We start from the raw sequence: 41,339 nt of genomic DNA on the forward strand, positions 1-41,339 counted from the left end.
GGTACTCCTCTCGTGGAGGCTTACCGACGTTTGCGCAGGTGGTGGTGTATTGGAGCCCCCGGCCGGGATCGAACCGGCGACATCTCGCTTACAAGGCGAGTGCTCTGGCCAGCTGAGCTACAGGGGCGCGTGGTGTCGACGTCAGCATAGCGACTGACGTCCGGATTTCCCGCTCGGCAGGCCCTGCGAGCACCGGAAACGTCCACGCGTCGGCCCGACACTCGAAAGAGCGGGGGCGATTGATGTCCGCCCGTGCCCGAGTGCCCGGAATGTGTATGCCATCCGTCCCATCCGATGCTCCGCGCCTTGGCAGGTCGGGGAAAGCCGTTTACCGTGCAGTGACACGGATGACACCTCGATCATCGGCGCGTCGCCCGTGGGCCGGTGCACACACGCGCCGGCCGCTCCTTCCACTCGGATCGTCCGGCACGTTCCTGCCGGTGAAAGGAAGCACCTGACCATGGCTACGGTCACCTACGCCAAGGCGTCCCGGATCTACCCGGGCACCGAGCGTCCCGCCGTCAACCAGCTCGACCTGGAGATCGGCGACGGCGAGTTCCTCGTCCTGGTCGGCCCCTCCGGTTGCGGCAAGTCCACCAGCCTGCGCATGCTCGCCGGCCTGGAGGACGTCGACCAGGGTTCGATCCACATCGACGACCGGGACGTCACCCACCTGCCGCCGAAGGCCCGCGACATCGCGATGGTCTTCCAGAACTACGCCCTCTACCCGCACATGACGGTGTACGAGAACATGGCGTTCGCGCTGAAGCTGCGCAAGACCTCCAAGGCCGAGATCGACCGGCGGGTCAAGGAGGCGGCGGCGCTGCTCCAGCTCGAGGAGTTCCTGGGCCGCAAGCCGAAGGCCCTCTCCGGCGGTCAGCGCCAGCGGGTGGCCATGGGCCGGGCGATCGTCCGCGAGCCGCAGGTCTTCCTCATGGACGAGCCGCTGTCGAACCTCGACGCGAAGCTGCGTGTGCAGACCCGTACCCAGATCGCGTCGCTGCAGGCCAAGCTGGGTGTCACCACCGTCTACGTCACCCACGACCAGGTCGAGGCCATGACCATGGGCCACCGGGTGGCGGTCATGCTCGACGGCGTCCTCCAGCAGGTGGACACCCCGCGGGCGCTCTACGACACCCCGGCCAACGTCTTCGTCGCTGGCTTCATGGGCTCCCCCGCCATGAACATCAAGACCGTGCCGCTGAGCGAGCGGGGCGCCTCGTTCGCCGACCTGACCATCCCGCTCACCCGTGAGCAGGTCGAGGCGGCCCGCGCCGACGGCGGCGAGAGCAAGGTGACCGTCGGCTTCCGGCCGGAGGACTGCGACCTGGTCAGCCCGACCGAGGGCGGCATGCCGGTCGTCGTCGAGCTGGTCGAGGACCTCGGCTCGGACGCCAACGTCTACGGCCACGCCGCGCTGGAGGGCAACAACGAGCGCTTCGTGGTCCGTACCGACCGGCGCACCATGCCGAACATGGGCGACACCGTGTTCGTCAAGCCGCGCGAGGGCCGCAGCCACGTGTTCAACGCGGCCACCGGCAACCGCATCTGACGTACGGCGCTGAGCTGACGTAAGCGAAAACGGGCGGCCCGCCATCGGCGGGCCGCCCGTTCCGTGTCTGCGGGCTCAGCCCTCGGCGGCCCGGCGGCGGGCCACCTCGGCGAGGGTGACCGCGGCGGCGACGCTGGCGTTGAGCGACTCGACGTCGGACACCATCGGGATGCTCACCGTGAGGTCACAGGTCTCGCCGACCAGCCGGGACAGCCCCCGGCCCTCGGAGCCGACCACGACCACCAGTGGGCCGACCGCGGCCTCCAGGTCGTAGAGGTCGGTCTCGCCGTCGGCGTCCAGGCCGACCACCACGAAGCCGGCGTCCTGGCAGGCCTTCAGCGACCGGGTCAGGTTGGTGACCTGGGCGACGGGCACCCGCGCGGCCGCGCCGGCGCTGGTCCGCCAGGCGGTCGCGGTGATCCCGGCCGCCCGCCGCTCCGGTACGAAGACACCCTGCGCGCCGAAGGCGGCGGCGGACCGGATCACCGCGCCGAGGTTGCGCGGGTCGGTCACGCCGTCCAGCGCCACCAGCAGCGGGGCGGTCTGCTCCAGCGCCGCCGCGACGAGGTCCTCGAAGGGCTCGTACGCGAACGACGGCACCTGGAGCCCGATGCCCTGGTGCAGCACCCCGCCGGTCATCCGGTCCAGCTCGGCGCGGCTGATCTCCAGGATGGCGATGCCCCGGTCGGCGGCCGTCCGGACGATCTCGTTGACCCGGTCGTCCATGTCGATGCCCTGCGCGGTGTAGAGCGCGGTCGCCGGCACCTGGGCACGCAGCGACTCCAGCACCGGGTTCCGCCCGACCAGCAGCTCCGGGGCGTCCTTGGCCGGGTTGGACTTGCGGCCCGGGGCCACCCGGGGGCCTCCACGGCCGGCGGGGCGGGCACCCCGGCCGGCGGTGCCACGACCGCCGCCGCCCGGCGTGCCACGACCGCCGCCCTTGCCCCAGGTGGTGTCCTTGGTGCCGGGCTGGCCGACCTTGGGGGCGCGCCCCTCCTCGGCCGCCACCCGGCGCTCCTTGTCCTGCTTCCAGGCGGTGCGCTGGGGCAGCTTCTCGGTGCCCGAGTAGGCCTTGTGCCAGGGCCGCTCGTCGGCGGGCAGGGTCCTGCCCCGCCCGGCGAGGGCGTCCTTGTTCTTGCCGCCGGAGCCCTTCGGGGCTCCCGCCTTCGGCGTCAGTCGCCGGCCACGGCGCTGCGAGTTGCCGGCCATCAGTCCTGCTCTCCAATAGTCCAACGGGGGCCCTGGGGGGTGTCCTCGACCACCACGCCGGCCTGCTTGAGCTGGTCGCGTACCGCGTCGGCGGCGGCCCAGTCCTTGCGACCGCGGGCCTGCGCGCGCTGCTCCAGGGCCAGCGCGATCAGGGAGTCCACCACGCCGCGCAGGTCGTCCGCGCGGCCGCCACCGGTCCACGCCGGGTCGAGGGGGTCGACCCCGAGGATATCCAGCATGGCGCGGGCGGAGGCCAGCGCCGTGCGGACGGTCACATCGTCGCCGCCGGTCAGCGCGGTGTTGCCGTCGCGGACCACCTCGTGCAGGACGGCGAGCGCGGCGGAGGTGTTCAGGTCGTCGTCCATCGCCGCCGCGAAGGCACCCGGCAGCTCGCCGAGCTGGCCGGCGCCGACGCGCTCGGCGGCCCGCTGCACGAAGCCCTCGATCCGGCGGTACGCGACGGCCGCCTCGCGCAGCGCGTCCTCCGAGTAGTCGATGCGGGAGCGGTAGTGCGCGGCGGCGTAGTAGTAGCGCAGCTCCACCGGGCGCACCCCGAGCGAGTCGACGTACGCCAGGTCGAGGGCGTTGCCGAGCGACTTGCCCATCTTGGCGCCGGCGATGCTGAGCAGCCCGTGGTGCACCCAGTAGCGGGCGAACGGCAGCCCGGCCGCCTGCGACTGGGCGATCTCGTTCTCGTGGTGCGGGAAGGTGAGGTCCAGCCCGCCGCCGTGGATGTCGAACTCGGCGCCGAGGTAGCGCCAGCACATCGCCGAGCACTCGATGTGCCAGCCCGGCCGGCCCCGCCCCCACGGCGACGGCCAGTAGGCGTCCGCCGGCTCGTCGGGCTTGGCGCCCTTCCAGAGTGCGAAGTCGCGCGGGTCCCGCTTGCCCCGTTCGGGGGCGTCCCCTGCCGACTGCATGTCGGCGGGTGACTGGTTGGACAGCGACCCGTACGCCGGCCAGGAGCAGACGTCGAAGTAGACGTCGCCGGAGCCGTCGGTGGCCGGGTAGGCGTGCCCGTCGGCGATCAGCTTGGCGATCAGCTCGTGCATCTCCGGGATGTGCCCGGTGGCCCGCGGCTCGTAGGTCGGGGGCAGCACGTTGAGCGCCCGGTAGGACTCGGTGAGGATCAGCTCGTTGGCGTACGCGATCGACCAGAACGGCCGCCCCCGCTCCACCGCCTTGACCAGGATCTTGTCGTCGATGTCGGTCAGGTTGCGGATGAAGGTGACCTCGTAGCCGGCGGCGAGCAGCCAGCGGCGCAGCACGTCGTAGTTGACACCGGAGCGAAGGTGGCCGATGTGCGGCGGGGCTTGGAGGGTGAGACCACACAGGTAGACCCCCACCTTGCCGGCTTCCCGCGGGACGAAGTCCCGCACCGATCGGGTGGCGGTGTCATACAGGCGTAGCGTCACCGTACAAGGGTAGCCGTCCACGCTTTCCCGGGTTGTCCGGAGCCGGGTCGTACGCTGCTGGGCGTGGAGACGACGGCGCGGGGCGGGGAGACGGCGCAGACGCTGGACCGGGGGCTGCGGCTGCTGCACCTGGTCGCCGACGCGCCGGGCGGGCTGACCGTCACCGAGGCGGCGAACCGGCTGGGCATCGGCCGGGCGGCGGTCTACCGGCTGGTGGGCGCGCTGACCGCGCACGGGATGCTGCGCCGCGACGGCGAGGGCCGGCTGCGCCTCGGCGTCGGGGTGCTGCACCTGGCCCGGCGGGCCCAGCCGCTGCTGGCCGAGGGGGCGCTGCCCGCGCTGCGCCGCCTCGCGGAGCAGGCCGGCGCGACCGCCCACCTGACCGTGGTCGAGGGCGGGGAGGGGGTCGCGCTCGCCGTGGTGGAGCCGACCTGGACGGCGTTCCATGTCGCGTACCGGACGGGGGCGCGGCACCCGCTGGAGCGCGGGGCGGCCGGGCGGGCCATCCTCGCCGGCCGAACGGGCGCCGCCGGCCCGGTGAGCACCGCCGGGGAGCTCCAGTCCGGGGCGTACGGGGTGGCCGCTCCGGTGCTCGGCGTGCCGGGGCTGGAGGCGAGCGTCGGGGTGGTGGCGCTGGCACCGCTGGATACCGAGGCGGTCGGCGCCCAGGTCCTCGCCGCCGCCACCGCCATCGCCACCGCCCTGTCCTGACCGTCCCTTACCACATCCGCCGGCCACGCGGACGGTTGTCCACAGGGGACGCCTCGGGGCGCGGCGGCGGTCGTCCACAGGGGTGCCGGAGCGGGGCGGGCGGCGCGCAGGCTGGTGCGTATGCCACCCGCACCCCATCGCCCCAGGGCCCTGGCCTGGCAGGTCTTCCGCGGCTCGGACGCGGTCCGCCAGGCGCTGCTCACCGAGCACCAGTTGCGCAGTTCGGCCTGGCTGCGCCTGCGGCACGACGTCTACGCCGACGCCCGCCTGCCCCGGGACCACGCCCTGGCCTGCCGGGCCGCCATGCTGCGGCTCCCGCCGGACGCGGTCGTCGCCGGTCCCTCGGCGGCCTGCCTGCACGGCGTCGGGCACGCCGCGGCCTTCACCGACGACGTGCACGTGCTCGTCCCGAGGACGACGCGGCTCGGCCCGCAGCGCGGCCTGCGCGTGCACTCCGTGGGCCCGGCCGCGTCGCCGCCGCCCGCACCGGAGGCGGCCCTCAGGACCGCCGGCCCACCCCCGAGGACGGATCCCACCGCGGCGGCGTGGGAGACGGCGGTCTGGTTGGAGCCGTTCCGCGCGGTCGGCATCGTCGACGCGCTGCTCGCTGAGGGGCTCACCAGCCGCGCCGCGCTCGCCGACCTCGCCCGCCGCCACGCCGCCCGGCCCGGCGGTCGGCGGGCGCGCTGGGTGTTCGGCCTGGCGGATCCGGGCGCCCGGTCGCCGGCCGAGTCGGAGCTGCGGGTGCGGCTGGTGCTCGCCGGGCTGCCGCGCCCCGTCGCCCGGCACCCGGTCCGGCTCGCGTCCGGGCTCGGCTGGCACCTCGACCTGGCGTGGCCGGCACTCCGCGTCGCCGTCGCGTTCGACGAGTCGCGGCAGGCCGGGGCCGATCGTGGGCACCTGGACCGGCTCGCCCGGCTCGTCGGCGCGGGCTGGCTCGTGGTGCACCTGACGGGTCGGCGGCTGCGCCACGACTTCCCGGGCGTCCTGCGCGAGGTTCGCGCCGCGCTCGCCGCCCGGGGCTGGCGGCCCTGACCGGACGTGTCATCCCCGGGGACCGGCCAACCGGACGGGCAGTCCGCCACCGTGGGCACGTCGGCGTCCGGCTTCTCCGGCAGGCCGTTCTCGTGCGCGTACAGTTCGAAGCGGACTCGCCCGCGAGCCCGCATCAGGAGAGGGAGGGCTCCGTGGGGCGCGGCTCCGGGCGCTCCTCGGGCCGGGGCGCGCGCAGCTCGTCGACACGCACCAGCGCGACGCCGGCGACGATCAGGGTGCCGCCGAAGAGCTGGACGACGGTCGGCAGCTCGCCCAGCACCAGCCAGGCGATGAGGACGGCGAACATCACCTCGGTCAGCCCGACGAACGACGACAGGCGGGCCCCGAGGATGCGGGTCCCGGCGATCCCGGCGAGGTACGCGACCACGGCGGCGACCAGCGACAGGCCGACGATCGGGAGCAGCCAGCTGGTGCGCTGCCCCGCGAAGGTGACCTCGCCGAAGGTGGCCCGCAGCGGCAGCGCTCCCACCGCCCCGAGCAGCAACAGGACGGCCGCGCCGACGGCCATGCCGCCGCTGGCCATCGCCACCGAGGGCAGGCCCGCGTCGACCCGGCCCGCGAGCACGAAGTAGCCGGCGAGGCCGACGGCCGCCGCCAGCCCCCACAGCACACCCACCGGGTCGAGCCCGGTGGTGCCGGTCAGGTCGAGGACGAAGAACAGGCCGGCGATCGCCGCCACCGAGCCGGCCACGGTCAGCCGGCGGGGGCGGTGCCCGTGGACCAGCCACATCCAGCCCACGACCAGGATGATGCCGAGGTACTCCAGCAGCAGCGCGACGCCGACCGGCAGGTAGCGGACCGCGTTGAAGAAGCAGACCTGCGCGGTGGCGACCCCGAGCAGCCCGAACACGCCGATCGCGGCGAGGTTGCGCCGCAGCACGTCCCACTTCCCGCGCAGGGACAGCGCCGCGGGAATCGCCACCACCAGCGCGGCGATGCCGACCCGGGCCGCCACGGCGGCCTCGGCGGACCACCCCGCGTCGATCAGGGAGCGGGCGAACGTGCCCGACGTGGCGAACGTGATGGCGGAGAGCAGGGCGAGGCCGAGACCGAGCCCGGCGGCGGGTGGTTGGCGCATCGGTCCGCTCCTAGTTGTCATGAGTCAACTGCCGCTATGCTCATGACGCTAGGCCGGCACCCCGACAGGAGTCAAGTTGCCTTTCGCCCATGACACGGACTGCTCCCTGACCGCCGCCGCCGCACTCGTCAACACCGACCGCCCGGACGGCGAGGGGCTGCCCGACATCGCCGCCCTGGATGCCTTCTACGCCGCGCACGGCTACACGGGGCGGCACGAGCACACCGAGGCCGAACTGCGGTCGGTACGCGACCTGCGCCCCCGGCTGCGCCGCCTCTGGTACGCCGACACCGACGAGGTCGTCACCATCCTCAACGGGCTGCTCCGCGAGAACCGCGCGTTGCCGCAGCTCATCACGCACGACGACGAGCCGTACCACTTCCACGCCGTGCCGCGCGACGCGCCGCTGGCGACCCGGATCGCCGTCGAGGCGGCGATGGCGATGGCGGACCTGGTGCGCTACGGCGAGCTGGGCCGGCTGCGGATCTGCGACCACCCCGACTGCGCGAACGTGCTGGTCGACCTGTCAAAGAACCGTTCCCGCCGGTTCTGCGACGCGGGCTGCGGCAACCGCGCCGCCGTCGCCGCCTACCGGGCCCGCAAGGGCCGCCCCCGGCCCTGACGCCTACCGACGCGGTCCCCGGGACCGACCGGGCGGAACCGACCGGTGACGGCGGGGCTCAGGGGTGGGTCATCCGGAGCAGGTCGAGGGCCTCGTCGAGCTGGGTCTCGCTCAGCTTGCCCGAGTCGACGTGCCCCCGGGAGATGACCACCTCCCGGATCGAGACCTGCTTGGCCAGCGCCTCCTTGGCGATCGAGGCGGCCTCGTCGTACCCGAGGTGGCGGTTGAGCGGAGTGACGATCGAGGGCGAGCCCGCCGCGTACGCCAGACAGACCTCGGCGTCCGCGACCAGGCCGACCACCAGTCGGTCGGCGAAGAGGCGGCTCGACGCGGCGAGCAGCCGGACCGACTCCAGCAGGTTGCGACCCATGACCGGGAGCATGACGTTCAGCTCGAAGTCGCCCTGCGAGCCGGCGAAGCCGACGGCGGCGTCGTTGCCGATCACCTGGGCGCAGACCTGCCGCATCGCCTCGGCGACCACCGGGTTGACCTTGCCCGGCATGATCGACGAGCCGGGCTGGAGGTCGGGGATGCGCAGCTCGCGCAGGCCGGCCCGGGGTCCCGAGCCCATCCAGCGGATGTCGTTGGCGATCTTGTAGAGGCCGACGGCGATCGTGCGCAACTGCCCGGAGGTCTCCACCAGGGCGTCCCGGGCGCCCTGCGCCTCGAAGTGGTTGCGCGCCTCGGTCAGCGGCAGCCCGGTCGATCCGCGCAGCTTCTCGATGACCTTCGCCGCGAAGCCGAGCGGGGTGTTGATGCCGGTGCCCACCGCGGTGCCGCCGAGCGGCAGCTCGGCCAGCCGGGGCAGCGCGCCCTCCAGCCGTTCGATGCCGTAGCGGACCTGGGCGGCGTACCCGCCGAACTCCTGCCCGAGGGTCACCGGGGTGGCGTCCATCAGGTGGGTACGCCCGGCCTTGACCACGGTCTCGAACTCCGCCGCCTTGCCCTCCAGCGCCTCCGCCAGATGGGCCAGCGCGGGCAGGAGATCCCGCGCGACGGCCTCGGTGGCGGCCAGGTGGATCGACGACGGGAACACGTCGTTGCTCGACTGCGAGGCGTTCACGTCGTCGTTCGGGTGCACGTCCCGGCCCAGCTCACGGCTGGCCAGCGTGGCGATCACCTCGTTGGTGTTCATGTTGGACGACGTGCCGGATCCGGTCTGGAACACGTCGATCGGGAACTGGTCGTCGTAGCCGCCGTCGGCCACGTGTGCCGCCGCGGCGGCGATCGCCGTGGCCACGTTCGCGTCGATCACGCCCAGCTCGCCGTTGACCTCGGCCGCCGCCCCCTTGATCCGGGCCAGTGCCCGGATCTGGGCCGGCTCGATCCCCCGGCCCGAGATCGGGAAGTTCTGCACCGCGCGCTGCGTCTGGGCCCGCCACAGCGCCTCGGCGGGCACCTCCACCTCGCCCATCGAGTCGCGTTCGATCCGGTAGCCCGTCGCCTCTGGAGTCGTCACGCCTACCATCCTGCCGCGCCGCGCGCCGGCGTGCAGATGATCGCCCGGTCCAGCTCGGCGAGTAGTGGCAGGCCCCCGCGCCGCCGACGACGCGGCCGCGCGGCACAGTGCCAGCCCGGAGGTTCGTCGGTCGGCCGGGCCGGCCGTCTCCGCCGAAAGTCGGGCGCGGGACACCGACTCACGAACTTAAACTCATGGAACTTCTCATCTCTCATGGAGGGTTCCTCTTGCACATCAACGGGGGCTCCACCGGCGTGCCCGTCACACGCCGCCGGCGCGTTCCGCGCCGACTCCTGGCCACCGGCCTCGCCGCCCTGCTCACCACCACCAGCGCCCTGCTCGTGACCGCCGCGCCGGCAACCGCCGGGGGGTACCAGTTCATCCTGCCGGCCAGCGGCAGTTGGACCGACGCCCGTCAGCCGTCGACCGCCGTCCCGGAGACCGACGGCACCGTGCCGGTCGGCACCTGGGAGTCCGACGACGACAAGCACACCTCGCGGGCCTACTTCACCTACGACCTCTCTCCGTTCCAGGGCAAGCGCATCATCCGCGCCCTCGGTGTCACCGAGGAGACGGCGGTCAACGACTGCTCGAAGCCACGCGCAATTGAGCTGTGGCGGACCGACGTACCGACCAGCGCACCGACCTGGCAGACGTCACCCGCGGTTCGAGAGAAGATCGCTGACATCGCGCCGACCGCTCCCTGCCAGGGACAGCTGGAGGTGCTGCTCACCGACGCCGTACGGCAGGCGGTCGAGGCCGGGCAGACCTCGGTCACCTTCATGGCACGGATCGCCGGAGACCACGAGGAAAAGCTGCCCTACGGCCGCTGGATCAGGGAACTCGGCATCTCCATCGAGGCGAACACGCCGCCGGACGTGCCGACCGACCTGGGCGTCAACGGGCTCCCCTGCGCCGACGCGCTGCACATCGGCACGACCACGCCGTACCTGAGCGCGAAGGTCACCGACCCGGACGCGGTGCCGTCGAACACCGAGCCGGTGACCGCCACCTTCGCCTGGTGGCCGGTGAGCGACCCGACTAGGCGGACCGAGCGGACAACCGGGGCCAAGGCCGCCGGGTCGGTCTTCCGGTACGACGTCACGGCCGGTCAGCTGGTCGACGGGACGTACGCCTTCGCCGTCCGCGGCACGGACGGGGCCGGCGGCACCTCCGCCTGGTCACCGGAGTGCCGGTTCACCGTCGACACGCAGCAGCCCGCAGCCCCGACGGTCAGCTCCACCGACTATCCCAACGATCTCGGCTGGTACGGCGGTCCGGGCATCCCGGGTCAGTTCACCTTCTCGGCCGGCGGGGACGCCGACACGGTGAAATTCCGGTACGGCCTGTCCGGGCAGCCGGCGACCGAGGTGCCCGTGGACGCGCCGGGCGGCTCGGCGACCGTCACGATCACCCCGGACCGCGACGGGCCGACGATCCTGACCGTCGAGGCGGTGGACCGCGCGGGCAACCGCTCCCCGGCCACGAGCTACGTGTTCCGGGTGCGCACCACCAGCCCGACGATCACCGACGGCAACCCGACGGCCGCGTACGGCCAGCCGCGCGCCCTGACCTTCGCGCCCCGCATGGAGGACGTCGTCCAGTACACCTACCGGCTCAACGACGGGCCGGAGCAGACCGTCGCCGCGGCGGCCGACGGCACGGCCACGGTCACGATCACGCCGACGAAGCCGGGCTACAACGACGTGTACGTCCGCAGCCGGACGGCCGGCGGCCTGCCGTCGGGCGAGGGCACCTACCGCTTCTACCTGGCGACCAAGCCCACGGTCAGCTCCGTCGAGTACCCGATCAACAAGTTCCAGGGGGCGGTCGCCGGCACGCCGGGGACGTTCGTCTTCCAGGCCGGCATGCCCGGGGTGACGGAGTTCGTCTACTCCTTCGACGGGCTCCCCGCCCAGACGGTCGCGGCGGGCGCCGACGGCTCGGCGTCGGTGGGCTACACCCCGACGACCGCCGGGCTGCACCGGATCACCGTGTACACCCGAACCGCCGACGGGATCGCGTCGGAGACCTTCAGCGGCGCGTTCTACGCCAACCGGGCGAGCTGACGTACGAAGACGACGAGGGGCGCCGGGCTGCTGCCCGGCGCCCCTCGTCGCGTACGCGAAGTCAGCGGCGGCCGACCGTCAGCACCGGCTTGGTGACCTCGGCGAAGAAGTCGTTGCCCTTGTCGTCGACCACGATGAAGGCCGGGAAGTCCTCCACCTCGATCTTCCAGACCGCCTCCATGCCCAGCTCCGGGTACTCCAGGACCTCCACGTGCTTGATGCAGTCCTGGGCGAGCCGGGCGGCGGGGCCGCCGATCGAGCCGAGGTAGAAGCCGCCGTGCTGCTGGCAGGAGCGGGTGACCTGGGCCGACCGGTTGCCCTTGGCGAGCATCACCTGGGAGCCGCCGGCGGCCTGGAACTTCTCCACGTACGCGTCCATCCGGCCGGCCGTGGTCGGGCCGAACGAACCGGACGCGTAGCCCTCCGGGGTCTTGGCCGGGCCGGCGTAGTAGACCGCGTGGTCGCGCAGGTACTGCGGCATGGGCTCGCCGGCGTCCAACCGCTCGGCGATCTTGGCGTGCGCAATGTCGCGGGCCACGACCAGCGGACCGGTCAGGGACAGCCGGGTCTTCACCGGGTACTTCGACAGCTCGGCGCGGATCTCGTCCATCGGCCGGTTCAGGTCGACCCGGACCACCTCGGAGGCGTCGAGCTGCGCCTCGGTGACGTCGGGCAGGTACCGCGCCGGGTCGGTTTCGAGACGCTCCAGCCACACGCCCGACGGGGTGATCTTGGCGACCGCCTGCCGGTCCGCGGAGCACGAGACGGCGATCGCCACCGGGCAGGAGGCACCGTGCCGGGGCAGCCGGACCACCCGCACGTCGTGGCAGAAGTAGCGCCCGCCGAACTGCGCCCCGATGCCGAAGTTGCGGGTCAGCTCCAGCACCTCGGCCTCCAGCTCCAGATCGCGGAAGCCGTGCGCGGTCATCGAGCCGGAGGTGGGCAGCGCGTCGAGGTACTTGGCGCTGGCGTACTTGGCGGTCTTCAGCGCGTACTCGGCCGACGTGCCGCCGATGACGATGGCCAGGTGGTAGGGCGGGCAGGCCGAGGTGCCGATCAGCCGCAGCTTCTCCTCCAGGAACTGCATCATCCGCGTCGGGTTCAGCAGCGCCTTGGTCTCCTGGTAGAGGTACGACTTGTTGGCCGAGCCGCCGCCCTTGGCCATGAAGAGGAACTTGTACGCGTCGGGGTGGCCGTCCGGGTCCTCGGCGTAGATCTCCACCTGCGCCGGCAGGTTGCTGCCGGTGTTGCGCTCCTCCCACATGGTGAGCGGGGCGAGCTGCGAGTAGCGCAGGTTGAGCCGGGTGTAGGCCTGGTAGACGCCGCGCGAGACGGCCTCGGCGTCGCTGCCGTCGGTGAGCACGTGCCGGCCGCGCTTGCCCATCACGATCGCGGTGCCGGTGTCCTGGCACATGGGCAGGACGCCGCCGGCCGCGATGTTGGCGTTGCGCAGCAGGTCGAGCGCGACGAACCGGTCGTTCGGCGAGGCCGCCGGATCGTCGATGATCGACCGCAGCTGGGCCAGGTGCGCGGGGCGCAGGAAGTGTGCGATGTCGTGCATCGCCTCCGCGGTGAGGGCGGTGAGCGCCGTCGGCTCCACGGTGAGGAACCGGCGGCCTCCCGGGCCGTTGACGACGTCGACGCCCTCGTCGGTGACCAGGCGGTATTCCGTCTGGTCCGGACCGGTCGGCAGCAAGGGAGCGTACGAGAACGCGGCGGCACTGCTCATGAGCGGAAAGCCTAGGGCAGAAGGGTCGATCAGTTGCACCCGCCGGGTCGGTCCTGGGACGCCGCTCTCATCCGGGGCAGAGTTCCCGCTTCGGGCCGCAGCTGTCCGCCGGCCCGGGAACCCCCGCCGTGCTGCCCGGGACGCCGCCGGGACCGGGTACGCCGCCGTCGCCGGGCCCCGCCGGGGCGCCGGCCGCGCCGCCGAAGCGGACGTACCCGATCTCCCGTCCCTCGCCGATGACCATGCCGTTCGGGCCGACCGCGAGGGCGTTCGCCGCGGTCCGCAGGCTCGCCAACTCCCGCCCGGTACGCGGGTCGAGCGCCACCAGCCGGGACGGCTTCTCGTCGGCGAGCACGGCCGCGTACGGAGTGAGCGCGGCGCCCGCCTTCGCACTGGCGGGACGGGTCCACCGGACCCGTCCGGTGCCCAGCTCGTGGCTGACCACCGCCCGCTTGTCGGCGGGGCGGACCAGGGCGTGGCGGTCGTCGACGGCGAGCAGCCGCTCCCCGGCGGCGGCCACCAGCAGCAGCCGCCCGTCGTACCCGTCGAGGACCGCCTCGCGGGCGTCCGGGGCGACGCCGATCAGCACGTTCCGCGCCCCCTGCGGGTCCTCCCGCTGCACGCAGCCGGCGTTGTCGGCGGTGCGCAGGTTGACCCCGGCCCGCTGCCAGGTCTCCCGGCCCGTCGCCGGGTCTCGGCCGGAGATGGCGAAGTAGCAGGTGCCGTCCTGGGATCGGGCGGTGATCCGCAGGAGCCGGCCGCCGACCACCGACAGCCGCTCGTCCCGGCCGGGCTCGACGTTCTGGAGCACCCGCCCGGTGGCGGTGTCGAGCACGTGCACCCGGCCGTCGATGGGGAAACCGAGCAGCGGCGGCACCGCCTCCGGCCCCGCCACCTCCTCGTCGATCCGGACGGCGTCGAGCCGGCGGGTGCCGAGCAGCCCCGGGTTGTCGCCGAGCAGCCCGCTGCGCACCCCGGGCACGAAGGCCGTCCACACCGGGGCGGTGCCGCGCGGCTCCCAGGCGCTGATCGTGCAGTCGGTGGCGTCGACGCAGCGGGCGTCGAGCAGCAGGTTGCGGTACGTCCAGACGGCCACCGCGTCGCCGTCGCGCCGCCGCGTGGCGCCGGTGGTCGGGTCGAGCACCTCGTACCCCTTGACCAGGAGCTTGCCCACGACGACGACCGCGTCCCGGTCGCCGCCGGCCACCGCGGACCAGTCGGCCTTGCGCTCCCACAGCTGGTCGCCGGTGGCGAGGCTGCGCGCCTCCACCCGGGTGCGCTGCTCGACCACCACGGTGTCGCCCGCGATGGTCACGCTGCGCGGGGTGCCGCCGACCCGCTGCTGCCAGACCACGTCCGGCTCGGAGATCGGCTCGCTGCGGTCGACCCAGTCCCACACGCCGGGGAACGGGTTCCACACTCCGGTCGCGGCGAGCGCGACGACCACGATCAGCGCGAGCAGCAGCCCGCCACGCCATCCGAGGCCGCCCGCCTTCGCCACACGCACACCGTAGCGACGACCGCCGCGCTCCCGCCGTCCCGCACCGCCGTGTCGCCGCCCTTTCTCCGCGCGGGTGCGGTAGGGAAGGACCCGCTGCCATCGCTCCCGGGCACAGGTGGGGCGCCTTCCTCACCCCCGGGCGGCGGAGCGAACCAGGGGGAGGGTGCGGTACGGGATCTGTTCGGCCAGCGCGATGATCGTCGAGGCGCGGCGGATGCCCTCGTACGAGACGATCTGGTCGATCACGCGCTGGAGGTCGGTGTTCGAGCGGGCCACGATCCGGCAGAGCAGGTCGCTGGAGCCGGTGATGGTGTGCGCCTCCAGCACCTCCGGGATCGCGGCCAGGTGCGCGGCCACCCGGTCGTGCCCGTGCCGCTGGCTGATCTCCAGCGTGACGAAGCTGGTCACCCCGAACCCGATCGCCGCCGGGGAGATCTCCGGACCGAACCCGCCGACGACCCCCCGCTCGACCAGCTTGTCGAGCCGGGCCTGCACGGTGCCCCGGGCGACCCCGAGGCGCCGGGAGCACTCCAGGACCCCGATCCGCGGCTCCTCGGCGAGCAGTTCGATCAACCGCGCGTCGAGGGCGTCGAGCTGTACAGCCTGACCAGCGTTCATGGCTGAATACCCTACTGAATGCGCAACCTGACCAGCTTCCATGCCGACAGTTGCCCAGTGCGCCGGTCACCGCGATCCTCGCCACAGAACCAGCAGAACGACCCGCACCGACCACGGCGGCGGCCACGAGGCCGACCGGTACTTGAGGGAGACCGCGATGACCCAGGCGATCGACCGACCCCACGGGACCGACGACGTCGACATCGACGTGCTCGTCGGCGCCGTCGACCACGACATCAGCCGCGACCCGTTCCCCGTCAAGGGCCTCGACCACGTGCACTTCCTGGTGGGCAACGCCAAGCAGGCGGCGCACTACTACTCCACCGCGTTCGGGATGACGTGCGTGGCGTACCGGGGGCCGGAGCAGGGCTACCGCGACCACGCCCAGTACGTGCTGACCAGCGGCTCGGCCCGGTTCGTGCTGACCGGCGCGGTCCGCCCGGACGCCGAGGGCGCCGAGCACGTCGCGAAGCACAGCGACGGCGTCTCCGACATCGCGCTGGAGGTCCCGGACGTCGACGCCGCGTACGCGCACGCCACCGCGCAGGGCGCGACCGGCCTCGTCGAGCCGCACGACGTCAGCGACGAGCACGGCACCGTCCGGCTGGCCGCCATCGCCGCGTACGGCGACACCCGGCACACGCTGGTCGACCGGTCCCGCTACACCGGCCCGTTCCTGCCCGGCTTCGTGGCCCGCAAGCCGATCGTGGACCGGCAGCCGATGATCGACGCTGGCGTCCAGCCGAAGCGCTTCTTCCAGGCCGTCGACCACGTGGTCGGCAACGTCGAGCTCGGCCGGATGGACGAGTGGGTCGAGTTCTACAAGCGCGTCATGGGCTTCTCGAACATGGCCGAGTTCGTCGGCGACGACATCGCCACCGACTACTCGGCGCTGATGAGCAAGGTCGTCGCCAGCGGCACCCGCAAGGTGAAGTTCCCGCTCAACGAGCCGGCGATCGCCCGCAAGAAGTCGCAGATCGACGAGTACCTGGAGTTCTACCAGGGCCCGGGCGCCCAGCACATCGCCGTGGCCACCAACGACATCCTGGCCAGCGTCGACGCGATGCGCGCCGCCGGCGTCGAGTTCCTGGACACCCCGGACTCGTACTACGACGACCCGGAGCTGCGCGCCCGGATCGGCCAGGTGCGGGTGCCGATCGAGGAGCTGAAGGCCCGCAAGATCCTGGTGGACCGGGACGAGGACGGCTACCTGCTGCAGATCTTCACCAAGCCGGTGCAGGACCGTCCGACCGTCTTCTTCGAGCTGATCGAGCGGCACGGCTCGCTCGGCTTCGGCAAGGGCAACTTCAAGGCGCTCTTCGAGGCCATCGAGCGCGAGCAGGAGAAGCGCGGCAACCTGTAACACTGTCGAGCGTGACGCAGCCTCCGTCGTACCCGACGCCGCCGGCCGGTGGGCCCACGCCCGCCGCCGGCGGCTTCGCGCCGCCCTCCGGCCCGACCAGCCAGGGGTACGCGGTGCCGCCGCAGTACGCCCCACCCGGGCACGTCCCGCCGGGCTGGGCCCCGCCACCCGGCTGGACCCCGCACCCCGCGCCGACCGGCCCCGGCGGTCAGCCGCTCGCCAGCTTCGCCGACCGGCTGCTCGCCGCGCTGATCGACGTCGGGCTGAGCACGCTGGTGGCGATGGTCCTCTTCCTGCCGGCGTTCCTGCTGCTCTGGTGGAACATGATGGCCGAGCTGACCCGGACCAACCCGGACGGCACCTTCGTCGAGCCGGACCCCGGGTCCTTCATGACCGACTTCATGCTGCCGATACTCCTGCTCGAACTGGGCCTGTTCGTGCTCATGCTCGGGCTCTACTGGCTCTACCACGTGGAGTACATGAAGCGCACGGGGCAGACCTTCGGCAAGCGGGTGATGAAGCTGCGGGTCGTGCCGCTCGACCCGGCCGCCACGCTGGACCGGCGGATGGCCGGCAAGCGGTACGCCGTGCAGCACGTCGCCGCGGTGTTCCTCCCCGGCCTCAGCTACCTCGACGGACTCTGGCAACTGTGGGACAAGCCCTGGCAGCAGTGCCTCCACGACAAGTTCGCCGGCACCGTCGTCGTTAAGGTGTCTGCGTGAGCGAGCGCAACGAGGCCAGGCCGTGAGCATCGAACCGGGCTGGTACGTCGACCCGGCCGATCCGGACACCCGACGCTGGTGGGACGGCGAGGGCTGGATCGGCGCGCCGATCCCCGTCGATGCCACCCCGCCCGAGGGACCACCGCCGCCGGAGCCGCCGCCCGCGCCCGCCCCGACGCCGCCCGCGGCACCGGTCTCCGCGCCGGGCGCGCCCGCGGGCCGGCAACCCCACCCCGGGCAGCCGTACCCCGGGCAGCCGTACCCCGGGCAGCCTCATCCCTGGCAGCCGCCGCGGGGCCACGGTCACCCGCAGGGGCCGCCGCCCGGCTGGTCGCCGGGGAACTGGCCGGGACGGCCGCCGGAGCCCCGCCCGCACGGGCTCCCGCTGGCCGGGTTCGGCGCCCGGCTGATCGCCCGGATGATCGACTTCGCCATCGTGCTCGCCCTGAACGCCGTGGTGAACGGTTGGTTCGTGTGGCGGCTGGTCGAGGAGGTCACCCCGTACTGGCGGGAGGTGTTCCGGCGGGCGCTGGCCGGCGACACCTCCACCGAGGGGCTGCCGCAGCCCAGCGAGCAGGCCGGCGGCCTCCAGGTCGTCATCCTGCTGATCGCCACCGCGCTCTGGCTCGCGTACGAGGTGCCGACGACGGCCGCCGGCGGGCAGACCTTCGGCAAGCGGGTGGTGGGCATCAAGGTGCTCCCGGTGGCCGCCGACGAGCCGCTCGGCTTCGGCCGGGCGCTGCGCCGGTGGAACACCCTCGGCCTGCCCACCCTGCTGTGGTACTGCTGCGGCCTCGGCCTGCTGCTCCAGCTCGTCGACGCGATCTCCCCGCTCTTCGACCACCCGCTGCGCCAGGCCCTGCACGACAAGCGGGCGCAGACCGTGGTGGTCCAGCTCCCCCGCACCCGCCGGACCAACCCGGACGACCGAACCGACCCCTCGGGAGACACCCCATGACCGACACCGGACGCCACCAGCCGGCGCTGCGGCTGACCCGCGCCGACCTGGACGCGCTGCCCAACTACGTGCCCGGCCGCAGCCCGGCCGACCTGGCCCGCGAGCTGGGGCTCCCCGAGGCGATCAAGCTGGCCAGCAACGAGGTCCCGTACGGGCCGCTGCCCGGCGTGGTGGAGGCCGTCGCCGAGGCCGTCGCCGGGGTGCACCGCTACCCGGACATGGGCGTGGTCGCGCTGCGCGAGGCGCTGGCCGAGCGGTACGGCGTGGACGCCGACCGGATCGCCACCGGCTGCGGTTCGGTGGCGCTGGCCGAGCACCTCGTCCGGGCCACCTGCCTGCCCGGGGACGAGCTGCTCTACTCGTGGCGCTCCTTCGAGGCGTACCCGATCATCGCGGCGACCAGCGGCGCGACCAGCGTACGGGTGCCCAACGACGCCGGGCACGGGCACGACCTGGCCGCGATGGCGGAGGCGGTGACCGACCGCACCCGGATGATCCTGGTCTGCAACCCGAACAACCCGACCGGGACGTCCGTCCGCCGGGCCGAGCTGGACCGGTTCCTCGACGCGGTCGGCGAGGACGTGCTCGTGGTCATCGACGAGGCGTACCGGGAGTTCGTCACCGACCCCGAGGTGCCGGACGGCCTCACCTACCTCGACCGGCCGAACGTGGTCGTGCTGCGGACGCTCTCCAAGGCCTGGGGCCTGGCCGGCCTGCGGATCGGCTTCCTGGTCGCCCAGCCGGCGGTGGCGGCGGCCGTGCGCAAGGTCGTCACGCCGTTCTCCACCAGCATGGCCGCGCAGGCGGGCGCGCTCGCCGCGCTCGGCCAGGCCGACGAGGTTCGGCGGCGGTGCGGCCTCGTCGTGGCGGAGCGCGACCGGGTGACCGAGGCGCTGCGCAAGCTCGTCCCGGACGTGCCGGGCAGCCAGGCGAACTTCGTCTGGCTGCCGCTGGGCGACCGGGCGGTGGACTTCGGCAAGGCGTGCGAGGCCCGGGGCGTGATCGTCCGGCCGTTCCCCGGCGACGGGGTCCGGGTCACCATCGGCACCCCGGCCGAGAACGACGCCTTCCTCGCCGTCGCCGAGGCGGCGCTGGCCTGAGCCGGGTCGCCCCGATCCGGCCGGCCGACGGGCGCCCCGCGGCCGGCCGGGTCGGGCGCCCGGCGGTGACCGGGCCGGTCCGCCATCCCCCCGCGGACCGACCCGGACGTCTCAGGCGGCCGGAACCGGCGGCCGGAACCGGGCCCGCCGGCGGTACGCGTAGACCGCGAAGAGCGCCACCACCAGAGCCGAGGTGACCAGTCCCCCGGTGAGCACCTCGTCGGAGCCGTCGACGGCGCTGGCCGCGGCGGGGACCGCGCCGAAGCTGACCGTGCCGGTGGCGGTCCGCTTGGTCCAGCCGCCGGCCAGGGCCAGCTTCACCGGCCCGCGCGAGTCGCGCACCTCCACGACACCCAACTGGCCGGTCAGGGTGCCGCCGATGAACCCGACGCCGAGGTTCACGGCGGGGGGCACCGTGATGTCCACCCCGGCGGTCCGGGCGAGCCGGACCGTCCGGCCGGACGGCGCGGCGTCGGCGGGCGACGCGGTGACCAGGATCAGGATCGCGCCCAACAGGGCGGCCAGGAGGCGCACAGGTGGGACTATAGGTAACTTATGTCCGTTTTGTCGAGCAGCCGGGCGGGTGGCGTCTTCACGTCGCGGCGAGGATCACCGGTTCCGAGGTGAGGTAGTAGCGCTGGTCGTCCCCCGTCGGATCGACCGGCTCCCGGAGCCGCTCCACGGCCACGAAGCCGCCCGCCGCGTACGCCGCGCCGGGTGCCCAGCCGATCCCGTCCGAACCCGCGTTCAACGCGAACCAGGACCGCTGCGCCCCCGTCACCGGGTCCAGCGTCACCAGGTCGTTCGTCTCGGTCAGCAGGTGCACCCGGCCGGGCTGGACGGCGAGCAGCCGTGCCGCCGGCAGGTCGGGACGGCGCCACAGCTCCGCGCCGGTACGGGCCGAACGGGCGACCGGCACCCCGTCGACCACCGCCACCGCCGTCCCGTCGACGAGTTCGGCGTCCGGCCGGTCCAGGGCGGGGGCGGGGACCGGCTCCCCGTCGCCGACCAGCCACCCCCGGCCCGCGTCCTCCCCCGGCGCGGCGGTCCGCAGGGCGGCGCACCCGACCCGACCGGTCCCGCAGCCCACCGGCGTCGCCACCAGCTCGTCGCCGGCCCCGGGCGGCCGCCACCGGACGCCGACCACGCCGGTCGCGGCGTCGCGGAACTCCACCACGGCCGGACCCGCGCAGGCGTCCACGGTGATCAGCTGCCCCGACGCCGTCGTGCCGACCGCCTCCCGGCAGCCGGGATCCGCGTCGGCCCGCCAGAGTTCACGGCCGTCGGCCAGGTCGATGCCGCGGGCGCCCGCGCCCGTCGCCACCACCACCTGCCGGCCGTCGGCGGCACGGGCGACGAAGACACCCTGGGGGTCCCAGACCGTGGCCGCGCCGGTGCGCCGAACCGCCCGCTCCCCGACCGGCGCCGGCCCCGCCGCCTCCCAGGCCACCCGGCCGGTACGCGCGTCCAACGCCACGAGCCGCCCGTCCGACCAACGGCTGACCACCGTCGTCCCGCTCGCCACCACCCCGTCCAGCTCCGCCGGCCAACGCCGGTACGACCAGTACGGGGTGGTCCGGTGCCGGCCGTCGACCGGTCGGTCGGCGTAGATCTGGCGGTGGGCGGCGTAGACCCTCAGCCGGCCGTCCACGATCAGCGGGGCGACCGGGAGCCGGCCGACCACGCCGACGGCCGCGGCGGCGGCCGGCGGGTACGCGCCCCGGGCGGGCGTGCTGACCTCGGCGGGGGCGAGCACCCGGTGGACCGTCGCCGCGACGGCGGCGGTGGCGAGCAGCGCCGCGACCGCCACCACGATCCGTCGCCGGCCCTTCGGGAACCCCATGCGCACCTCCGCCCGGCACCCTACCCAGCGGGGCCGGTCAGGGCCCTGTCAGGTCGCCGCGCGCCCTGTCAGGCCGCCTCGGCGGTGCCGGTGGCCGCCGCCGCGGCCAGGTCGGCGAGATCCTGCCGCAGGGCGCGCTCGACCGCCCGGGCGGCCAGCCCGCCGAGCAGCAGCGCGACCACCCGGCCGTACGGGGCGGTCGGCACCGCCTCCTGCTCGACGGTGACGGCGGTGCAGCCGCGGCGACGCCGCTCGACCGGGCGCAGCGTCCAGGTGATCCGGTAGTCCACCCCGGCGCCCCGCGAGCCGAGCACCAACCGCCGGGGCGGCTCGGCCTCGATGACGACGAACTCCTCGACCAGCGCCGTGCCGTCGGGCTGGGAACGGGCCTCCCGCCAGGCGGTGCCCGGGCCGAACGCGCCGGGGGTGAGCACCTCCACCGGGCCGGTGAAGCGCCGGGTGCGGGTGGTCAGGTCGGTCAGCAGTCGCCAGAGGTCGGCGTCGTGCGCCTCCACGAACTCCGTGACCGCCACCGTCGACATGCCACCTCCCGTGGCGTCGACGGTACGCCGGGTGAGCGCGGAACGGGGCCCCCGGGAGCGGAATTTCCACCACCGGAGGCCCCGAGCCCGAGCCGGCGCCCGGTCAGCGGCCGAACTGACCGGCCCGTATCCCGCCCACGAAGGCCGCCCACCCCGGCGGGCTGACCGCCAGCGTGGGGCCGGCCTGGTCCTTGGAGTCGCGTACGCCCACCACACCGAGGACGTCGACCAGGTTGTCCGCCACCTCCACGCAGAGGCCCTGGTCGTTCGAGCGGCTGCTGGTACGCCAGACCGCGCCCGGGAGATCGTTCATCGTCGTCACCTTGTTCCTGTCGTCGGGACGCCCGCCGGCGACCGGGACCGGGGCCGGAAAGGGAGCGTCCGGCCCGGCCCGGCGCGGCATGGCGACGGAATCCGCGACGATCAACGGCGCAAGGACGGACGCCGGTCGCACCATCTGTGCGACCGGGGTCCGTCGTGCGCGGAGGTGGGCGGGACGGGCCGGCGGAGGTGACGCCGGCCGTTCGCGCGGCTCCACCCGGCCCGTCGGTGGGGAGGTCAGCGCGCGGCGACGATCGTCCCGGTCACCTCGCCCAGGGCGATGGTGGTGCCGTCCGGGCCGGGCGCGGTGGCCGTGATGCTCACCGTGTCGCCGTCCTCCAGGAACGTGCGGGTCTCGCCCCCGGCGAACTTCACCGGCTCGGCCCCACCCCACGTCAGCTCCAGGAACGAGCCGACCTGCCCCCGCTCAGGCCCGGAGACGGTGCCCGAGGCGTAGAGGTCGCCGGTACGCAGCGAGGCGCCGTTGACGGTCAGGTGCGCCAACTGCTGCGCCGGCGTCCAGTACATGGTGGCGAACGGCGGCTCGCTGACGCGCTCACCGTTCCACTCCACCGAGAGGCGCAGGTCCAGCCCGAGGTGCGGCACGTCGCGCAGGTAGTCGGCGACCGGCGGGTCCTGGTCGGGCGCGGGGACGAAGGCGTCGCCGAGCGCGTCCAGCGGGGTCACCCAGGCGGACACCGAGGTGGCGAAGGACTTGCCCAGGAACGGGCCGAGCGGCTGGTACTCCCAGGCCTGGATGTCCCGGGCCGACCAGTCGTTGACCAGCACCACGCCGAACACGTGGTCGGCGAAGTCGTCGGCGGGGACCCGCGTGCCCAGCCGGCTGGGCACGCCGACCACGAAGCCGACCTCGGCCTCGATGTCGAGGCGTACGGACGGGCCGGTGACCGGGCCCTGCGCGGTGGCCCGCTGCCCGCTGGGCCGCACGACCGGGGTGCCGGAGACGACCACCGTGCCGGCCCGGCCGTGGTAGCCGATCGGCAGGTGCTTCCAGTTCGGCAGCAGGGGCGGTTGACCGGGGCGGAAGATCTGCCCCACGTTGCCCGCGTGGTGCTCGGAGGAGTAGAAGTCGACGTAGTCGGCCACCTCGAACGGCAGCACCATCCGCACCTCGTCCAGCGGCACCAGCAGCGGCTCCACCGCCGGCCGGTGGGCGGCGTCGGTGAGCAGCTCGGTCACCCGCTGCCGGACGGCCGTCCACTGCGGGCGCCCGAGGGCCATGAAGTCGTTGAGGGTGGGCCGGCCCAGCGTGCCGGCCGCCAGCACCAGGCCGGCCGCCTCCGCGCCGGCCAGGTCGAGCACGAAGTCGGCGATGCGTACGCCGACGCGCGGCTCGCGCTCCCCCTGGCGGAACACCCCGTACGGCAGGTTGGCCACCCCGTACGACGATCCGTCGGCACCCGTCACCCAGCTCATGCCGGCCCTCCGCTGCGCTCCGGGCCGCCCTGAGGCGTCACCGGCCTGCAATGATGATTCGCTCGCTGACGCTCGCTCATGCGTCGAAGCCCCCGTTCACCAGCCCCAGCCGGATCAGATCGGTCAGTGGTTCCAGGATGCTGCACGAGCCGAAGCCGACCCACAGCGGGCGCGGGGCGGCCAGCGCGCCCTCGACGCGCTGCACCAGCGGGCGCGGGTCGGTCGCGGTGAGCAGCTCGGCGACCCGCTCCACCCCGGCGCCTTCGGCGGCGGCCAGCGTCGCGGCCAGCACGTTGGCGAAGCCGTGGTGGGTGAAGCCGGTCTCCGGGTCGAGGTGCCGGACCGCCTCGTGCAGCCCGGCGGTCAGCTTGAACGGCAGGCCCCGGTCCCGGCAGCCGCAGATCACCGCGGCCAGCTCGGCTGGGGTCGGGAAGAGCTCGGCGGCCAGCCCGCCGGTGCGGAACTTCGCCGCGACCGGCAGCCCCTCGGCGCGGGCCGCGGCGAGCGCGTCCAGCGCCCCCATCAGCCCGAACGTCAACGGCACCTCGGCGTAGACGGCGAGGCCGCCGGCGGCGGGAGCGCCGGCCCGGTTCGCCCGCCGGGCCAGCCCCACCAGCTCGGGCAGGCCCGGCAGCGGGTCCTCGCCGCGCTTCGCGACCGCCGCCTCGGCCTGCCGGACACGGATGCGCGGGTCGACCCCGGCCAGCGCCTCGTCGAGCCGGGCGACCGGCACGTCGCCGATGACGCCGACCTCGATCTCCTCCCCCGCGTCGAGCAGCGCGGCCAGCTCGGGCAGCCGCGAGGCGGGGACCAGGAGCGGGCCGACGAGGTCGGCGTACCAGGAGGCGCGGTGCCGCCGGTGCGCGGCGACGGCGTCGGGCAGCGGCGCGCTGCCGGGCGGGAAGACGGCGGCGTCGTCGACGAGGCCGTCGAGAAGCGCGGGCACCTGCGTTGACACGAGACAAGAATGTACGGGACGCTACAAGGAACGGACAACAGCGTCCGATTATCGGACACCGTTGGATCGGTGAACGGGACGAACCGGGAGGCGAGATGCCGTACTACCGCAGCGTCGGCGAGGTGCCACGCAAGCGCCACACCCAGTTCCGTCAGCCCGACGGCAGCCTCTACGCCGAGGAGCTGATGGGTCAGGAGGGCTTCTCCTCCGACTCGTCCCTGCTCTACCACCGGCACGCGCCGACCGCGATCGTGGCGGCCGAGGAGTTCGCCCCGCCGGCGTTCACCCGGGTGCCCAACCTGCCGCTCAAGCCCCGCCACCTGCGCACCCACAAGCTCGACGGGGCCGGCGCGGACCCGGTGCTCGGCCGGCAGTACCTGCTCGCCAACGACGACGTGCGGATCGCGTACGTGCTGGCGGACCGGCCGTCGCCACTGTTCCGCGACGCGACCGGCGACCACTGCCTGTACGTCGAGTCGGGCACCCTGCGGGTCGAGTCGACGTTCGGCGTGCTCGACGCGGTGGCCGGCGACTACGTGGTCATCCCCACCTCGACCATCCACCGGCTGGTGCCCACCGGCGACGAGCCGGTCCGGCTGCTCGCCGTCGAGGCGGCCGGCCACATCGGCCCGCCCAAGCGCTACCTCTCCGTCCGGGGCCAGTTCCTCGAGCACTCGCCGTACTGTGAGCGGGACGTGCGCGGGCCGGACGCGCCGCTGCTGGTGGACGAGACCGACGTGGAGGTGCTGGTCCGGCACCGCCGCGGCTGGACCCGCTACGTCTACGCCCACCACCCGTTCGACGTGGTCGGCTGGGACGGCCACATGTACCCGTGGGCCTTCTCCATCCACGACTTCGAGCCGATCACCGGCCGGATCCACCAGCCGCCGCCCGTGCACCAGACGTTCCAGGGCCCGAACTTCGTGATCTGCTCGTTCGTGCCGCGCAAGGTCGACTACCACCCGGACGCCATCCCGGTGCCGTACAACCACCACAACGTCGACTCCGACGAGATGCTCTTCTACACCGGCGGCAACTACGAGGCCCGGCGCGGCTCCGGCATCGAGCAGGGCTCGATCTCGCTGCACCCGTCCGGCTTCACCCACGGCCCCCAGCCGGGCGCCGCCGAGCGCTCGATCGGCGCCGACTTCTTCGACGAGCTGGCCGTCATGGTCGACACCTTCCGCCCGCTCGACCTCTGCGACGCCGCGACCGCGTGTGAGGACGACGGCTACGCCTGGACCTGGGCGCGCCGCCCCTAGACCGTCGTACGCGACAGGACGGCGAGCTCGGCGGCGGCAGCCGTGGCGATGGCGAGGACCAGCGGCCACGGGGTGCCGACCAGGGCGTAGAGCAGGATCAGCGTGGGCGCGGCGGCCGCCGCGTAGACGGCCAGCGCCAGCGTGCGGTCGGAGCGCAGCAGGCCGGGCAGGATGCTCCGGGTCAGGCCGGGCAACTTGGCGGCGAAGCGCCAGACCACGAGGGCCCCGCCGAGCGCCGCGAACGCCGCCGCGACCCGGGACAGCCCGGCGCTGCCCGGTGCCATGCAGGCGATCAGCACGGCGGTGATCATCGTCCAGCCCGCGCCGTAGACCACGAGCTGGCGCAGGCCCGTCGAGATGGTGCGGCCGGAGTCGACCCGGCCGGGGCTCATCGCGGCGGCCTCGGCCAGGTGTTCCAGCGCCTCGCTCCAGCGCCGCTGCTCCAGCCGGAGCACCCCGATGTCGTGCCGGGCCTCGGCGAGCTGCGGGTCCAGCCGCAGCGCCTCGCGGTAGGCCCGCTCGGCCAGGTCGAACAGCTGCATGTTGGCGGCGACCAGCCCCAGCACCAGGTGCGCCTCCGGCTCCTCGGGGGCCAGCTCGACCCCGCGCCAGGCCGCGTTCAGCGCCGGCTGCCCATTGCGCGCGCCGGCCAGGATCGCCGCGGCGCTGCGCTGGGCGTACGCATCGTCGGGCCCCAACGCGAGGATCTGGTCGGCCGTGCGGGCCGCCTCGGCGTACTCCTCCAGGTCGGTCAGGGCGAGGGCGCGGGCGAGCAGCGCCGGCACGGCGTCCGGCGCGGCGGCGACAGCGGCGTCGGCGGCGGTGCGCGCCTCCGTCGGCCGGCCGGCCGCGAGGTGCACCCGGGACAGCATGGTCAGCGCCCCGGCGTTGGCCGGCTCCAGGGCGACGGCGTAGGAGACCTCGGCCGCGGCCTCGTCGTAGCGGCCCAGCTCGGCGAGGAGCTGGGCACGCTGGAGGTAGCCGTGGAAGGCGGAGCGGTCGGAGGTGGCGTCGCTGGACATCGCGGCGAGCCTAGGCGGCCGGAGCGTCGTACACCAGGGCCACCGCGATGCCGGTGAGGCCCTCGCCGCGTCCGGGGAAGCCGAGGCCGTCGGTGGTGGCCGCGGAGACGGTGACCGGCGCGCCGACCGCCTCGGAGAGCACCCGCTGGGCCTCCTCGCGGCGCGGGCCGATCTTGGGCCGATTGCCGATCACCTGCACCGACACGTTGCCGATCGCGAAGCCGGCGGCCCGCACCCGGCGGGCGCTCTCGGCCAGCAGCGCGACGCCCGACGCGCCGGCCCACTCCGGCTGCCCCACCCCGAAGTTGGCGCCCAGGTCCCCGAGGCCGGCCGCGGAGAGCAGCGCGTTGCAGGCGGCGTGCGCGGCCACGTCCGCGTCCGAGTGCCCGGCCAGGCCGTCCTGGTCGGGCCAGAGCAGACCGGCCACCCAGCACGGCCGGCCCGCCTCGAAGGCGTGCACGTCGGTGCCGATGGCCACCCGGGGAACGATCATGCGACGAGGGTACGCGTCAACCGCCGGCGGCCAGCAGGTGCTCGGCCAGCGCCAGGTCGAACGGGCGGGTGACCTTCAGCGCGTACTCCGAGCCGGGGACGCAGAGCACCGGGACGCCCTGCTTCTCGACCAGGCCGGCGTCGTCGGTGAGCGGGTCACCGGCGGCGGCGTGCGCGGCGGCCAGCACCGCCCGGCGGAAGCCCTGCGGGGTCTGCACCGCCCGCAGGGCGGAACGGTCGACGGTGCCGAGGACGACCTCGCCGGCGCCGACCTCCTTGATCGTGTCGACCACGGGGAGCACCGGGATCACCGCGTCGTGCCCGGCGCGGACGGCCGCCGCGACGGATTCCACCAGGTCGGGCGGGGTCAGCGCCCGGGCGGCGTCGTGCACGAGGACGATCTCCGGGCCGGCTGGCACGGCGGCGAGGGCGGCGGCCACGGAGGCCTGCCGCTCGGCGCCGCCGGGCACCACGGTCACCGGGGCGACCGGGCCGAGCAGGTCGCGGACGGCCGTCACCTCGGCGGCCGGAGCGGCCACGACGATGGTGTGCACCGAGGGCGCGGCGGCGAGCCGGCGGACGGCGTGCACCAGCAGCGGTTCCCCCGCCAGCAGGCGGAGGGCTTTGGGCCGGCCGGGCCCGAGGCGTACGCCGGCACCGGCCGCAGGCACGAGGACCGCGACGTCACCGCACGGATTGAGCTGCGCGGTCACGTCGCGGTCCTCGGTGGTTTCTTCGCTACGAATCGGGTACGACGATGCTGTGGGACTAGGCCTCGGTGAGCACCTTGTCGAGCAGCGTCTCCGCCTCGTCCTTGGTGCTCTTCTCGGCCAGCGCGACCTCGCCGACGAGAATGTCGCGGGCCTTGGCGAGCATGCGCTTCTCGCCCGCGGAAAGGCCCCGCTCCCGCTCCCGGCGCCACAGGTCGCGGACGACCTCGGCGACCTTCAGCGGGTTGCCCGAGGCCAGCTTCTCCAGATTCGCCTTGTAACGCCGCGACCAGTTGGTCGGCTCCTCGGTGTGCGGTGCACGGAGCACGTCGAAGACCTTGCCGAGGCCCTCTTCGCCGACCACCTCGCGCACACCCACGATCTCGGCGTTCTCGGCGGGCACCCGGACCGTCAGGTCACCCTGCGCGACCCTCAGGACGAGGTATTGCTTAGGCTCGCCCTTGATGACCCGAGTCTCGATTGCCTCGATGAGTGCGGCCCCGTGGTGGGGGTAAACAACGGTCTCGCCGACACTGAAAACCATAGGTTCGAAACCCCTTTCGCTGTGTCTAGGGTAACACGCTCAGGCACCGATGTCTCACCGCTGTCCTGACCGTTGGCGCAGCTCAGGGGCCCTGTGAGAGGTATTTCTTCGGCTTGACAGACCATCAAACCGATGATTCGAACACGCTCCGTAACCTGTGGATGACGGGCCGGTACGAGTGACGCGAACGTCGAGATCAAGGGCTATGCGCTCCTCCCATGGTATCCCGCCGCCCGCATATGCGCCCAGGTGTAGCGGTACGAGGGCCCGTGCGGGACGCTGGAGGTCAAGCCGCTGTCCGCTCACCGAGACGTCCTGGGGGGTCCGATGGGCAAGCCCGACGCAGACGGCCCCGAACTGCCCGACCTGCCGCCGGAGTGGGGCCGGGTGGTCGTGCCGGACGACGCCTCCGCCCTGGCGGCCGAGGCCGAACAGGTCCGCCGCGAGCTGCGTGCGCGAGCCGGTCAGGGCGGCCCCCGCCGGGTCACCCGGTCCCCGCTCGCCCTGCCCCTGCTGATCCTGCTGGTGGCGGTGCTGGCCACGGTCGCCGGCCTGATGACGGTCACCTGGCCCCGCTCCGGCCGGACCGCCCCGGGGCCCACCCCCGCGCCGTACGCCCCGCCGACCGGGATGACCGGACGGCCGCTGCCGGCGCTGGACCTGGTCGACGCGGGGCAGTCACCGGTGCCGCTGCGCGGGCTGCTGCCCGCGATGATCATCCTGGTCGACGGGTGCACCTGCCCGGACGACGTGGCCACCGCCGCCGCCCTGGCGCCCGCCGGGGTCACGGTCGTCACCGTCGCCGGGGACCGGCCCTTACGCGTCTCGCCGCCACCCGCCGGGGCGACCGTACGACCGCTGGCCGACCCGGCGGGCGGGCTGCGCGCGTTCCTGCACCTGCCGCCCCGCCCCGGGGTCGCCGCCGCGCTGCTGGTCGACCGGGCCGGGACGCTGGTCACGGTGGTGCCCGAGGTGCGCTCCGCCGAGGACTACCGCACCGACCTGGCCGGCCTCGCCGCCTGATCCGGCGCCCGGCGTCTCCCCGGCAGCCCGGCGACCCGGGGGCCCCGCGCGGGGCGCCGGCGCGTCAGGGCAGGCCGACCAGCTGCGCGTCCACGCGGAGCGGTTCGGCGTCGGCGGTCGACAGCGAGACCCGGAACGGCCCGCCCACGGCGGTCAGCTCGATCGACACCACCGTCCCGTCGCACCCGACGGTCGGGAAGGGGACGGCGGCCCTGATCCGCTCGAGTACGACCAGCAGCTCACCCGGCCCCGTACAGCGGTACTGGAGCAGGAAACGGGTGGCGGCCTCACCGGCGGCCTGTTTGACCACCCGGCTGTTCTCCCGGCCGAGCGTCGCCCGCTCCCGCCAGATCGTGTTCGGAAGACGGCCGAGCCGACGCGCCTCGGGATCGACCCGGACGCCGGCCCGCCCCCCGGAGTCGACCCGGAACGCCGCACCGGTGAGCGGGTCGACCCGGAACGCGGCACCGGTGCGCGGGTCGACCCCGACGGTGGCTCCGCCGTCGCTGTCGCCGGGCAGGGACCAGACGGAGACGACCCCCTCACCGTCGACGGTCACCCTCGACGAGACGATGGGGTCACCGGTGCCGGGCACGTACCCGGACCGGCTCTGCGCGGACGGGGCCGGCGCGCCGGCCGCCGGGCCGGTGGCCGGCGCGCCGGTCTGCCACCACCAGCCCCCGGCGACCAGGGCCGTCAGGGCCGACCCGGCCAGCACCGCCGCGCGCAGCCGGCCGCCGGCCGCCACGGCTCCCCGGACCGCCCCGGCGTGCGGGCCGTCCGCCACTGCCCCCGGCCGGTCTGCCGCCTCCGCGTCCATTACCAGAGGGTAACCGTGGCACGCCCGCCGCGTCGCTGTCAGTCCTGCCGTTCGAGAAGCGCGGCGTAGAGGGTCAGGCCCGGCCCGAACGCCAGCATCACCACCCGCCCCGGCGGCGACGCGGCCCGGCGCAGCCGGTCGAGGATCAGCAGCACCGTCGGCGACGAGCAGTTGCCGTGCTCGGCCAGCGTCGCCCGGGACGCCGCCAGCCCCTCCGGCGGCAGCGCCAGTTCCCGCTCGACGACGTTGAGGATGCGCGGGCCGCCCGGGTGCACGGCCCATCCGTCCACCCCGGACAGCGTCGCGCCGTGCCGGGCCAGCAGGTCGTCGACCAGGCCCCGGACGTGCCGGGAGAGCACCTGCGGCACCTTCGGCGACAGCCCCATCCGGAAGCCGGTGTCGGTGACGTCCCAGGTCATGTGGTCGGCGGTGGAGGTGTCCGTGACGGAGGTGACCTCACGCAGGGCGTACCCCCGGCCGCCGGGGACGACCACGGTGGCGACCGCGGCGTCCGAGAAGAGCGCGTGGGAGACGATCTGCTGGGTGTCCACCCGGGCGCCGGACGGCTGGATGTGCAGGCTGGTCAGCTCCGCGCAGAGCAGCAGCGCCGGCCGGCCGCGGGCGGTCACGAAGTCGCTCGCCGCGCCCAGCCCGGGCAGGGCCGCGTAGCAGCCCATGTGGCCGACGAACATGCGCTGCGTGTCCGGGGCCATGCCCAGGTCCCGGGCGAGCAGGATGTCCAGCCCCGGGGTGGCGTACCCGGTGCACGAGCAGACCACGAAGAGCCCGACGTCCCCCGCGGCGAGGCCGGCGGCCGTCAACGCCCGACCCACCGCCTCCTTGCCCAACGGCAGCGCCTCGACCTGGTAGCGGCGCATCCGCCGCTCCGTCGGCCAGTCGGAGACGTCCTCCAGCAGCGGGTTGACCGCGGCCTGGCGGCGGGTGACCCCCGAGTGGGCGAAGATCCGCTGCGCCAGCGCGCGCGTGCTGCCGGAGAAGTGCTTCGAGAAGAAGCCGTCCCACAACTCGTCCTGCGCCGCCGACGGCGGGTGTGCCGTCCCCAGCCCCGCGATCACCGGTACGGCCACGATGCCCACCTCTCGTCCGGCCCTGCGCGCCGGGCGGCCCGCCCCGCCGCCGTCCCCCGTGCCGGGGGCAGCTCCGTCCGCCGCCCCGGCGGACCTCCCACGCTCACCAACGAGGGACCGATCCGTCGCGGTCCGGGTCGCCGCCCAACGCGGCGATGCCCAGCCAGTCGGCGCAGACGTCCGAGGTGGCCGGGTGCAGCGAACCGCAGCGGGCATCCCGGTAGAGCCGCTCCAGCGGATGCCCCCGCCGGGTGGCGGAGGTGCCGGCCGCCTCCAGCATCGACGCCGCCACGTCGGCGGCGGTCGTGCCGGCGAGCAGCTTGGCCCGCCACACCCAGCGGTTGGTCTCCGCGTCCCCAGGCGCCTCGTCCACCCGCCGGGCGGCCTCCGCGACCACCAGGTGGGCGGCCGCCACGGCGGCGTCGGCCCGGCCGAGGCGGGACCGGACGGCCGGCAGGCCGGCGAGGTTGCGGGCGTTCAGGTGCTCGGCCGCCGCGTCGACCGCCGCCCGGGCCACCCCGACGTAGACGGCGGCGTAGCTGGCCACCAGCCAGTGCGGCATGAGCTGGGCGACGACCAGGGCCAGGCCCTCCACGCCGCCGAGCAGCCGGTCGGCCGGCACGGTCACGTCCAGGTGCAGGTCGTGCGAGGAGGTCGCCCGCATGCCGAGCGAGTCCCAGGTGGGCTCGACGGTCAGCCCGTCCCCGGCCGGCACCAGGAACTGGGAGACCACCGACTGGTCGGCGGCGCTGCGGGCGGCCACCAGGTAGCCGTCGGCGTGCCCCGCCCCCGAGCAGAACGTCTTGCTGCCCTTGAGGTGGTATCCGCCGTCGACCGGCTCGTAGACGGTACTGAGCTGGGACAGCCGCGCGCCGGCGCCGCGCTCGCTCATCGCCACCGCGTACCAGGAACCCTGGGCGGCGGCGGTGAGGAGCCGGTCCCGGGCGGCCAGCGCCTCGTCCGGCACGCCGAGCGCCTCGGCCAGTTCCTCGGTCACCGCGCCGAGGGCGCCGGTGACCGAGGCGTGCATGTTGAACACCAGGGCCGTCGCCCCGTTGCCCCGGGCCAGCTCGGTGGCGACCGCCGCGTACTCCGCGAAGGTGGCGCCCGCCCCGCCCAGCTCGGTGGGGACCATCAGGCCGAACAGCCCGGCCTCGCGCAGATCCCGGAAGTCCTCGACCGGGAACGAGCCGTCGCGGTCGTGCCCGGCCGCCCGGGCGGCCAGCCTCGGTGCCAGGCGGCGAGCCGCCTCCAGCGCGTGCAGCGTCATACAGCCCCCTCCTCGGCCCTGTCCTACCCAGGGACCCGTTCCGCTATCCGCTCCGCGTGCCCCGCCCCTGGTAGAGCACGGCGGTCGACCAGGTCGGCACGATCCGGGGCGCCGCACCGGCCACCGTCGACCGCGGATGGCCGGGAACCGGCGCGCCCGCACGACCGACCACAGTCCCGCCCGGGTGGACGGCGGCGGGCGCGGCAGGCCGGTCGGTGACGGTCGTGCCCGGACGGTCGGCGTCGGCGCGGTGGGCACGACCGGTGGCCCGGAGCCGGCGGGCCAGCCAGCCGAGCAGCCCGGGCACGCCCGGCCGGATCCCCCGCAGCCGTAGCCGGACGCCGTGCCGGGCGCACTCGGCGACGAGCGCCCGGGCGTCCACGAACAACCGTGGGTCGTGGATGCCCCTCGGCACGGTCGGCAGCCGCTCGGCGACCCGGACGGCCAGCAGCCGGCTCAACGCCGTGTCGTTCAGCGTGTCCAGCACGAGCAGACCACCGGGGCGGAGCAGCCGGCACGCCTCGGCCACCGCGCGCCGCCAGTCCGGCACGTGCTCCAGGATCTCGCCCGCGGCGACCACGTCGGCGCAGCCGTCGGCCAGCGGGACGGCGGTGACGTCGCCGTTGACGGCGGTCACCCCGTGCGCGGCGGCCTGCGCCAGGGCCGACCGGGTGAGGTCGACGCCGACGTGCCGGTAGCCCTTGCCGGCCAGGTGCGGGGCGAGCAGCCCGGCGCCGCAGCCGAGGTCGACCAGGAGGGCGCCGGGGCGGGACGCCGGCGGCACGAGTGCGGCGCGCGCCTCGGCCAACCAGTGCAGCATCGCGAACGCGCCGTCCGGACGCCACCACTCGCCGGCCAGGTCGTCGTACTGGCGCGGATCGTTGCGCGGCAGGGTGCGGCCCGCGTCTCGCATGAACCGAGCGTGGCACGACTGCCCGGTAACGACCAGACTTTCCTCATGTCGTCAACGGTGCTAGGGCTGGTCAGGGCGAGCCACCCGGAGCCGGCCGCCGCGGTCACCACCGTGGCCGGGCTGCTCGCCTGGGGCGCCGGGCACCGGCCGGCCGGCGTCCTGGCCGTGGCGCTGACCGTGGCGGCCAGCCAGCTCGCCGTCGGCTGGGCCAACGACGCGCTCGACGCGGACCGCGACGCCACGGTGGGGCGTACCGACAAACCGGTCGCCACCGGCGCGGTGGGCCGGCGCACCACGGCCGTGGCCGCGGCGGTGGCCGTGCTCGCCACCCCGGCGCTGGCGCTGTTCACGGGCCCGGCCGCCGCGCTCTGTGCCACCGTCGGGCTGGTCTCCGCGCTGCTCTACGACTGGCCGCTGAAGTCGACCCCGGTGTCGGTGCTGCCCTACGCGGTGTCCTTCGGGTCGCTGCCCGCCTTCGTCGTGCTGGCGCTGCCCGGGGCGCCGGCCCCGCCGGTCTGGCTGGTCGCCGCCGCGGCCTGCCTGGGCGCGGGGGCGCACTTCGCCAACGTCCTGCCCGACCTGGCCGACGACGCCCGGACGGGGGTCCGCGGGCTGCCGCACCGGCTCGGCCCGGCCGGCAGCCGCGCCGCCGCCGCCGGCCTGCTGCTCGCGGCGACCGCCACGCTGGTCGTCGGGCCGCCCGGACGGCCGTCGGGCGTCGGCGTGGCCGCGGTCGCCGCCGCTGTCGTGGTGCCGCCCCTGAGCTGGTACGGCGGGCGCGGCGCCGCCCGGGCCGGAGGTCGGCCCGTGGCCGCGTTCCGGGCCGTCATGCTGATCGCCCTCATCGACGTCGTCCTGCTGGTCACGAGCGGCCGGCTGGTCTGAGGTCCGCCCCGGGGAGTGGCATTCCCGGGTCGGCGTGCGGGGGCGGATCAGGCCCAACTACCCTGGAGCGCGGTCTGCGCGGGCATGGCCACCGTGCCCGGCGTGAGCACCGGGTGGGATCGTGACGAGGAGGACCGACGTGACGCGCTCGATCAGGGGTTCCCGGCGGGCGGCCCTGCTGCTGTCCGGGCTGGCCGCGGCGACCGGGCTGCTGCTGTCCGGCTGCGGCGCCGGCCAGATCGCCGAGACCGCCAACAAGGAGCCGTCGGTCCAGGGCGTCAACCTGAATGTCACCCTGCCGGCCGGCGAAGGTTCCTACGCGGTCCGTGGCCTGCTGGTCGAGTTCCCGGGCGTCGAGGGCTACAAGGCGGGCGCCAACGCCGTCCTCAACGCCGTGATCTACAACGACTCGAAGAAGCCGGTCACCGTGACCGTGACCACCGACAGCGCCCGCGAGGTCGTGATCACCGGTAAGGGGGCCGCGACCAGCCCGTCGGCGTCGCCGTCCGAGTCCCCGTCGCCCACCCCGTCGGAGTCGGAGTCGGCCAGCCCGGGCGCCTCGGCGAGCCCGTCGGAGTCGGTCAGCCCCGGCGCCCCGGAGAGCCCGTCGGCCCCGGCGAGCCCCGCCGCGCCCGCCGGCGAGCCGGCCCGGATCGAGATCCCGCCGCTGAGCTACGTGCAGCTCAACACCGAGGCCGACCGTGTCCTCCAGCTCATCGGCCTGAACGAGGCGCTGCGCTCCGGGCAGAACGTCATCCTGACCTTCGACTTCGGCAACGGCGACACGGTCACCGGCCCGGCGCCGGTCGCCGTGCCGCTCACCCCGGCCGCGCCTCCGTCGCAGATCGTCGAGCGCCTGGGCGGCTACGACGAGAACGAGGGCGGCGGCCACTGACCCTCCGCCCGCTGTTTCCGAAGACACCGTCGGCGTGGTGACCGCCACGCCGACGGTGTCTTCGTCGTACGCGGGGACTAACGTCCCCATGTGACCACCTCCCGATCGACGTCCCCGCGCGCCGCCGGCGGGCGCGGCCGGGCGTCCAGCCGCGAGCCCCGACCGGCCTACGAGTGCGACGCCTGCGGGCACCAGCCGCCCAAGTGGGTCGGGCGCTGCCCCGAGTGCGGCGAGTGGGGCTCGGTGGTCGAGTGCACCGTCACCGGCCCGACCGTCTCCGGCAAGGTGGTCAGCTCGCGGATGCCGGCCGAGCCGGCCCGGCCGATCGCCACCATCAGCGCCGCCCCGGCGCGGGCCCGGCCCACCGGGGTCAGCGAGCTCGACCGGGTGCTCGGCGGCGGCCTGGTCCCCGGCGCGGTGGTGCTGCTCGCCGGCGAGCCGGGCGTCGGCAAGTCCACCCTGCTGCTCGACGTGGCCCAGCAGTGGGCCGCCGGGGCCGGCAGCCCGTCGCTGGTGGTCAGCGGCGAGGAGTCGGTCAGCCAGGTCCGGCTGCGCGCCGAGCGGATGGGCACCCTGCACGACCAGCTCTACCTCGCCGCCGAGAGCGACCTCGCCGCGGTGCTCGGCCACCTCGACGCGGTCAAGCCGGGCCTGCTGGTGCTCGACTCGGTGCAGACCATCTCCACCACCGGCGCCGAGGGCGTGTCGGGCGGGGTGACCCAGGTGCGGGCGGTCACCGCCGCGCTGGTCGCGGTCGCCAAGGAGCGCGGCATCGCCACCGTGCTGGTCGGCCACGTCACCAAGGACGGCCAGGTCGCCGGCCCCCGGGTGCTGGAGCACCTGGTCGACGTGGTGCTGCACTTCGAGGGCGACAAGCACTCCTCCCTGCGCATGGTGCGCGGCGTGAAGAACCGCTTCGGCGCCGCCGACGAGGTGGGCTGCTTCGAGATGCACGAGGGCGGCATCAGCAGCCTGGCCGACCCGTCCGGGCTGTTCCTGACCCGCTACGCGGAGCCGGTCCCGGGCACCTGTGTCACGGTGGCGATGGAGGGCCGCCGGGCGCTGGTCACCGAGGTGCAGGCCCTGATCGGCGCGACGGTGGCCGGGTCGCCCCGGCGCACCGTCTCCGGGCTCGACTCGGCCCGGCTCGCGATGGTGCTGGCCGTGCTCCAGCGCCGCACCGAGCGGCTGACCCTGCACGACCGGGAGGTCTTCGCGGCCACCGTCGGCGGCATCCGGGTGGTGGAGCCGGCGGCCGACCTGGCGGTCGCCCTGGCCGTCGCCTCGGGCGGGCTCAACCTCGCCATCGCGCCCCACCTGGTGGCGATCGGCGAGGTCGGGCTCACCGGCGAGGTGCGCCGGGTCGGCGCGGTGCCGCGCCGGCTGGCCGAGGCGGCGCGGCTCGGGTTCCGGCTCGCGCTGGTGCCGACCGGGTGCGGGCCCGAGAGCACCGGCGTGACCCCCGGGGGCATGCGCGTGATCGAGGTCACCGACGTGCGCTCGGCGCTCCAGGCCGTCGCCCGCGCGTCGGCGGAGTGAGCGGCGATGGCCGGGCGACGGGACCGCCGGGGCGATACCGGACAGCCGGGCCGCCGGCTCCCGGTCCGGGCGACCTGGGGCATCGCGACACATCACAGTAACCACGACAGCACCCACCGCAGGGCAGTCCGTAGACTGTGCCCGTGCCGATCGACCGCGATACCACCAAGCCTGCCGGCGCGACGCCCCACGCCCGCACCGGCGCCGTGGGCTCGCCCGCCCGCCCGATCAGCGTGAGCGTGACCGGCGGCGCCGGGGGTGCCGGCGACCCGCTGCGGGCCAACCTGGCACTGATGGCCCCGGGCACGGCGCTGCGCGACGGCCTCGAGCGGATCCTGCGCGGCCGCACGGGCGCGCTGATCGTCCTCGGCTACGACAAGGTCGTCGAGGGGCTCTGCACCGGCGGGTTCCCGCTCGACGTCGAGTTCTCCGCCACCCGCGTCCGCGAGCTGTGCAAGATGGACGGCGCGGTCGTGCTCTCCAGCGACGGCACCCGCATCGTCCGGGCGGCCGTGCATCTGATGCCCGACCCGAGCATCCCCACCGAGGAGTCCGGCACCCGGCACCGCACCGCCGAGCGGGTCGCCCGGCAGACCGGCTACCCGGTGATCTCGGTGAGCCAGTCCATGCGGATCATCAGCCTCTACGTGAACGGCCAGCGGCACGTGCTGGACGACTCGGCGGCGATCCTGTCCCGCGCCAACCAGGCGCTCGCCACGCTGGAGCGCTACAAGCTCCGGCTGGACGAGGTCTCCGGCACCCTCTCCGCGTTGGAGATCGAGGACCTGGTCACCGTACGGGACGCGGTCGCGGTGGTGCAGCGGCTGGAGATGGTCCGCCGGATCGCCGACGAGATCGCGGGCTACGTGGTGGAGCTGGGCACCGACGGTCGCCTGCTGGCCCTCCAGCTCGACGAGCTGATGGCCGGCGTCGACGCCGACCGCACCCTGGTCATCCGGGACTACCTCCCGGCCGGCCGGAAGTCCCGCACCCTCGACGAGGCGCTGGTCGAGCTGGACCTGCTCGGCGCGACCGAGCTGATCGACCTGGTCTCCGTCGCCAAGGCGATCGGCTACCCGGCCGCCTCCGACGCGCTGGACGCGGCGGTCAGCCCGCGCGGCTTCCGGCTGCTCGCCAAGGTGCCCCGGCTGCCGGTGGCCGTGGTCGACCGCCTCGTCGTGCACTTCGGCAGCCTCCAGCGCCTGCTCGGCGCCACGGTGGAGGACCTCCAGGCCGTCGAGGGGGTCGGCGACGCCCGCGCCCGCGGCGTCCGGGAGGGGCTGTCCCGGCTCGCCGAGGCGTCCATCCTGGAGCGCTACGTCTGACCCGGCCGGCTCGGGCGGCTCGGGGCCGCTCAGCCGTCGGTGACGGTGAGCTTCACCGGCTCGCTGAGCTTGGTGCCCACCCGGGCGAAGACCTGGTACGTCCCGGCCGGCGGGTTCGGGCCCGCCGCCACTCCGTTGTTGCACTTGCTGCTGTCGCGGCCGTTCCAGCCCACCTGGTAGGAGCGCTCGAAGCCCGGCGTGAAGGACTGCACGTCGGAGCCCTTGCCGGTGCCGCAGGTGTCGGACGACCAGATCTTCTCGGCCCCCGACTTGATGAACAGCTCCTGCTCGTCGGCGCCGACGTCGCGGCTGCACGTCCGCTCGGACCGGTTCTTCACCTTCAGCTGGAGGTCCACCACGGCCCCGCGGACCACCGACGCGGGCAGCGCCACCGGCGTCACGGTGATCTCGGCGTCCGTGCAGGCGCCGTCGCCGGCGGCCGGCACGACCGGCGCCGCCGGCGGCGTGTCGGTGGTGGTCGGGCCGCCCGACGGGTCGGCGCCGCCCGGGTCGCCCGACGCTCCCGGCGAGGGCCCGCCGGTCTGCGGGCTCAGCACAGGGCCGGTGGGTCCCGGTGTCGAACCGGGCGACGTCGTGCCCGACGCGGGCTGCGCGTCGCCGCTGTCGTCGGCCTTCCGGTCCGAACCGGTGCACGAATAGAGCAGGACAATCAGGAAGAGAAGCCCCGCTCCGAGCACGACGGCGCGACGCCGCCAGTAAACGGCGGGTGGCAGGGGGCCGACCGTCAGACGCATGATGCCCCCACCGTAGCGGCGCGGGGCTCGGCAGCCCGGCGCGACGCGCCGAGGTGTCCGCAGCTCACCGTTCCCACCCTCCACATGCGACGATCATGCCTGCCGACGGTGTTCCGCCGGCGACACAGGGTCGCGGGTCAGAGATACACCTTGCGCTGGTAGATGGCGTGGGCGCCGGCGACCCGGTCCAGGAAGAGCAGCCCTGCGCAGTGGTCGATCTCGTGCTGCAGGGCCCGCGCCTCGAACCCGTCGGTCACCAGCCGTACGGGCTTGCCGCTGCCGGGCAGCACGCCCTCCACCACAAGCCGGCTGGCCCGCTTGACGTCGCCGGTGAGGTCGGGCACCGACATGCACCCCTCCCGGGCCACCTTCCACCGGCTCGCCTCGACGACCCGGGCGTTGCACAGCACGAAGGTGCCGTGCACGGTGACCGCCTTCGGATGGCCGGTCACGTCGACCGCGAAGACCTGCGCGCCCACGCCGATCTGCGGGGCGGCCAGCCCGACGCAGCCCGGCGACACCCGCATGGTGGCGACCAGGTCGGCCGCCAGGCGTACGGTCTCCTCGGCCGTCGGGTCGACCTCGCCGCCGTGCCGGCTGAGCACCTGGTCGGGGGCGGACACCACCGGCCGCACCTCCCCCGGCGCGTCCAGGGACTCCGGGGTCCAGTCGCCGAGGCCGGCGTACGCCTCGCTCTCCGGGGCGCGCTCGTCGCCGGTCACAGCAGATCCGGGTCGGCCGGGCGGAGGGTCACCCCGACACCCAGGTCGGCGGCGGTCGACGCGAGCCGGCCGGCCACCTCGTCGGCCGTGCCGGGCGGCAGCTCCACCTCGGCGACCACCACGTAGAGCGACCCGGTCAGCCGGGTGCTCAGGTCGGTGACGTTGCCGCCGGCGTCGGCGAGCACGCGGGTCATCGCCGCGACGATGCCCATCCGGTCCGCGCCGTGCACCGCCATCACGTACGGCTCGCCGGCCGGAGCCGTCTCGCCGTCGGGGGTGACCTCGCGTACGGTCGCCAGCAGCTGGCCGTCGGCGGAGAGCGGCGCGAGCGCGGCCTCGACGTCGGCGGCGGCCGGGCCCACGCAGACCAGGGTCATCGCGAAGTGCCCCCGCAGCCGGGTCATCGTGCTGTCGGTGAGGTTCGCGCCGAGCCGGGCGAGCACCTCGGCGACGTCGGCCACGATGCCCGGCCGGTCCCGGCCGATGACGGTGATCGCGAGCTCGTTCATCCGGGCATTCTGCCCGATCCGCCGGGCGCCGCCGCAGCGCCCCGCCCAGGTCGCCCAGCCAGCGGGACGGCGGCCGAGCCGCGAGACCGCCGCCCGCGCCGCGTCGGGGGCACGCCGCGTGACATCATCGGCGGCGCGATGTCTGAGCCCACTTTCGCCACCCTGGTCAGCCGGTGGTACGAGGAGAACGCCCGCGACCTACCGTGGCGGAAGCCCGACGTCACCCCGTGGGCGATCCTGGTCAGCGAGGTCATGCTGCAGCAGACGCCCGTCGTGCGGGTGCTGCCCGCCTGGGCGGCGTGGCTGGACCGCTGGCCCGACCCGGCCGCGCTCGCGGCGGACAGCCCCGCGGAGGCGATCCGGATGTGGGGACGGCTCGGCTACCCGCGCCGGGCGGTACGGCTACGGGAGTGCGCCGTCGCGATCGTCGAGCGGCACGGCGGTCAGGTCCCGGACCGGCTGGACCAGTTGCTGGCCCTGCCGGGCGTCGGGACGTACACGGCCCGGGCGGTGGCCGCGTTCGCGTACGGTCAGCGGCACCCGGTGGTCGACACCAACGTACGGCGGGTGGTCTGCCGGGCGATCGCCGGCGAGCCGGACGCCGGCCCGGCCACCCGCCCGGCCGATCTCGTGGCCACCGAGGAACTGCTTCCCGTCGAGCCGGCCGCCGCCGCGCTGGCCAGCGCGGCCTTCATGGAGCTGGGCGCGGTGATCTGCACCGCCCGCTCACCCCGCTGCGGAAGCTGCCCCGTCGAGGCGGTCTGCGCCTGGCGGGCGTCCGGCCAGGAGGCCCCCGCCGGCCCGAGCCGACGCCCCCAGCGGTACGCCGGCACGGACCGCCAGGTGCGCGGGCTGCTGCTCGGCGTGCTCCGGGAGGCGACCGGCCCGGTGCCGCACCAGCGTCTCGACCAGGTGTGGGCCGACGACGTGCAGCGGGCCCGGGCGCTCACCGGGCTGGTGCGGGACGGCCTCGTGGAGCCGGTGGGCGAGTCGTCGTTCCGCCTCGTCGGTGACGGCCCACCGGTCCCCGTCGCGCGCCTCCCGGCATGACGAAAGGGCCGGCCCCGTTCGGGGCCGGCCCTTGTCGTTGGTGGTGTCTGGATCAGGCGGCGTAGCCGCGGGTGGCGATCCAGTCGGCGAGGGCCTCGGTGGTGATCCAGTAGGAGGCCTGGGCCGGGTTGGCGGAGTCGGCGATCTTCACCGTCTGGCCGTTGTCGCGGTAGCCGACGACGCTGATGTAGTGGCCGCCCTCGAAGGAGTGGACGCCGCCGTCGGTGTCGGTGGCGGTGCCGGCGATGTTGG

The 41,339-nt window shown here is 74.6% G+C and carries 40 protein-coding genes, 1 tRNA gene and 1 pseudogene; 16 read left to right on the forward strand and 26 right to left on the reverse strand.

What is annotated here, in order from left to right; genetic code table 11:
* Window positions 1–50: 50 nt before the first annotated feature.
* Window positions 51–127 (reverse strand) — tRNA-Thr (locus tag ABZ793_RS30325).
* A 333-nt stretch (window positions 128–460) separates the two neighbouring features.
* On the opposite strand from ABZ793_RS30325, the gene ugpC reads away from it, so the two are divergent.
* Window positions 461–1,552 (forward strand): sn-glycerol-3-phosphate ABC transporter ATP-binding protein UgpC, encoded by a 1,092-nt coding sequence (ugpC, locus tag ABZ793_RS30330; protein ID WP_350706790.1) that lies wholly within the window; start codon window positions 461–463, stop codon window positions 1,550–1,552.
* A 75-nt stretch (window positions 1,553–1,627) separates the two neighbouring features.
* Here ugpC and rlmB read toward each other — a convergent pair whose 3' ends face one another.
* The gene (gene rlmB, locus ABZ793_RS30335) at window positions 1,628–2,761 is read right to left on the reverse strand and encodes a 23S rRNA (guanosine(2251)-2'-O)-methyltransferase RlmB (protein ID WP_357463353.1); all 1,134 of its coding nucleotides are present in this window, start codon (window positions 2,759–2,761) and stop codon (window positions 1,628–1,630) included.
* Entirely contained in the window at window positions 2,761–4,176 is a 1,416-nt protein-coding gene (cysS, locus tag ABZ793_RS30340) for a cysteine--tRNA ligase (RefSeq protein ID WP_357463356.1), read from the reverse strand. Before cysS ends, rlmB begins: the two co-directional genes overlap by 1 nt.
* Window positions 4,177–4,239: 63 nt before the next feature.
* Between cysS and ABZ793_RS30345 the strand changes: the two genes are divergently transcribed.
* Together ABZ793_RS30345 and ABZ793_RS30350 are read left to right on the forward strand one after the other, a co-directional pair.
* Window positions 4,240–4,887 (forward strand): helix-turn-helix domain-containing protein, encoded by a 648-nt coding sequence (locus ABZ793_RS30345; RefSeq protein ID WP_357463360.1) that lies wholly within the window; start codon window positions 4,240–4,242, stop codon window positions 4,885–4,887.
* A 120-nt stretch (window positions 4,888–5,007) separates the two neighbouring features.
* Entirely contained in the window at window positions 5,008–5,922 is a 915-nt protein-coding gene (locus ABZ793_RS30350; RefSeq protein WP_357463363.1) for a hypothetical protein, read from the forward strand.
* A gap of 133 nt (window positions 5,923–6,055) precedes the next feature.
* Here the strand turns inward: ABZ793_RS30350 and ABZ793_RS30355 are convergent, their stop codons facing one another.
* Complete coding sequence (locus tag ABZ793_RS30355; RefSeq protein WP_357463366.1) at window positions 6,056–7,021, reverse strand: EamA family transporter; 966 nt, start codon at window positions 7,019–7,021, stop codon at window positions 6,056–6,058.
* A gap of 76 nt (window positions 7,022–7,097) precedes the next feature.
* On the opposite strand from ABZ793_RS30355, the gene ABZ793_RS30360 reads away from it, so the two are divergent.
* A complete protein-coding gene (locus tag ABZ793_RS30360) occupies window positions 7,098–7,643 on the forward strand; it encodes a CGNR zinc finger domain-containing protein (RefSeq protein ID WP_357463369.1) in 546 nt (181 codons plus the stop codon).
* A 58-nt stretch (window positions 7,644–7,701) separates the two neighbouring features.
* On the opposite strand, the gene ABZ793_RS30365 is transcribed toward ABZ793_RS30360, so the two are convergent.
* The gene (locus ABZ793_RS30365) at window positions 7,702–9,111 is read right to left on the reverse strand and encodes a class II fumarate hydratase (protein WP_357463372.1); all 1,410 of its coding nucleotides are present in this window, start codon (window positions 9,109–9,111) and stop codon (window positions 7,702–7,704) included.
* A 218-nt stretch (window positions 9,112–9,329) separates the two neighbouring features.
* On the opposite strand from ABZ793_RS30365, the gene ABZ793_RS30370 reads away from it, so the two are divergent.
* On the forward strand, window positions 9,330–11,171 hold the full coding sequence (locus tag ABZ793_RS30370) for a hypothetical protein (protein ID WP_357463375.1): 1,842 nt from the start codon (window positions 9,330–9,332) through the stop codon (window positions 11,169–11,171).
* Window positions 11,172–11,232: 61 nt separating this feature from the next.
* On the opposite strand, the gene ABZ793_RS30375 is transcribed toward ABZ793_RS30370, so the two are convergent.
* From ABZ793_RS30375 to ABZ793_RS30385, 3 genes are all read right to left on the reverse strand, one after another.
* On the reverse strand, window positions 11,233–12,900 hold the full coding sequence (locus tag ABZ793_RS30375; RefSeq protein WP_357463378.1) for a fumarate hydratase: 1,668 nt from the start codon (window positions 12,898–12,900) through the stop codon (window positions 11,233–11,235).
* 67 nt (window positions 12,901–12,967) lie between these two features.
* The gene (locus tag ABZ793_RS30380) at window positions 12,968–14,401 is read right to left on the reverse strand and encodes a PQQ-binding-like beta-propeller repeat protein (protein ID WP_357463381.1); all 1,434 of its coding nucleotides are present in this window, start codon (window positions 14,399–14,401) and stop codon (window positions 12,968–12,970) included.
* A gap of 129 nt (window positions 14,402–14,530) precedes the next feature.
* The gene (locus ABZ793_RS30385; RefSeq protein ID WP_350706769.1) at window positions 14,531–15,019 is read right to left on the reverse strand and encodes an Lrp/AsnC family transcriptional regulator; all 489 of its coding nucleotides are present in this window, start codon (window positions 15,017–15,019) and stop codon (window positions 14,531–14,533) included.
* 157 nt (window positions 15,020–15,176) lie between these two features.
* Here ABZ793_RS30385 and hppD point away from each other — a divergent pair, with 157 nt between their 5' ends.
* Genes hppD through hisC form a run of 4 tightly spaced genes read left to right on the forward strand, consistent with a single transcriptional unit; the run spans window position 15,177 to window position 19,162 of the window.
* On the forward strand, window positions 15,177–16,382 hold the full coding sequence (hppD, locus tag ABZ793_RS30390) for a 4-hydroxyphenylpyruvate dioxygenase (RefSeq protein ID WP_357463385.1): 1,206 nt from the start codon (window positions 15,177–15,179) through the stop codon (window positions 16,380–16,382).
* Window positions 16,383–16,393: 11 nt separating this feature from the next.
* A complete protein-coding gene (locus ABZ793_RS30395) occupies window positions 16,394–17,104 on the forward strand; it encodes an RDD family protein (RefSeq protein WP_357463388.1) in 711 nt (236 codons plus the stop codon).
* Window positions 17,105–17,126: 22 nt separating this feature from the next.
* Window positions 17,127–18,062 (forward strand): RDD family protein, encoded by a 936-nt coding sequence (locus ABZ793_RS30400; protein ID WP_357463391.1) that lies wholly within the window; start codon window positions 17,127–17,129, stop codon window positions 18,060–18,062.
* Complete coding sequence (hisC, locus tag ABZ793_RS30405) at window positions 18,059–19,162, forward strand: histidinol-phosphate transaminase (RefSeq protein WP_357463394.1); 1,104 nt, start codon at window positions 18,059–18,061, stop codon at window positions 19,160–19,162. The genes ABZ793_RS30400 and hisC overlap by 4 nt, the downstream gene beginning before the upstream one ends.
* Window positions 19,163–19,273: 111 nt before the next feature.
* Here the strand turns inward: hisC and ABZ793_RS30410 are convergent, their stop codons facing one another.
* The 6 genes from ABZ793_RS30410 to ABZ793_RS30435 all read right to left on the reverse strand — a co-directional run bounded on the left by ABZ793_RS30410 (window position 19,274) and on the right by ABZ793_RS30435 (window position 24,263).
* Window positions 19,274–19,696, reverse strand: coding sequence for a hypothetical protein (locus ABZ793_RS30410; protein ID WP_357463397.1), 423 nt, complete (start codon window positions 19,694–19,696; stop codon window positions 19,274–19,276).
* 58 nt (window positions 19,697–19,754) lie between these two features.
* Complete coding sequence (locus tag ABZ793_RS30415; RefSeq protein WP_357463400.1) at window positions 19,755–21,005, reverse strand: PQQ-binding-like beta-propeller repeat protein; 1,251 nt, start codon at window positions 21,003–21,005, stop codon at window positions 19,755–19,757.
* Window positions 21,006–21,073: 68 nt separating this feature from the next.
* A complete protein-coding gene (locus tag ABZ793_RS30420) occupies window positions 21,074–21,547 on the reverse strand; it encodes an SRPBCC family protein (RefSeq protein ID WP_357463403.1) in 474 nt (157 codons plus the stop codon).
* Between the two features lie 103 nt (window positions 21,548–21,650).
* Window positions 21,651–21,860 (reverse strand): DUF397 domain-containing protein, encoded by a 210-nt coding sequence (locus ABZ793_RS30425; protein WP_357463406.1) that lies wholly within the window; start codon window positions 21,858–21,860, stop codon window positions 21,651–21,653.
* Window positions 21,861–22,105: 245 nt separating this feature from the next.
* Window positions 22,106–23,305 (reverse strand): fumarylacetoacetase, encoded by a 1,200-nt coding sequence (gene fahA, locus ABZ793_RS30430; protein ID WP_357463410.1) that lies wholly within the window; start codon window positions 23,303–23,305, stop codon window positions 22,106–22,108.
* Window positions 23,306–23,381: 76 nt separating this feature from the next.
* Window positions 23,382–24,263, reverse strand: a complete 882-nt coding sequence (locus tag ABZ793_RS30435) for a hypothetical protein (RefSeq protein WP_357463413.1) — start codon at window positions 24,261–24,263, stop codon at window positions 23,382–23,384.
* A 95-nt stretch (window positions 24,264–24,358) separates the two neighbouring features.
* Between ABZ793_RS30435 and ABZ793_RS30440 the strand changes: the two genes are divergently transcribed.
* Window positions 24,359–25,525 carry a cupin domain-containing protein gene (locus ABZ793_RS30440; RefSeq protein WP_357463415.1) on the forward strand — a complete coding sequence of 389 codons (1,167 nt, stop codon included), beginning with the start codon at window positions 24,359–24,361 and terminating at the stop codon, window positions 25,523–25,525.
* On the opposite strand, the gene ABZ793_RS30445 is transcribed toward ABZ793_RS30440, so the two are convergent.
* Genes ABZ793_RS30445 through ABZ793_RS30460 form a run of 4 tightly spaced genes read right to left on the reverse strand, consistent with a single transcriptional unit; the run spans window position 25,522 to window position 28,293 of the window.
* Window positions 25,522–26,547, reverse strand: a complete 1,026-nt coding sequence (locus ABZ793_RS30445; protein WP_357463418.1) for a tetratricopeptide repeat protein — start codon at window positions 26,545–26,547, stop codon at window positions 25,522–25,524. The genes ABZ793_RS30440 and ABZ793_RS30445 overlap by 4 nt on opposite strands.
* A 10-nt stretch (window positions 26,548–26,557) precedes the next feature.
* Window positions 26,558–27,040 carry a 2-C-methyl-D-erythritol 2,4-cyclodiphosphate synthase gene (ispF, locus tag ABZ793_RS30450; protein WP_350706742.1) on the reverse strand — a complete coding sequence of 161 codons (483 nt, stop codon included), beginning with the start codon at window positions 27,038–27,040 and terminating at the stop codon, window positions 26,558–26,560.
* A 16-nt stretch (window positions 27,041–27,056) separates the two neighbouring features.
* Complete coding sequence (ispD, locus tag ABZ793_RS30455; RefSeq protein WP_357463422.1) at window positions 27,057–27,752, reverse strand: 2-C-methyl-D-erythritol 4-phosphate cytidylyltransferase; 696 nt, start codon at window positions 27,750–27,752, stop codon at window positions 27,057–27,059.
* Window positions 27,753–27,807: 55 nt separating this feature from the next.
* Entirely contained in the window at window positions 27,808–28,293 is a 486-nt protein-coding gene (locus tag ABZ793_RS30460) for a CarD family transcriptional regulator (protein WP_007073334.1), read from the reverse strand.
* A 327-nt stretch (window positions 28,294–28,620) separates the two neighbouring features.
* Between ABZ793_RS30460 and ABZ793_RS30465 the strand changes: the two genes are divergently transcribed.
* Window positions 28,621–29,316 (forward strand): hypothetical protein, encoded by a 696-nt coding sequence (locus ABZ793_RS30465; protein WP_357463425.1) that lies wholly within the window; start codon window positions 28,621–28,623, stop codon window positions 29,314–29,316.
* Between the two features lie 64 nt (window positions 29,317–29,380).
* Here ABZ793_RS30465 and ABZ793_RS30470 read toward each other — a convergent pair whose 3' ends face one another.
* From ABZ793_RS30470 to ABZ793_RS30485, 4 genes are all read right to left on the reverse strand, one after another.
* A complete protein-coding gene (locus tag ABZ793_RS30470) occupies window positions 29,381–30,136 on the reverse strand; it encodes a hypothetical protein (protein ID WP_357463428.1) in 756 nt (251 codons plus the stop codon).
* A gap of 38 nt (window positions 30,137–30,174) precedes the next feature.
* The gene (locus ABZ793_RS30475) at window positions 30,175–31,224 is read right to left on the reverse strand and encodes a type III polyketide synthase (RefSeq protein ID WP_357463430.1); all 1,050 of its coding nucleotides are present in this window, start codon (window positions 31,222–31,224) and stop codon (window positions 30,175–30,177) included.
* A gap of 103 nt (window positions 31,225–31,327) precedes the next feature.
* Complete coding sequence (locus ABZ793_RS30480) at window positions 31,328–32,494, reverse strand: acyl-CoA dehydrogenase family protein (RefSeq protein ID WP_357463433.1); 1,167 nt, start codon at window positions 32,492–32,494, stop codon at window positions 31,328–31,330.
* 43 nt (window positions 32,495–32,537) lie between these two features.
* Complete coding sequence (locus ABZ793_RS30485) at window positions 32,538–33,407, reverse strand: methyltransferase domain-containing protein (RefSeq protein WP_357463436.1); 870 nt, start codon at window positions 33,405–33,407, stop codon at window positions 32,538–32,540.
* A 45-nt stretch (window positions 33,408–33,452) separates the two neighbouring features.
* On the opposite strand from ABZ793_RS30485, the gene ABZ793_RS30490 reads away from it, so the two are divergent.
* The 4 genes from ABZ793_RS30490 (at window position 33,453) to disA (ending at window position 38,051) form a co-directional block, all read left to right on the forward strand.
* A complete protein-coding gene (locus tag ABZ793_RS30490; RefSeq protein ID WP_357463439.1) occupies window positions 33,453–34,292 on the forward strand; it encodes a UbiA family prenyltransferase in 840 nt (279 codons plus the stop codon).
* Window positions 34,293–34,431: 139 nt separating this feature from the next.
* A complete protein-coding gene (locus tag ABZ793_RS30495) occupies window positions 34,432–35,187 on the forward strand; it encodes a hypothetical protein (protein WP_357463442.1) in 756 nt (251 codons plus the stop codon).
* Between the two features lie 90 nt (window positions 35,188–35,277).
* Window positions 35,278–36,726, forward strand: a complete 1,449-nt coding sequence (radA, locus tag ABZ793_RS30500) for a DNA repair protein RadA (RefSeq protein WP_350706725.1) — start codon at window positions 35,278–35,280, stop codon at window positions 36,724–36,726.
* Window positions 36,727–36,869: 143 nt separating this feature from the next.
* On the forward strand, window positions 36,870–38,051 hold the full coding sequence (disA, locus tag ABZ793_RS30505) for a DNA integrity scanning diadenylate cyclase DisA (protein WP_350706723.1): 1,182 nt from the start codon (window positions 36,870–36,872) through the stop codon (window positions 38,049–38,051).
* A 29-nt stretch (window positions 38,052–38,080) separates the two neighbouring features.
* Here the strand turns inward: disA and ABZ793_RS30510 are convergent, their stop codons facing one another.
* The 3 genes from ABZ793_RS30510 to ABZ793_RS30520 form a co-directional block, all read right to left on the reverse strand.
* Entirely contained in the window at window positions 38,081–38,806 is a 726-nt protein-coding gene (locus ABZ793_RS30510) for a hypothetical protein (RefSeq protein WP_357463447.1), read from the reverse strand.
* A 137-nt stretch (window positions 38,807–38,943) separates the two neighbouring features.
* Window positions 38,944–39,528: a peptide deformylase gene (locus ABZ793_RS30515; RefSeq protein WP_357463450.1), complete on the reverse strand. Its 585-nt coding sequence runs from the start codon at window positions 39,526–39,528 to the stop codon at window positions 38,944–38,946.
* Window positions 39,525–40,037: an ACT domain-containing protein gene (locus ABZ793_RS30520; protein WP_357463453.1), complete on the reverse strand. Its 513-nt coding sequence runs from the start codon at window positions 40,035–40,037 to the stop codon at window positions 39,525–39,527. Before ABZ793_RS30520 ends, ABZ793_RS30515 begins: the two co-directional genes overlap by 4 nt.
* A 138-nt stretch (window positions 40,038–40,175) precedes the next feature.
* Between ABZ793_RS30520 and ABZ793_RS30525 the strand changes: the two genes are divergently transcribed.
* Window positions 40,176–41,087, forward strand: coding sequence for an A/G-specific adenine glycosylase (locus tag ABZ793_RS30525; protein ID WP_357463456.1), 912 nt, complete (start codon window positions 40,176–40,178; stop codon window positions 41,085–41,087).
* Window positions 41,088–41,139: 52 nt separating this feature from the next.
* On the opposite strand, the pseudogene ABZ793_RS30530 reads toward ABZ793_RS30525, so the two are convergent.
* Window positions 41,140–41,339, reverse strand: a pseudogene (locus ABZ793_RS30530) (phytochelatin synthase); the annotation flags it as partial.

The sequence above is a fragment of the Micromonospora sp. NPDC047465 genome (assembly GCF_040643125.1).
Taxonomy (GTDB): Bacteria; Actinomycetota; Actinomycetes; order Mycobacteriales; family Micromonosporaceae; genus Micromonospora.

Excerpts from the sequence above, each read along its gene's own strand:
- ABZ793_RS30465 (WP_357463425.1), top strand. The coding sequence starts at position 28,621 with ATGGGCAAGCCCGACGCAGACGGCCCCGAACTGCCCGACCTGCCGCCG.
- rlmB (WP_357463353.1), bottom strand. The coding sequence starts at position 2,761 with ATGGCCGGCAACTCGCAGCGCCGTGGCCGGCGACTGACGCCGAAGGCG.
- ABZ793_RS30365 (WP_357463372.1), bottom strand. The coding sequence starts at position 9,111 with ATGGTAGGCGTGACGACTCCAGAGGCGACGGGCTACCGGATCGAACGC.
- ABZ793_RS30440 (WP_357463415.1), top strand. The coding sequence starts at position 24,359 with ATGCCGTACTACCGCAGCGTCGGCGAGGTGCCACGCAAGCGCCACACC.
- ispF (WP_350706742.1), bottom strand. The coding sequence starts at position 27,040 with ATGATCGTTCCCCGGGTGGCCATCGGCACCGACGTGCACGCCTTCGAG.
- ABZ793_RS30415 (WP_357463400.1), bottom strand. The coding sequence starts at position 21,005 with ATGGGGTTCCCGAAGGGCCGGCGACGGATCGTGGTGGCGGTCGCGGCG.
- ABZ793_RS30460 (WP_007073334.1), bottom strand. The coding sequence starts at position 28,293 with ATGGTTTTCAGTGTCGGCGAGACCGTTGTTTACCCCCACCACGGGGCC.
- ABZ793_RS30480 (WP_357463433.1), bottom strand. The coding sequence starts at position 32,494 with ATGACGCTGCACGCGCTGGAGGCGGCTCGCCGCCTGGCACCGAGGCTG.
- ABZ793_RS30355 (WP_357463366.1), bottom strand. The coding sequence starts at position 7,021 with ATGCGCCAACCACCCGCCGCCGGGCTCGGTCTCGGCCTCGCCCTGCTC.
- hppD (WP_357463385.1), top strand. The coding sequence starts at position 15,177 with ATGACCCAGGCGATCGACCGACCCCACGGGACCGACGACGTCGACATC.
- ABZ793_RS30350 (WP_357463363.1), top strand. The coding sequence starts at position 5,008 with ATGCCACCCGCACCCCATCGCCCCAGGGCCCTGGCCTGGCAGGTCTTC.
- hisC (WP_357463394.1), top strand. The coding sequence starts at position 18,059 with ATGACCGACACCGGACGCCACCAGCCGGCGCTGCGGCTGACCCGCGCC.
- ABZ793_RS30445 (WP_357463418.1), bottom strand. The coding sequence starts at position 26,547 with ATGTCCAGCGACGCCACCTCCGACCGCTCCGCCTTCCACGGCTACCTC.
- ABZ793_RS30425 (WP_357463406.1), bottom strand. The coding sequence starts at position 21,860 with ATGAACGATCTCCCGGGCGCGGTCTGGCGTACCAGCAGCCGCTCGAAC.
- ABZ793_RS30485 (WP_357463436.1), bottom strand. The coding sequence starts at position 33,407 with ATGCGAGACGCGGGCCGCACCCTGCCGCGCAACGATCCGCGCCAGTAC.
- ABZ793_RS30420 (WP_357463403.1), bottom strand. The coding sequence starts at position 21,547 with ATGTCGACGGTGGCGGTCACGGAGTTCGTGGAGGCGCACGACGCCGAC.
- ABZ793_RS30525 (WP_357463456.1), top strand. The coding sequence starts at position 40,176 with ATGTCTGAGCCCACTTTCGCCACCCTGGTCAGCCGGTGGTACGAGGAG.
- ABZ793_RS30510 (WP_357463447.1), bottom strand. The coding sequence starts at position 38,806 with ATGCGTCTGACGGTCGGCCCCCTGCCACCCGCCGTTTACTGGCGGCGT.
- ugpC (WP_350706790.1), top strand. The coding sequence starts at position 461 with ATGGCTACGGTCACCTACGCCAAGGCGTCCCGGATCTACCCGGGCACC.
- ABZ793_RS30520 (WP_357463453.1), bottom strand. The coding sequence starts at position 40,037 with ATGAACGAGCTCGCGATCACCGTCATCGGCCGGGACCGGCCGGGCATC.
- ABZ793_RS30470 (WP_357463428.1), bottom strand. The coding sequence starts at position 30,136 with ATGGACGCGGAGGCGGCAGACCGGCCGGGGGCAGTGGCGGACGGCCCG.
- ABZ793_RS30375 (WP_357463378.1), bottom strand. The coding sequence starts at position 12,900 with ATGAGCAGTGCCGCCGCGTTCTCGTACGCTCCCTTGCTGCCGACCGGT.
- ABZ793_RS30385 (WP_350706769.1), bottom strand. The coding sequence starts at position 15,019 with ATGAACGCTGGTCAGGCTGTACAGCTCGACGCCCTCGACGCGCGGTTG.
- ABZ793_RS30490 (WP_357463439.1), top strand. The coding sequence starts at position 33,453 with ATGTCGTCAACGGTGCTAGGGCTGGTCAGGGCGAGCCACCCGGAGCCG.
- fahA (WP_357463410.1), bottom strand. The coding sequence starts at position 23,305 with ATGAGCTGGGTGACGGGTGCCGACGGATCGTCGTACGGGGTGGCCAAC.